Genomic DNA, 57501 nt, shown 5'->3' with positions numbered 1-57501 from the left:
TCACGGTCGCGGACTGGACGATCCGCGTCACCGCCGTCAGCGCCGATGGGGACTGGGTGAAGAGCGCCTACGTCGCATCCGACGGAACGTATCGACTCTCCGGTCTGGACGCCGGGGACTACCGGCTGCAGTTCGACGCCGACTCGACGACGGGGCTGCTGGACGAGTGGTACAACAACGCGACCGGGTTCGACACTGCGAGAGTCGTGACCGTCGCCGCGGGCGCCGCACGCGCCGGGGTGAACGTGACACTCGCCCGTGGAGCGTCGATCTCCGGCCGACTGTCGGTGCCCGCAGGCTCCTCGCCCACCGAGGTCACGGTGCAGGTCTCCGACGCGACGCAGGAAACGGTCGGCTACGCGAACGTCGCCTCCGACGGCACCTACTCCGTCCGGGGTCTGCCGAGTGGGAGCCTGCGGGTCCACTTCACGGCGATGTCGCCGTCGACGTTGCAGTCGGAATGGTGGGATGACAAGCCGGACTTCGCCTCCGCCACGCCCGTCGTGCTGACCGCGGCGCAGGCACGCACCGGCGTCGATGCGACTCTCGCGCCGGGCGCATCGATCTCGGGGAGGATCACGGCACCCGCTGGATACGCGGTCGCGGGCGGGTCCGTCGAGGTCCACACCTCGGAGTTCGGCCCGGCAGTGTGGGGGAACATCGCCGCCGACGGCTCGTACTCCGTCACCGGTCTGGCCGCGGGGACGTATCGAGTCGAATTCCAGCCGCCGTGGAACTCCCCACTTCTGCCGGAGTGGTACGACGACGCACCCCGGTACGCCGACGCCTCCCCCATCACCCTGACGACGGGACAGACCCGCGCCGGCGTTGACGCCGCGTTCGCGCTCGGCGGGACGATCACCGGCACGGTGACGGTGCCCGCCGGCACTCCGCGTGGATCGGACGGAACCACCCTGCGGGTCTCCGCATCCCTCGACTCGGGCGGGTCGGGAGGCTACTTCTCCGCAGAGGTCGCTCCCGACGGTTCCTACGCGCTGCGCGGTCTCCCGGCGGGACAGTATCGCGTCTCCTTCCAGTCGCCCGACGCATGGGGGCTCATCGACGAGTACTACGACGATGCGACCGGATACTACGACGCGACGCTCGTTCCGGTGGCGTCGGGTCAAACGGTGTCGGGTGTCAACGCGGCGCTGGCCGCCGGGGGAAGCATCTCGGGACGCGTGACTCTTCCGTCCGGCGTCAAGGTCGACTCGATGCAGTACCGCGTCACCGCCTACGGGCCGCAGATGAGCTATGCGGCCTCCGTCGGGATCAATTCCGACGGGACCTACGCCCTTCGAGGACTTCCGGCGGGGACGTACCGACTCGAATTCTCCACGCCGCCCGATTCCGTCGTCTTGCCCGAGTGGTACACCGACAAGTCCCAGTTCTGGTCCGCGGACCCCCTCACGCTCTCGGCGGGCCAATCCCTGGTGAACGTCGATGCCGTCCTGGACAAGGCCGGTGCGATCAAGGGTTCCGTGCGCGACGCCGCGGGCGCGGCGGTCGCGGACGCGCAGGTGAGTCTCTACGCGCGGTCCGGCACGGTCTGGGAGTGGCAGGCGTCTGTCATCGCGGACAGCACCGGAGCCTACGTGTTCACGGGGCTGGGCCCGGCGACGTACACCCTCGAGTTCACTCCCCCGGCGGGCTCGGCCGCGCTCCCGGAGTGGTGGAACGACTCGCCCGACCAGGGCACCGCGACCGGCATCGGTCTGACCGCGGGTCAGGTGCGGGGCTCCCTCGTGGCCACGCTGGCCACGGGGGGAACGGTCACGGGCGCGGTGCGCTCCGCCGACGGTTCGCCCCTCGCCGATGCCGAGATCCGCGTGAGCAGTCGAGCCGGCCACACTCTCGCGTCCGGGCGGACCGATGCGGCCGGTGCGTATGTCGTCGCGGGCCTGCCGGCCGGGGACGCCGCCGTGGCCGTGGTCACCTCGGCGGGTCAGACCTTCGCGAACGGCGCGACCTCGCTGGTCTCGGCGTCGTTCCAGACCGTCGTGCCCGGTCGGTCGACGACGGTCGACATCGCGCTCGGCGGGCGATCGATCACCGGTGTCATCAGCGCGGCCGACACCGGTGCCCCCCTCACCGGCGGCACGGTCACGCTGTACTCCTCGACGGGCGCGATCGGCGCGGAGGCCACCATCGGCAAGACGGGCGCCTACGCGTTCCGCAACGTGCCCCGGGGCGCGTACGCGGTGCTCATCCGCCCGGCGGGCGAGACCTACGCTCCGACGTGGTCCGACGGCGCATCCTCGTCCGCCGACGCCGACTACTTCTCCATGAGCACCTCCTCGCTGAAGAAGAACTTCTCGGTCCTGCGTGCCGGGAGCATCACGGGGAAGGCCACGTCTGCACAGCAGTGGGGACTCACTCTCGAGCTCTGGCAGTTCACGGGCGGCACCTGGACGTGGATCGACTCGAGCTGGATTCGAAGCGGCACGGCCTTCACCTTCGCGGGCCTCGCCCCCGGGGTGTACGCGGTGACGGCGTTCTCCGAGCACAGAGGAGACCCGGAGGCCGCCCCACGGATCGATGTCGGCGCGGGGGCGACGGTCGACGTGGGCACCGTGACCAACGTCCCCGCCGCCGCCGGCATCCTCAGCGGGACGGTCGCCGGGATCACGGCGGCATCCAACGTCCGGGTCCTTGCCACGGCAGCGGATGGGAAGAGCTACTCCGCGGACGTCCAGCGCAAGATCGACAAGACCTTCGCGTACTCATTCCCGGCGCTGCCGAGCGGCTCGTACACGGTCCGCGTCACCTCGCCCGCGGCCCCGGTCGCCTGGTACGGCGGCAGCGACGCCGCATCCGCGCGAAGGGTGGTGGTGACCACCGGGGGGACGACGACGGCGAGCGTGACCGTCGCCGCGGGAACGGCCAGCCTCGTCGGCACGATCACCGGCCCCGGAGGCGCAGGAGTCGCGGGCACCTCGGTGTCGCTCGTCGAGGTCGGTGCCACCGGGGACTCCGTCGACAGCAGATACATGGTCACCGGCGCCGACGGGCGTTATGCGTTCCCGTCGATGCTCGTCCCCGGACATTCGTATCGCGTCAGCGCGAGCGGGGCCACCGGGATGGTCGATGCCCGCCTCGTGGCCCGCGCAGGTTCGCAGACGCAGGATCTGGTCTTCGCGGCGGGCGCGCGCGTGAAGGGAACGGTCGTGGATGCCGCGAGCGGCGCCGCCGTGGCGGGGGCGCCGGTGCGCGTCGTCCGTGACGGTGACACCGGAAGCTACGACGGTTTTCCCACGGTCACGGATTCGAAGGGCCGCTACGACATCCCGAACCTCCCGAGCGGGACCTATCGCGTCCAGGTGGGGGCGTGGGGTGACAGCGGCTCCGCCCCGAGTGGTGCGGGCGCCGCGTACGGTCCCGAATGGATCGACGATGCCGTGACGCAGAGTGCGGCGAAGCCGCTGGTGCTCTCCGCCGGGGCGGTGGTCACCGCTCCCACGACGCGGCTGTCCGCGGGCGGCGTGCTCACCGGACGGGTACGTGCCCCGGTCGCCGGCGGAGGGTACGCGTGGGTGACCGATACCCACGTGACGGTGAAGAGCGTCACCGGTGAGACGGTCCTCTCCGGTGGCGCGAGCCCGTCGGGCTCACCCGGCGCGTTCTCCCTCGTGCTCGCACCGGGGACGTATCGCCTGTGTGCTTCGGTTCCCGACGGGGTACCGGGTCACGCCCGGTTCACCGAGGTCTGCAACAGTTCGACGGTCACGGTGGTCGCGGGCGCGACGACGCCGAGCACGACGGTGACTCTGACGGAACGGAAAGGCTGAGCCCGCCACCCCGAGGACCGCGTGTCTCCGACATCCGTCGACGGCCGCGGTCCCGGGGGGATCGCCACGACGACGTACGCTCGGAACGGTGATCGCCTGGGTGAGCCGGTGGCAGGTCCCCGTCTACCTCGGGGCGATGTTGGTGGGCGCCGCCGGAGGCCTCCTCGCTCCGAGCACCTCCGCGATCTCGGAGGCACTCGTCACGCCCGCGTTGATCGTTCTGCTGTTCGCGACATTCCTCGCGGTGCCGTTCGCGACGATCCGACGCGCACTCCGCGATGTGAGGTTCCTCGCGGCCGTCCTGGTCGTGAACTTCCTCCTGGTGCCGATCCTCGTCTTCGGGCTGTCGCGCTTCGTCGCCCACGACCAGGCCCTTCTCGTGGGGGTCCTGCTGGTCCTTCTCACCCCGTGCGTCGACTACGTCGTGGTCTTCACACGCCTGGCGGGCGGCGAGGCCTCCCGACTGCTCGCTGCGTCACCGGTTCTCATGCTCGCGCAGATCGCGCTGCTGCCCGTCTATCTCGCACTCTTCGCCGGGCCGGACGTCCTCGGGATGGTCGATGCCGGACCTTTCGTCGCCGCGTTCCTCCTCTTCATCGCGCTGCCGATGAGCCTGGCGGCCGTGACGCAGGCGTTCGCACGACGGTTCGCCCCGGTGCGCGTGGTCGAACGGACGATGGATGCCGCCATGGTCCCGCTGCTCGCCCTCACGCTGGCCGTCATCGTCGGAGCGCAGATCGACACCGTCCGCACGTACGCCGCGCAGCTGATCGGCGTCGTGCCGATCTACGTCGCGTTCCTCTGCGCTGCGCCGGTGCTCGGCATCCTGATCGCCCGGGTGTTCCGGCAGGACGTCGCCACGTCCCGTGCGACGGTGTTCTCGGGCTCGACGCGCAACTCGCTCGTGGTCCTGCCCCTCGCCTTGGCCTTGCCGGAGCCGCTCCGGCTCGCTTCCGCCGTGGTCGTGACGCAGACCCTCGTCGAGTTGGTCGGCATGGTCGTGCTCGTGCGGGTCGTCCCGCGGCTGATCCGACCGGCCTCAGCGGAGTTCCGACCTGCGCCTGAGGGAACGGACATGTGACCGTCATCTGGCTGGGTTATCGTGGCGGCCGACGAGAGGGGCTCCGTGGCGCGATCGGTGAAGGCGAGGCGAACCGTGGTCATCCTCGTCGTGGTCGCTCTGGTGGCGATCTCGGCGACCGCGGTGCTGCTGGTCCTGCGGTCCAATCCGGGACCCCTGTCGGTGACCAGCCCTTCGCTGCTGTTCTCCTCGGCATCCGATGTCCGTATCGTGCTCGGGAACTCCCACGGTTCCGTGACGTGGACGCTGCACTCCCGCTCCGGTGCGGAGATCGCGAGCGGCGAGGAGCCCGGAGGGCCCGGTGCGACGATCGCGCCCCCGGTGCCTTCCGACGGCTTCTACAGTCTGGAGCTCGCCGACGACCGCGACACCCTCGATGTGAATCTCCTGGTCAATCCGACACCTGAGAGGACCGACCGGTTCTTCTCCGTCGCGACCCACTGGGGCAAGTCGTCCTTCGCCGCCGATACCTGGCCCGTCGATGCCACGGCATCCCTATTGAGCGGACTCGGCTTCCGTGAGGTGCGCGACGAGACTTCGTGGATGAGCGTCGAGCGGGTGCGCGGCGAGTTGGCGATCCCGGCCCACGCGGCGGATCTGCACACCGTGACCCAGGACAACGGCATGAAGATGCTGTTCGTCGCCGGGTACGGGAACCCCGTGGCCTACCCGGAGGACATGAAGGAGACTCTGTCGCCGCCGACCACACCCGAAGGGCGTCAGGGGTACGTCGACTACATCAACGCCGTCCTGGACGCCGACCCCCAGATCGACAAGGTCGAGGTGTGGAACGAGTTCAATCGCCCGCAGCGCAACACGAGCGAGTGCCAGAGCGGCGGCTGTTACGCCACGCTGGTGAAGGCCGTGTACAAGGGGGTCAAGGCCCGTCACCCGCACGTCCAGATCGTCGCCGGGAACACGTCCGGCACTCCCCTGCCGTGGTTCAGCGCCTTCATCGACGCCGGCGGGCTGCGGTACAGCGACATGCTGTCCACGCACGGCTACGCCCGGGACCTCGACACGACGATGGCCGACGTCACCGCCCTGGACGCCCTCGTCAAGAAGCGCAACGGCGGTGTCTCCAAGCCGATCATCGTGAGCGAGATCGGTGTCTCCAACACTACGTCGACAGCCCGAAGCGGAAACATCGCGCGGGTCCAGACCGAGGAACAGGCCGCGACCGCCCTGGTGAAGATCTTCGTCGGACTCCGGGCCGAGTCGGCGGTGGCGCAGACCGTCTGGTACGACGGCGTCGACGACGGAACCCGTCCGGACGAAACCGAGGACAACTTCGGCCTGTTCCGCCAACCGACCGACACGGTCACGGCATTCCAGCCGAAGCAGAGCGCGGCCGCCGCCGGCTACTTGATGCGGCAACTCCAGGGCTACCGATTCGACTCGCGCCAGTCGCTCGGATCGGATGTCTGGATGTACACGTTCGTCGACGCGAACGGCGCCCAACGCCGGATCCTGTGGCGCGATGCGCCCTACGCGGACACCGACACGGGACCCGCGACCGTCGCCGTCACCGTCCGGTCCGGATACCGCACGACGATGTCCTCGGTGACGGGCGAGGCGATGGATTCGCAACTGGCGCCGGGGACGTCGCGGATCTCGGTCGGCACCGAGCCGGTTTACCTCGATGAGGCGGCCCCGGCGTCCTGAGGGGTCAGGTCGCGGAGCGAGGTCGAGCGCTCAGTCGCCACGCACGGCGCTCGCGTGCCGTTCGACGTGGGCGAGGTACGTCTGCGCGTTGCGGAGGATGCCGGCCCGCTCCTCGGGCGTCAGTGCGCGCCGGACCTTGGCGGGGACCCCGGCGACGAGCGATCCCTCCGGGACCACCGTGCCCTCGAGGACGACCGCTCCCCCGGCGACGAGGCATCCGGGTCCGATCTCGGCGCCCGAGAGCACGACGCTCCCCATGCCGATGAGCGACCCGTCGCCGATCGTGCAGCCGTGGACGACGGCGTTGTGGCCCACCGACACGTCGGCTCCGATCGTCACCGGACGCCCCCGATCGACGTGCACCGAGACGTTGTCCTGCAGGTTGCTCCGCGGTCCGAGCACGATCGCGGCGCTGTCGCCGCGCACGACGGCGTTGTACCAGACGCTCGACCCCTCGCTCAGGGTGACCGCGCCGATCACGCGGGCCCCGGATGCCACGAACGCCGTCGCATGCACCTCCGGCGCCGCATCGGGAAGAGCGAGGACCGTGGCATCCGGGGCGATCGTCATGCGCCGACACTATCGCGCGGGTGAGGTGAGGATTGCCTTTCCACCAGGGATTTAGCCGAGCCTCATCTTGCTTGCGGAATGTCCGGGCGTGAGTAGCGTTGGTGTCATCACGACTTCGGTACAACACTCAGGAGACCTCATGAGCACCGTTCAGACGCCCGCCGCCACCACCGTCGACTCGACCATGGCCTCCAGCACCGCGCAGTTCCTCTCGCCGATCGTCCTCGGCCTCGAAGCCCTCGTCGTCAACGGCAAGCAGGCGCACTGGCACGTCCGCGGCGCCAACTTCATCGGCGTGCACGAGCTCCTCGACACCGTCGTCGCCCACGCGCAGGACTGGGCCGACCTCGCCGCCGAGCGGATCGTCGCCCTCGGCCTGCCGATCGACTCGCGTCTGTCGACCGTCGCCGCCAAGGCGAAGGAGACCGCCGTCCCGGCCGGCTTCGCGCAGTCCGACGTCGTCATCCGCGCGGTGATCGCCGACATCGACGCCGTCCTCGTCGACATCCAGACCGCCATCGACGGCCTCGACGAGACCGACCTGTCGAGCCAGGACGTCGCGATCGAGATCAAGCGCGGCCTCGACAAGGACCGCTGGTTCCTCTTCGCGCACCTCGCGGCCTGAGCCCGGGTTTTCGAAGGGGGCGGCGCTTCGGCGTCGCCCCCTTTTTCTGTCGCGTGAGTCGCCAGGATTTGTCGCCTCCATGCGCGGTCAAGCGACAAATCGTGGCGACTCACGCACACGCGCACCCGCCCCGGGCACACGCGTGCGAGTCAGGACGCGTGCGTGATGCGACCGGCGAGGAGCGTCGTGCGCACGGGCATCGCGCGCAGGGCGAGCTCGTCGGCGGTCCGGGGATCGGCGTCCACGATCACCAGGTCCGCGCGGGCGCCCGGTGCGATCTCAGCCGGCGCCGTCGAGCCGCCGGCGGTGGATGCCGCGATCGCGGTGTCGATGTCGACCCTTTGATGCGGCTGCCACGCGTCACGCCCGTCGCGCGTGCGGAACACCGCCGACGCGATCGCGCCCCACGGGTCGAGCGGCGCGACCGGAGCGTCCGAGCCGAAGAGGAGGTTCGCGCCGCTGTCGGCCAGGGCCCGCAGCGGGTAGGGCTGCGCGGACTGCCCGGCCCAGACGGCATCCGTCATGTCGCGATCGTCGAGAGCGTGCTCGGGCTGCACGCTCGCGGACACGCCGAGTCGAGCGAATCGCGGGATGTCGGCGTGGGCCACGAGCTGGGCGTGCTCGATCGTGCCGACCGCCCCGGTCAGGGCGTAGGCATCGAGGGCGTGGGCGTTCGCGACGTCGCCGATCGCGTGGATCGCGCATTCCAGACCCGCCGCGGTCGCCCGGGTCATCAGCTCGACGAGCTCGTCGGGCGGGATCGTGAGGAGCCCGTGGTTGTCGACGTCGCCCGGGTAGTGGTGGGCGCAGGCGGCGGTCCGCGTTCCGAGCGAGCCGTCGGTGATGGCCTTGAGCGGACCCACGCGCACCAGGTCGTCCGCCGCGCCGCGCACGGGGTCGCCGGTGCGCAGGCCCTCGGCGATCGCTCGATCGAGGTGCTGTGGGTAGGTGCCGTACGACACCCGCAGCGTGTCGAAGCCGCGCGCGACGCGGCGCTGCCACGGCTCGTCGTTCCAGGTCATGTCGAGGTCGACCAGGCCGACGAGTCCGCGTGCGGCTGCGGCGCGCGCCATCCGCTCGACGGCGCGATCCCCGACCTCGGCGTCGACCGCGTTGATCCGTCGGGAGATCTCGAAGGCGTCCTCTTCGCGCAGGACCCCGGATGCCGAGGGCTCGAAGCCTTCGCGCCGGAAGGCTGCGGAGTTCAGCCAGACGCTGTGCACGTCGGCATTGACGAGGTACGTCGGGACCTCGCCGGTCGCGGCATCCAGGAGTTCGAGGGTCGGCTCGTCGGGCCAGAGACCGTCGCGGAAGCCCACACCGACGCGGCGGCCGCCGTCGCCCACTGGCGCTGCGGCCATCATCGACGCCGCCTCGCGCGCCGACCCCGCCTCGCCGAGCGCGACGCGGTCGGCCGTGAGCGCCCACTGCAGAACGTGCACGTGGTGGTCCCACAGCCCGGGGAGCAGCCAGCCGCCGTCTCCGTCCACGACGAGGCCGCGCGGGCGGAGGTTCCCCGTCGGCGCGATGTCGACGATGCGGCCGCCCGCGAGCACGAGATCGACGGGTTCATCGGGCGTCGGGAGGAAGTCCCGCCCCGGGCCGGCCACCCGGACGGCCTGCACGAAGGCCGCGGTCTCGCCGATCATGCGCGTCCTGCCGGACGTCGGGCGTCGGCGGCGCGCTGCATCTCAGCGGCCAGTGAGGGGTTCGCGTACGGTCCGTCACCGAGCCCGGCGATGATCGTGTCGACGACCTCCGAGGGACGGTTCTGGCTCAGCTTCCGCTTGCCCACCACCCGCGTCGGGGTCAGACGGAAACCGACGGTGCCCGCGGCGAGTCGGTCGACGAAGGCGGCGTCGTTCGGCGCACGGTACAGGCCGCGACCGTCCTCCCCCTCGAAGCGCTCCACCAGTCGATCGAGCACGCGCAGATTCTCCTGGGGCGTGAGGATCTCCGGGATGCCGCTGAGGTGCGCCGACACGAAGTTCCAGGTCGGCACCGCCGGGCCGTCGCCGTACCAGCGCGGGGTGATGTATCCGTGCGGACCCTGCACGACGACGAGCAACTCGCGGTCACCGAGACCGAGGATCGCGTCGTCCGGCTTGCCGACGTGTCCCACGATCGTGAGGTCGTCACGGCTGTCGTCGAGCAGGACGGCGTAGTGCGAGGCGACTAGGCCGTCGGGGGTCGACGCGACGAGCGTGACCCAGGGATGATGCTCGATCAGGCGTCGGATCTCGCCGACGTCGGTCATCGCGAAACTCGGATTCTGCCGCACCGGATCAGCCTAGAACGCTCACGCCTGGCAGCGCGGGCACCAGTACAGCTTGCGTCCGGCCGCTTCCTCGACGAGCACCGTGGTGCCGCACACCCGGCACGGGAGACCCGCCCGGTGGTACACCCAGTGCCGGTCGTCGCGGTGGGCCATCGCGCGTCGGTACGCCTCGGGGTCGAGGTCGTCCATGGTCATCATCTGCCCGGTTTCGACACCGATCGCAAGCAGCCGCACCCAGTCGCGCCACATCTCGCGCGCGGTCTCCTCGCGGACGTCGCGGCCGGGCGTGTGCGGGTTCTGTCGGGCACGGAAGAGGATCTCGGCGCGATAGACGTTGCCGATGCCGCTGACCACCGACTGGTCCATGAGCAGCAGCCCGATGGCCGTGGGCTTCCGCCGCACCGTGGCGACGAACCGCTCCTCCCCCTCGGCGACGTCGTCGACGAGCGGGTCGGGGCCGAGCTTGGCGATCGTCGCGGCGACCTCGTCGGGCGTCTGGAGCGCGCACGCGGTGGGCCCGCGCAGGTCGGCGCACGTCGTCTCGGTGAGCAGGCGCAGACGCACCGCACCGACCACGGGCGGCGGCCACTCGGTCTGCTCCTCGAGCCCGGTCGTCTGCTCGGACATGCGCACGCGTGCGCGCCGCGGAGCGCCGATCGAGGTGAGGGAGTTCTCGCCGGCGGCATCCATGATCGGCTCGTCGAGGACGGTGCCGCGCTGGTTCGTGTGCCCCATGCGACCGTTCGCCGAGGCGATCGTCGCATCGATCGCGACCTCGCCCGAGAAATCCCACGCGCCGTACATGCCGAGGTGCACCCTCAGCCACACGTCGGGGTCGAACCGCAGGAACATCTGTTTGCCGACGGCACGCACCTCGAGCGCGTCACGGCCGTCGATGACCGCGGCTCCTTCGACGAATCGCCCCTGAGGACTGGATGCCGCGACAGCGCGGCCCACGATGTTGCGGTCGAACTGACGGGCGATGCGGTGGACGGAATGCCCTTCGGGCATCAGCCTGCCTCGGGATCGAACGTGTCGCTCGCGTCGAGGACGTCGGGCCGCGCAGCCGCCTCGCGAGGATCGGGCAGCAGGATGCCGTCCTGCTCGTAGGCCGCGAGCTGGGCGATGCGCCGGGCGTGGCGCTCTTCGCCCGAGAACGGGGTCGCGATGAAGCGGTCGATGAACGACGCGGCCTCGTCGAAGGTGTGCTGGCGCGCGCCGATCGCGATCACGTTGGCGTCGTTGTGCTCGCGCGCCAGTTCGGCCGTCGCGATACTCCAGACGAGCGCGGCGCGGATCCCGAGCACCTTGTTCGCGGCGATCTGCTCGCCGTTGCCCGAGCCGCCGAAGACCACACCCAGCGTCTCGACGCCATCGGCCTGATCGCGGACGACCGCCTGGGCCGCGCGGATGCAGAAGGCCGGGTAGTCGTCGAGGGGGTCGTACTCGATGGGGCCGTGATCGACGACCTCGTGGCCCTGGGAGGCGAGGTGGTGCTGCAGCTGGGTGGAGAACTCGAGACCGGCGTGATCGGTGCCGATGTGAATGCGCATGCGCCCATCCTAGGGACGGCCGCCGACACCGCGGGCGAGAACGACGACGCCGCCCGCCCCTCGGCGAGGGACGAGCGGCGTCGAACGGTGTCAGGGGCGCAGACCCGCGGCGACGGGCTTGAATCCGGCGCGGACGTTCTCGCAGCACCCGGGGCGGCACACGTCGTACCAGGGGCCCAGGTCGGTCAGGTGCGGACGTTCCGCCTTCAGCGTGCCCTTCAGACGCTCCTCGACGAGGTCGACGAGTCCGGACACGTATGCGGGGTCGATCCCCGGCGTGGGCGTGCGGACGGCGCGGATGCCGGCCTCCTCGGCCGCCTCCATGGCCTCGGTGTCGAGGTCCCACAGGACCTCCATGTGGTCGCTGACGAAGCCGAGCGGGACGATCACGACCGCCTCGGCACCGCGGCCCGGCAGTTCCGCGATGACGTCGTTCACGTCCGGCTCGAGCCAGGGCTGCGTGGGAGGGCCGGAGCGCGACTGGTACACCAGCTCCCACTCGACGTCGGCGACCGCGGCGGCGACCTCGGCCATCACGAATGCCGCGACGGCCTTGTGCTGCGCCGCGTACGCGCCGCCCTCGCCGAAGTCGACGTCGCGGGGGCCCGAGCGCTCGGCGTCGGCGGTGGGGATCGAGTGGGTGGAGAAGAGCACGCGGATCTTCTCGGGCGCGATGCCGTCCGCGACGTACGCCGACACGGCATCCGTCACTCCTGTGACGAACGTCGACACGAAGCCGGGGTGGTCGAAGAACTGGCGGACCTTGTCGATCGTGACCGTCTCGCCGAGACCGGTGGCCTCGAGGACGCGCGCGTAATCCTCGCGGTACTGCCGGCAGCTCGAGAACGAGCTGTACGCGCTGGTCGCGATCGCGAGCAGCGTCGTGTCGCCGGCTTCGGCCGCCTCGGTGACGGCTTCCTCCAGGTACGGCGACCAGTTGCGGTTGCCCCAGTAGACGGGGAGGTTCAGCCCGCGGCGCGCGATCTCGGCCTCGAGCGCCGCCTTCAACTGGCGGTTGTGCTCGTTGATCGGGCTCACGCCGCCGAAGTGGCGGTAGTGGTGGGCGACCTCTTCCAGTCGCTCATCCGGGATGCCGCGTCCGCGCGTGACGTTGCGGAGGAAGGGGATGACGTCGTCCTGGCCCTCCGGTCCGCCGAATCCGGCGAGGAGGATCGCGTCGTAGGCCACCGGGGTCTCGACCCACCGGGGTCCGGATGCCGCGGCGGGAGACGCGTAGAGGACGGTCTCGGGGGTGCTGTCCGTGTCGGTCGTGCTCACTCCGACATCTTCCCACCTGAGCGATCAGCCCGGCCCGGGGGTATCTCGACACTAGGCTTATACGGTTGTCGTCGGCGCCAGCAGTGCCATCCGCGATGATCCACCCACATCCTCGGGAGAACGCCAGTGCCAGGAGAGAACCTCACCCGCATCGAAGCGCAGGAGCGCCGCGCGATCGTCGACACGCACGGATACGACGTGCGCCTCGACCTGCTGCGCGGCGACGAGGTGTTCGGCTCGGTGACCACCGTCCGGTTCGCCGCGACCGAGGGCGCGTCGACCTTCATCGACCTCATCGCGCGCACCGTCAACTCGGTGACCCTCAACGGCCGGGTCCTCGACCCCGCCGAGGTCTTCGCCGACTCGCGCATCGCGCTCGAGGAACTGGCCGCGGAGAACGAGCTCGTCGTCGACGCCGACTGCGAGTACACCAACACCGGCGAGGGTCTGCACCGCTTCGTCGACCCGGTCGACGGCGAGGTGTACCTCTACTCGCAGTTCGAGGTTCCCGACTCGCGCCGTGTGTTCACCGTCTTCGAGCAGCCCGACCTCAAGGCCGAGTTCACCTTCACGGTGACCGCCCCGGCCGCGTGGAAGGTCGTCTCCAACTCCCCCACCCCCGAGCCGGTCGAGGTGGGCGACGGTGCCGCGGAGTGGCGCTTCCCCGCGACGCCGCGCATCTCCTCGTACATCACGGCCCTCATCGCCGGCCCGTACGAGTCGACGTTCTCCGAGCTCACCAGCGCCGACGGGCGCGTCATCCCGCTCGGCGTGTACGCCCGCAAGAGCCTGTGGCAGTACCTGGATGCCGACTACGTCTTCGACAAGACGCGTCAGGGCTTCGCGTACTTCGAGGAGAAGTTCGGTTTCCCCTACCCCTTCGCCAAGTACGACCAGCTCTTCGTGCCGGAGTTCAACGCGGGCGCGATGGAGAACGCCGGTGCGGTCACGTTCACTGAGACCTACGTCTTCCGCAGCAAGGTCACGGATGCCGTCAAGGAACGTCGCGTCGTGACGATCCTCCACGAGCTGGCGCACATGTGGTTCGGCGACCTCGTGACGATGAAGTGGTGGAACGACCTCTGGCTCAACGAGTCGTTCGCGGAGTGGGCGTCGACGATCGCCACCGCCGAGGCCACCGAGTGGGAGGCCGCCTGGACGACCTTCAACGCGATGGAGAAGACCTGGGCGTACCGCCAGGACCAGCTCCCCTCCACCCACCCCGTCGTCGCCGAGATCAACGACCTCGAAGACGTGCAGGTCAACTTCGACGGCATCACCTACGCCAAGGGCGGGTCGGTGCTCAAGCAGCTCGCCGCCTGGGTGGGCATCGAGCAGTTCTTCGCCGGCGTCGCCGCCTACTTCCAGAAGCACCAGTGGTCGAACACCGAGGTCGGCGATCTGCTCGCCGAGCTCGAGACCACGAGCGGCCGCGACCTGGGCGACTGGGCGAAGAAGTGGCTCGAGACCGCGGGCGTCAACACGCTCTCGCCGCTGATCGAGCAGGACGACCACGGCTCGCTCACGCGGTTCGCGATCGTGCAGACCGCACCGTCGGACTACCCGACGATCCGTCCGCACCGCCTCGGCGTCGGCTTCTACTCGCTCGACAAGTCCGGCCGCCTCGAGCGCGTGCACCGCATCGAGCTCGACGTCGACGGCGACCGCACCGAGGTGCCGCAGCTGCGCGGCATCCGTCGTCCCGATCTCATCCTGCTGAACGACGACGACCTCGCGTACGCGAAGATCCGCCTCGACGAGCGCTCGCTCGCCACGGCCATCGCGCACCTGAAGGACATCGCCGACCCGCTCGCGCGCTCGCTCGTCTGGGGTGCCGCGTGGGACCAGACCCGGGATGCCGAAGCGTCGGCGACCGACTACATCGACCTGGTGCTGCGGAACATCGGTTCGGAGACTGAGTCGACGACGGTCCGTACGACCCTCGCGCAGCTCCAGCTCGCGGCCAACAGCTACGTCGCACCGGCGACCCGCGCCGCCGCTCGCGAGCGTGTCGCGGACGGCCTGTGGGAGCTCGCGCAGGGGGCCGAGGCCGGCAGCGACAGCCAGCTGCAGTTCGTCACGGCGTTCGCCTCGGCCGCGGCCACGCCCGCGCACGTCGAGACGGTCCGGGCCTTGCGCGACGGCGAGACGGTGCTCGACGGACTCGAGATCGACACCGACCTGTCGTGGCAGCTGCTGGTGGCTCTCGCCGCCGGCGGCGCGGTCACCGCGGCCGACATCGACGCTGCCCGCGAGGCCGACAACACCGCCAAGGGCGGGGAGTTCGCAGCGCAGGCCAAGGCGGCGCTGCCCACCCACGAAGCGAAGCAGGAGGCGTGGAGCTCGCTCATCGACCGCTCCGACGCGCCCAACACGATCGTCCGCTCCGCGGCGCTCGGGTTCACGCACCCCGCCACCGTCGGCGTGCTGGCCGACTTCGTCGGACCGTACTTCGACATGCTGCTGCCCGTCTGGGAGAGCCGCAGCTACCAGATCGCGCAGTACCTGATCGTCGGGCTCTACCCCGCCGCTCTCGCGAACACGCAGCTGCGGGATGCCACCCGTGCGTGGCTCTCCGCGCACAAGGACGCAGCCCCCGCGCTGCGCCGTCTCGTGAGTGAGAACCTCGCCGGTGTCGAGCGCGCGCTCGCCGTGCAGGAGCGCGACGCGCAGTAACGCACGCACCCTCGACGTACGCCCTCTCCCGCTCCGGTGGGAGGGGGCGTACGTCTTCCGATGTACACGGATCACTCGCCGGGGGGACGCGGCATCCGGGGTCCGCTTCCTAGCGTGGAAGCATGATCGTCGCAGACCACCTCACCAAGCGATACGGCACCCGCACCGCCGTGTCCGACGTCTCCTTCACCGTCCCTCCGGGGCGCGTCACCGGGTTCCTCGGCCCCAACGGCGCCGGGAAGTCCACCACGATGCGAATGATCGTGGGACTCGACCGCCCGACCGCCGGCAGCGTCACCGTCAACGGCACGCCGTACGACCGCCTGCGCGCCCCGCTGACCGAGGTCGGCGTGCTCCTGGACGCCAAGGCCGTGCACACCGGACGCTCCGCACGCAACCACCTCCGCGTCATGGCGGCCACGCACGGCATCAGCCGCAGCCGCGTCGACGAGGTGATCGAGATCACCGGCATCGCTTCCGTCGCCGACAAACGTGCGGGCGGGTTCTCGCTCGGCATGGGCCAGCGACTCGGCATCGCCGCGGCGCTTCTCGGCGACCCGCACACGCTCATCCTGGACGAGCCGGTGAACGGACTCGACCCCGAGGGCGTGCGCTGGGTCCGTGAGTTCGTCCGGCACATCGCCGCCGAGGGACGCACGGTGCTGCTGTCGAGCCACCTCATGAGTGAGATGGCACTCACCGCCGATCACGTCATCGTCCTCGGGCGCGGCGAGGTGCTGGCGGACGCTCCGCTGCCCGAGCTCGTGCGGTCGTGGACCACCGAAGTCGTCCTCGTCCGCTCGCCGGAGCTCTCGCGTCTGGTCGAGGTGCTCGCACCCGAGGGCGTCACCGCGACGCGCGCGGAGACGGGCCTGGCGAGTTTCGCCGGCGCCTCGGCGGTCCGGATCGGTGATCTCGCCGCGCGTCACGGCATCCCCCTCCACGAATTGACCCCGCGCAGCGGATCCCTCGAGGACGCCTACCTCGCCCTCACCGGCGACGCGATCGAGTACAAGACGAAGGAACTCGCATGACCACCCTCACCGCGCCCCGGCGCACCACGTACACGGATGCCACGGCAGGCCCGAACTTCCTCCGCACGCTCCGCAGCGAACTGCTGAAGCTCACGACGCTCCGTTCGACCTGGTGGTCGTTGGGGATCGCCGCCGCGCTGTCCCTCGCCATCGCCGCGCTGTACGTCTCGGCGTCCGACGGCGGGTATCCCATCCTCGGGGTTCTCCTGTCGGCGCAGTTCACGATGCTCGTGGCCGGCGTGCTCGGGGCGATCGCGATCACCGGCGAGTACGCCACCGGGATGATCCGCTCGACCCTGACGGCCAATCCGCGTCGCGCCCAGGTGGCGCTCGCCAAGAGCCTCGCCATCGCCCTGCTGGTCGGTGCGGCGACGGCGGTCAGCTCCCTGCTCAGCCTCGCGGTCACCGTTCCGATCTCGTCGACCGCGGTCACCTGGTCGGATCCGACGCAGGCCGTCCTCCCTCTGCTGCTCGGTGTGCTCGCGATGATCGCCTACGCCCTCATCGGCACGGGCTTCGGACTCCTGATCCGCAACGGCGCCGGTGCGATCGCCGCGACCGTCGGCGTCCTCTTCGTCGCCCCGATCGCGGTCAACCTCTTCGCGCTCGGCGGGACGTCCTGGCAGTGGGTCGTCGATCTCGGGCGCTACCTGCCGGTCGCCGCGGGCAGCGACCTGACCGCCATCCCCACCGGCGACATCCTGCAGCCCGCCCTGACGCTCCTCGCCTGGGTCGTGGCGCTCGTGGGCTCGGGCATCGTCGTGCTGCGGCGACGGGACGCCTGACGGATCGGACGAACGACGGATGCCTCGATGCCCAGGTGGCACCGAGGCATCCGTCGTTAGCATGAAGACGATGTCCGTACTCGCCAGCACACCTGACCCCACGACGAGCCCGAGCGCCCCGAGCAGTCCGGCCGATCTCGTCCTCCCCTCCTCCTGGGCGTGGATCGGAGAGCAACTGCTCGGCTTCGGCGGCGTGCTCCTGCAGATCTTCGGGATCATCGTCGGCGTCACGATCGCGGCCTGGGTGCTGCGTCTCATCATCCGGCGCGTGGTCGACCGCATCGTCAACGGTGCGAAGAAGAACGCCCGGGTGGACGACACGCAGGCGCTCGACCGTTCGCCGCTCGCCGCCGTCCGCCTCGTCCAGCGCACGCGGACCCTTGGCACGATCCTCCAGAACATCGTCAACGTCGTGCTCGTGATCGCCGCCCTGGTGTGGATCGCCGGGATCGTCGCGCCCGATGCCCTGGCATCCCTCACCCTGCTCACCGCGGCGATCGGCGCGGGTCTGGGCTTCGGCGCCCAGAACATCGTCAAGGACGTGCTGAACGGGATCTTCATCGTCGCCGAAGACCAGATCGGGATCGGCGACGTCGTGGACCTCGGCCTCGCGACCGGGATCGTGGAGTTCGTGAGCGTGCGCATCACCCATGTCCGCGACGTCAACGGCACGCTCTGGTACGTCCGCAACGGCGAGATCACCCGCATCGGCAACATGTCGCAGGGGTGGGCCCGGGTCATCATCGACCTGGCGGTCCCCGCGGACGCCGACATCGACGAGGTCGAGAAGGCGATGCTCACCGCTGCGAAGACCCTCGCAAAAGAGACGAAGTGGCGGTCCCGCATCATCGAACAGCCCGAGATCTGGGGGCTGGAGTCGATCAGCGGCGATGCCCTGGTGATCCGTCTCGTCATGAAGACCCGATCCGGCGCGAAGGACGATGTGGCGCGGGAGCTGCGCGTGCGTCTGAAGCGGGCGATCGACGCGCTCGGCGTCACCCTCCCGCAGCTGAACTCGATCATCCTCACCGGCGCCGAAGGCGCGCAGAGCGTGCGCGGAGCGCACCCCCCGAAGACCAAGCCCACCCCCGTCGCCACCGCACCCGAACGTCCGGTCTGGCGTCCGCGGCGTAAGAAGCTCGCCGTGTCGGACACGGTGTTGGACGCGGATGCCGTGGCTGCCGAGATCGCGGCGGAGAAGGCGCGTCCGAAGAGGCCGAAGACCGAAGAAGCCGCACCGCGGGTCGACGACGGCGACGTGATCAAGCCCACTCCTCCCGCCGTGCGGGCCGACGACGATGGAGCATCCGCGTGAGCGAGCCGATCAGCCTCTACGAGCAGGTCGGCGGGATGGACACCTTCCGTCGACTCGTCGACGCCTTCTACCGCGGCGTGGCCGAAGACGAAGTGCTGAAGCCGATGTATCCGGAAGAAGACCTCGGGCCCGCGGCGGAACGGCTCACGCTCTTCCTCGCCCAATACTGGGGCGGCCCCACGACCTACGGCGAGCGACGTGGTCACCCGCGCCTGCGGATGCGGCACATGCCGTTCCACGTCGACCCCGACGCACGGGACCGGTGGCTCCGACACATGCGCGCGGCCGTCGACGAGGTCGCCCTGCCGCCGGCGCTGGAGGCACCCCTCTGGGACTACCTGGAGCGCGCGGCCCACGCCATGGTGAACACGTTCGAGCCGCGCGGAATCGGACCGACCCGCGACGGGCGCGCCGACACCGGTCTGCCCATCCGTCCCGCCGGCTGATCCCGCACACGGCGATTCGCCGGGCCGCACATCCACCGGTCGCGGGCGAGCTGACGCGTCCCACCGTGACCGAACACGCGTCAGCGACCGAGGAAGTCTCCGAAACCCGGGATGTCGAGGTTCGACAACCGCTCGCCCCAGCCGCCGATCTGCTCGCCCGCTCCCGACACGGCATCCTGAGCCCCGCCGGCCCACTCGCCGAGATCGGTTCCGCCGGCGAGGGAGGCGAGATCGACTCCGGATGCCAACGACTCGAGGTCGACCCCCTCGGCGAGGCCGGCGAAATCGACGCCCATCTGCCCGGCGTGCGCGAGCAGCGGCGCGGCGACGGCACTGACGACGGCGCCCCCGGCGACCGCGGCGAGGAGCCCTCCCGCACCGACGACGCCCGCTCCGATGAGGCCGCCACGGCCCGCGCGCGCCAAGATCGTCGACATGCGACCAGGGTGCGCAGCCTCCGCGCGGGCAGCGGTGCGTGCCAGATCGTGGGCGCTGTCCGACCGCGGGCGCTCGGCGGGCGCAAGCTCCGCATCCATCCGCTCCCGCACGTGCGCGCGTTGGGTCGGGCTCAGGCGCGTGAAGGCGTCGCGGTGGATCTCCTCGACGCGGTCGGGATCGGCCGTGCGCAGCAGATAGTCGTAGCGAGCGATCGCCGCGCGGTCGCTCTCCGAGACGGAGGCTGAACCAGCGGCGGGCGAGGCGGGGACAGCTCCGCTCGCCGTCAAGGACGGAGGAGGAACCGCGGGTGTTCCAGGTGTGGTCCCGGAGCGCCCGTCGCCCGTGACCGCGTCCGCGGCTGAGCGCACCACATCACGCCAGTCGGTGCGGCCGCCTCCCGCGCCCGATGGGCGAGACGGCGAGGATGCGGCCTTCTCGACGGCTCGAGAGGCGAGGGAGACGAGGCGGGAGAACGAGACCATGTCAGACCTTCGAACGGGCAGCGCGAAGCTGCGACGTCAAGGTCTCCTCCGCCCGGGTCGGACCGATGCGCCCGGAGACCAATCGTGGTCTCGTGATGACGGAGGCATCGCGACGGGAGTACTCCCCCTGCACGATTCAGCCTAGGCCGGCCGCCTATGGGACGGCTGAGTCACCCGCCGGTGGCACGCACCGGCGTCAGGCCGGAGCGCACCGGCCCGCGCACGAGCACGTGACCGCGGGCCAGGGTGAGACGCGTCCAGACCCCGCTCGTGCGCACGGCAGCCTGCTCCGCCCCCGCGATGAATCCGAGGGCGTAGGCCGTGAACGCCGTCCCCAGCGGGAGCCCGCCGAGAGCCTCGTCCGGCTGCCCCCACACCTGGGCGCGCACCGTGCGGACGACATCCTCGCCCGGATCGGACGGGAGGGCGTCGGCCACGGCCGCGATACCGTACTGCGCCCGGGCGGCGAGGACCGCGCTGTCGAGAGCATCCACCTCGGTCCAGCCTCCACGCGGTGGGGACACCCCCGCCCAGGCCGGGGCGCTCGCGATCTCGGGCAGGACGACCGCGGAGGCGTCGTCGGGTGCGGCAAGGAGAGCGGATGCCTCGACCACGAGATCGCACTGCAGCTCCGGGTCGATCAGCGACACGCGAAGGCCCAGCACGGTGGGCGTGGCATCCAGAAGCCCCCGGGGGGCGAGCGGAGCGGCCGTGGTCACGAGGACCCCGCCGTCGGCGCGGAGCCGCACCGTCCCGTCACCGAGCCGGACGGCGCGGGAGGCGAAGGTCAGCAGGTCGGCGGCCGCCTGCGGGTCGGGGAACAACAGGCGCGCGGACACCCGCCCTAAACTATCAAGCGACGCAGACCTCTGCGGCGGAACGGGAGTGAGCGTGACCGACGCCATCGACCCCGTCGCCTCTCTGCTCGCGGTGCTCGACCTCCGCGACGCGGGCGCACGGACCACCGAAGACATCTTCACCGGCGTCTCGCAGCCCATGCCGTTCGGGCGTGTCTTCGGCGGGCAGGTGCTCGCGCAGTCCATCGAGGCGGCGTCGCGAACCCTTCCGCCCGAACGCACGGTGCACTCGATGCACGGGTATTTCCTCCGGCCGGGCGACCCGTCCGACGGCGTCACGTTCTCGGTCGATCGCATCCACGACGGACGGTCGTTCTCGACGCGCCGGACTCAGGCCTTCCAGGCCGGCGTCCCGATCTTCTCGATGATCGCGTCGTTCCAGGACGACGACCCCGGTCTCGAACACGCGGAGCCGATGCCGGAGGGCATTCCTCAGCCCGAAGACCTGCCGCCGCTCGACGACGCGTCTCTGCACCCGCTGAGCCGACGCGCGATCGCGGACAGCCCGGTCGAGGTCGTGCACGTCCCGTCTCCGGTGTACACCGTCGTGGAGGGGCCGCACGTTCCCCGTCAAGCGGTGTGGATGCGCACGCGGCGCGCGCTGCCCGACGACCCGGCCGTGCACCGCGCCGCGCTCGCCTATCTCAGCGACCTCACCATCCAGGAGCCGATCCTGCGCGGTCACGGTGTGCCGTGGGGCACCCGCGGGCTGCGGGTGGCGAGTCTCGACCACGCCATGTGGTGGCATCGCGCCGGGCGGGTCGACCAGTGGCTCCTCTACGTGCAGGAGTCGCCGAACGCGCGCGGGGGGCGCGGCCTGTCGACCGGTCGCATCTACACGCGCGAGGGCACACTCCTCGCGAGTGTGGCCCAGGAGGTCATGGTGCGGGTACCGGGCGAAAACGGCGCGTGAGTCGCCTAGAATCGTCGCTTCCGGCTGCATTCAGGCGACAGAACTTGGCGACTCACGCGGGCTCGCGGCGTCAGCGGCCGCGGCGTCGGTACTCGATCGGGTCGCCGACGTAGGGGCCCCACGCGGCGCGCTCGGTCTCGCTCCAGCGGATGGGGCGTCCGCTCGCGGTGTCGACGAGCACGACGACGGCGGTCGCCCGCGCGTAGAGCACGGGCTCGTCCTCGCCGACGGGACTGAAGACCTCGAAGCAGATGTCGGCGCTCGAGCCGCCCATCGCGCCGATCCACAGGCGCACGTCGAGTGGACGCTGGCTGTAGGGAACCGGGCGGAGGTACTCGATCTCCTGCCGGGCGATCAGGGTCGCCCGCTCGCCGCCGCTTTCGAGGACGCTCATGTCGAAGACCGCGGTCGGGAGGGCCTCGCCCTCTTCGTCACCGCGCCAGAAGGCGCGCAGACGCGCCTCCTCGAGGAGCTTGAGCATCGAGGTGTTGTTGACGTGCCCGAGCGCGTCGAGATCGCCCCAGCGCAGGTGGATGGGGACGTGCAGCCGCGCGGGCCCGGCCGCAGCCGGACCCGCGGGCGCCGTCGACTCAGTCACGCGTGAGCTTGCGGTAGGTCGAACGCGACGGGTTGGCAGCGTCCGCACCGAGACGCTCGATCTTGTTCGCCTCGTAGGCCTCGAAGTTGCCCTCGAACCAGTGCCACTGGTCGGGGTGCTCCTCGGTGCCCTCGTAGGCGAGGATGTGCGTCGCGATGCGGTCGAGGAACCACCGGTCGTGGGTGATGACCACGGCGCAGCCGGGGAACTCGAGAAGGGCGTTCTCGAGCGAACTCAGCGTCTCGACGTCGAGGTCGTTCGTCGGCTCGTCGAGGAGGAGCAGGTTCCCGCCCTCCTTCAGCGTGAGCGCGAGGTTCAGGCGGTTGCGCTCACCGCCGGAGAGAACGCCGGCCTTCTTCTGCTGGTCGGGCCCCTTGAAGCCGAACTTCGACACGTAGGCGCGCGACGGGATCTCGGTCTTGCCGACCGTGATGATGTCGAGGCCGTCCGAGACGACCTCCCACAGCGTCTTCTCGGGGTCGATGTTCGCGCGCGACTGGTCGACGTAGCTGATCTTGACGGTCTCGCCCATCTTGAGCGTCCCGCCGTCGAGCGGCTCGAGACCCACGATCGTCTTGAACAGCGTCGTCTTTCCGACACCGTTCGGTCCGATGACGCCGACGATGCCGTTGGGGGGCAGGTTGAAACTCAGGTTGCTGATGAGCGAGCGGTCGCCGAAGCGCTTCTCGAGCTTCTTGGCGTCGATCACGATGCTGCCCAGACGCGGGCCCGCGGGGATCTGGATCTCGTCGAAGTCGAGCTTCCGCGTGCGCTCCGCCTCGGCGGCCATCTCCTCGTAACGGGCGAGGCGGGCCTTCGACTTGACCTGACGGCCCTTGGCGTTCGAGCGGACCCACTCGAGCTCTTCCTTCAGGCGCTTGGCGAGCTTGGCATCCTTCTTGCCCTGGACCTCGAGGCGCTGCCCCTTCTTCTCGAGGTAGGTGGAGTAGTTGCCCTCGTACGGGTACAGGTGCCCGCGGTCGACCTCGGCGATCCATTCCGCGACGTTGTCGAGGAAGTACCGGTCGTGGGTGATCGCGATGACGGCACCCTTGTACGCCTTCAAGTGCTGCTCGAGCCACAGCACGCTTTCGGCGTCGAGGTGGTTGGTGGGCTCGTCGAGCAGGAGCAGGTCGGGCTTCTGCAGCAGGAGCTTCGCCAGCGCGACGCGGCGGCGCTCACCACCCGACAGCGGCACGACGCTGGCGTCGGCCGGCGGGGTGCGCAGAGCGTCCATGGCCTGCTCGAGCTGCGAGTCGAGGTCCCACCCGTCCGCGGCGTCGATCTCTTCCTGCAGGGTGCCCATCTCGGCCAGCAGCGCGTCGAAGTCGGCGTCGGGGTCCGCCATGAGCGCGGAGATCTCGTTGAAGCGGTCGAGCTTCGGCTTGATCGCGACGCCGTCCTGGATGTTCTCCAGCACGGTCTTGCTCTCGTCGAGCTCGGGCTCCTGCATGAGGATGCCGACGGTGAACCCGGGGCTCAGGCGCGCCTCGCCGTTGGAGGGGGTGTCGAGCCCCGCCATGATCTTGAGGATCGTGGACTTACCGGCACCGTTCGGTCCCACCATGCCGATCTTGGCACCGGGGAGGAACGACATCGTGACGTCGTCGAGGATCAGCTTGTCGCCCACGGCCTTGCGGGCGCGGACCATGGAATAGATGTATTCGGCCATCGAGGACGTACCACCTTCGATCGGGGATGAGGGCCGCGCCCGCCCGGTTCGCCGACTCGATCTCGGCGGAGCACCCGGGTGCGCGGAAGTCCCGATCAGCCTATCAAGGCCGCCTGTGCGGGCGCCGTCCGACGCGGGCCACGGGTGACCCGGGCCACGGCGACGGCCGAGCCGCTCACGACGGGGTCACCGCCCGCGGACCGGCACCCCCGTTTCCACCCGGCACCGTCGTGTCACCAGTCGATCGCGCGCGTCTGGCCGATCAGGCACGCGCCGGTGGACAGCCCCGGCAGCACGGTGGCCACGGGGTCGCCGATGGACGGGCCCACCTGACCGACGAGGCAGTCCTCGCCCCACCGCACCGCGAACTCGATGCTCTCGGCGGGGTTGCCGATCGTCGTGGCGTCGGGTGTGACCTGCATCGCCGACTTTTCGAAACCGGCGGCGACGAGGGCGTCGACGTAGGCCCGCCCGGACACCTGGTCGGGTCCGGCCCACACCGCGCGCACGACATCCGCGAAGAGGGGGAGGTTCTCCGCCGCCGACCCGGCGGGGACGAGGGCCGGGACCGCAGCGGACGCCGAGGGAGTCGTCGCTGCCGACGCCGTCGCCGCGGGGGTCGCGACCGCCTCGGAGGGACCGGCGGGCGGCGTCGGGGTGCACCCCGCCAGCGCGAGAACGGCGGCCGCCGCCAGAACGGTGGCCGGTCGGGGTGTCAGGCGAATCACTCGCCCGAGTCTACGGACCGACCGCGCGCGCCCCGCCCCTCAGAACGGGGTCGTGTCGCCGACCTCGACGAGGGCGGGAGTCGACGTCCCCCCTTCGACGCCGTCCGGATCGAGTGCCCCGGCGGGAACGGACGGCGATTCTCCCGGCACGGCCCACGCATCGTCGCCGCCCTCGGACGACGCACTCGACGCTTCACCCGATCCGGCGGCGGAGGGGTCGTCGCGCCGGACGCTCCGACGGAACGTCGACGCGCCCCACCGAAGATCGTGTCCGACGGCGTCCGCGGTGACGTCGGCGCTGACTCCGCGTTTGGCATCGGTCTCCCACTCGCGGAGGCGGAGCCGGCCCGCGACGATGACGCGTTCGCCCTTGCGGAGCGAGGCCAGCGCGTTCCTGCCCAGTTCGCCGAAGACCGAGACGGCGTAGTAGTTGGTGTGTCCGTCGATCCATTGGCCGCGTTCCCGGTCGAACCGGCGCTCGCTCACGGCGAGACGGAACGCCGCGATCGGGTCGCCGCCGCGGGTGGCTCGCTCCTCGGGGTCTCCGATGATGTTGCCGACGAGGGTGATGTGGTCGCTCATGATGTGTCCTCTCTGGGGTTCGGGCTCCGGCATCCGTGTGCCCGACGGACGCCGGAGCCAGGGACAGAATGACCGGTCGGGCCAGAGGGCCGCGGGCCGCGGACGCCGTTCCGTGGAGAAGTCCGACGAACCGATCCGTGGGGAGAAGGAGCACCCCGGCGATGTCGGAGGCCCCTCGTAGCGTGAGGGCATGACCACCGCACTGTGGAACGACCTCGCCCCGGCCCCGCGCCCGGCCGGGTGGGGAGCGGCGACGCACGTCGCCGCGGGCCTGTGGCGCATCGCTGACCCGCGCGGCGTCGTCGTGGGTCATGTGCGCGCCATCGCCGCCGATGAGGGGTGGCGGTACGCGGCCGAGCGTTTCCATGCGACGACGGGTCGGTTCCGCCGGTTGGGCGAGTTCTGGTCGTCCAACGACGCACTGGAGTGCCTCCGCTACGCGCGGTAGAGCTCCACACGGGCGCGCCGCGGCGACCCCGCGAGGTCGGACAGGGCCGCACGGAGCGCGCCGCGACGATCGGGGCTGCAGAAAACAGACCCGATACGTCCTCGCGGCTCAGACCACGGTCGCGAGGTCGTCGAGCGCCGCTCCCGCCGCTGTCCCGCGCACGTCCTCCCAGGCATGCCGGAGGATGTCGACGGCGCGTTCGAGCGTGTGCGGTGCGGCGGTGAACGGGATGCGCAGCCGCCGGTCGTGTCCGCCTTCGACCGCGAAGCGCGAGCCGGCGGACAGGAGCAGCCCACGGGCCCGCGCGCTCATCACGAGCGGGGTGCTGACCGGTTCTCCGAGGCCGACCCACAGCGACACCCCTCCGTGCGCGTGCGGGATCTCCCACTCGGGGAAGCGCTCGACCAGTGCGCGCGTGAGTGCATCCCGACCGGCGCGCAGCAGATCCGCGCGCTGCGTGCTGATCTCATCGAGCCGGTGCAGCAGACGCGCCGCCACGGCCTGCTCGAACTCCGGGGTGCCCAGATCGTGCACCGGCCGGCCGCTCGCCAACCGCCGCACGATGTCGGCTTCCGCCCGGACCCATCCGACGCGCAGCCCGCCCCACACCGTCTTCCCCAGGGAACCGACCCTCACGATCCGGCCCAGGTCGGGGAACGCGACCGGCGCGGTCGGACGGTCGATGTCCAGGCCCGCGGTCGTCTCGTCCAGCACGAGGTACGTTCCGGCGCGCTGCGCACCGTCGACGAACGCGGTCACCTCCTCCCGGCCCATGGTGCGGCCGGTCGGGTTCTGGAACTCGGGCATGAGATAGGCCAGAGCCGGCAGCACGCGCGCGAACGTCTGCGCCGCTCGATCGAGATCCCACCCGTCGTCCGGCGAGACGGGGACGCCGACGAGTCGGGCGCCCACGGCACGGAAGGCATCCGCGCCGTGGGGGTAGGTCGGCGTCTCGATGAGGACGCGGTCGGCGCGCGACAGGAGGACCGACGCGATCAGGTGCAGTGCGCTCTGCGCCCCCGTGGTCACCAGGATCTGGTCGGGCGCGGTCGCGAGTCCGCGGTCGCGATAGTGCTGGGCGATGGCTTCGCGCAGTCCCGGCTCCCCGACGACGTCGTACCCCGTACGCGCGACGAGTGCGGCGGCATCCTGAGCCACGTCCTGGATGACCGCCGGCAGACCGGGTCAGGCTGCGGGGCTCGCCTGCTGGAGGTCGATGACGCCGTCCCGCCGGTCGTCCGCGCCGGGGTCGTTGCGCCGGAGCGGCAGGGTCACGCTCCCGCTCCCCCGCAGGCTCTCGATGTGGCCGGTGTCTCGCAGGCTGCGGTACGTGGCGGCCACGGTGGTGCGACTCAATCCCAGGGCCGCCGCCAACTCGCGCTCGGCGGGGAGCGCGGTGCGCGGGGCGATGCGGTTGTCGAGGCACAGGAGGCGGATGCCGTCGGCCAGCGCCTCGTAGGCGGGGCCACGGCCGCGCCAGCCGCCGAGCGCCTCGGCGAGGGCGCGGGCGGAGATGCGGGAGTCCATGAGGCCAGAGTAACCAGATTGGCACGCTTGCATAGACCCAATCCTATGATTGGCTCCTTTCGTGACCACCCGGATCCTTCGCCTCCTGATCGGCCTCTGCCTCTACGGCTTCGGCTGCGCCCTCACCATCGCGGCCGGTCTCGGCGTCGACCCGTGGACGGTGTTCGCCGAGGGCCTCTCGCGGGTCACGGGGATCGGTGTCGGCTGGATCACCAACATCGTGGGACTCGGCGTGCTGCTCCTATGGATCCCCCTCCGGCAGAGACCCGGCGTCGGCACGGTGGCCAACATCCTCCTGGTGGGGACGAGCATCCAGGTGTCTCTGACGTTCCTGCCGCATGCCGACAGCCTGATCTGGCAGGCGCTGATGCTCGTGGGCGGAGTGGTCACCGTCGCGGCGGCCTCCGGGCTGTACATCGGCGCGCGCTTCGGACCCGGTCCGCGCGACGGGCTGATGACCGGAATCCACGCCCGGTTCGGTTGGCCGATCTGGGCCTCGCGGCTCGCCGTCGAGGGCACCGTGCTGGTGGCGGGCTGGCTCCTCGGCGGCACGGTCGGCGTCGGCACGGTCGTGTTCGCGCTCGGGATCGGACCGCTGGTGCACGTCGCACTGCGCCTGTTGGCCGCACCCGAGCCGCGACGGCGTCTTCACCGCCCGGCCCGGGTGTGACGCCCGCCGCGGTCGCGGAGGCTTCCTCGCCTCCACGACACGCTGGGGGGCTCAGTGCTCCCGGAACTGGGGCCGATCACTCCCGGGCTTCAGGTGCGAATGCACCGCGTTCTTGGCGATATCCATCGTGGGGTAGACCCCGAGGCGTTCGTCCCTGCCGGTCATGTGCACGGCGTAGCCCTCGGCATCCTTCTGGATGGTTCCGACCACTCCGCCGGGGCCGTACGCGACCCACAGTCGTCGCGTCGTCGTTTCGGACATGGTGCTCCTTTCGTTCGATCTGGCCGGAGCGTACGCCCGCCCGTCCGGCCCCGCCAGGGGGTCGACCACGGCGCGAGCGGGTCACCGATATCCTGGTGGCGACCCCCAGTAGCTCAGTGGATAGAGCAGCGGCCTTCTAATCCGCCGGTCGCACGTTCGAATCGTGCCTGGGGGACCGACTCCGCCGTCTCACCCCGTCAGTAGGATGACGGGATGGTAAGCGCCTCTGAGAACGACCGGCTCGTCTGGATCGACTGCGAGATGACGGGACTCGACCTCGCGGTCGACGAGCTCGTCGAGATCGCGATCGTCGTCACCGATTTCGAGCTGAACGTTCTCGACCCCGGCTTCCAGGTCGTGATCAAGCCCGACGCCTCGGCCCTGGCGAACATGGGCGACTTCGTCACCGAGATGCACCGGTCCTCGGGTCTGCTCGACGAGATCCCGAACGGCGTGAGCCTGGCGGATGCCGAGTTCCAGGCGCTGGAGTACATCCAGCGCTTCGCCCCGCTCGAGGGCAAGGCGCCCCTGGCGGGCAACACGATCGGCACGGACCGGATGTTCCTCGCGAAGTACATGCCGCGGGTCGACCGCTGGCTGCACTACCGGAACGTGGACGTGTCGAGCATCAAAGAGCTCTCGCGCCGCTGGTATCCGCGCGCCTACTTCAACGCTCCCGCGAAGAACGGCGGGCATCGCGCCCTCGCCGACATCCTCGAGTCCATCCGCGAGCTGGCGTACTACCGCAAGGCCGTGTTCGTGCCGGAGCCGGGCCCCACGAGCGACGAGGCGAAGGGCGCCGCATCGTCGGTCGTTTCGTCGTTCGCGCGGGACGTATGACATAATCGTTCAGTTGTCCGCTTCGGTGGACACATGGTGGCTATAGCTCAGTTGGTAGAGCACCGCGTTGTGGTCGCGGGGGTCGCGGGTTCAAGTCCCGTTAGCCACCCCACCCCGAAGGCCCGCCTCCCCGGCGGGCCTTCGTCGTTCCGGCCGGTGCCCTGCGAGGACTCATAGAATTGGGCGGACGGAGCGCGAGGCATCCCCGCCGACGTCCGCAGGAACGGGAGAACCATGCACGACGAGGTGGACGAGCACGCGTGGCTCGACCTCGACGGTGCCGCGTTCGAGGCCCTGGTCGTGGACGAGCTGGACCGCCTCCCGGACGACATGGTCGACGGGCTCGACAACGTCGTGTTCGTCGTCGAGGACCGCCCCGAGGATGGATCGCTCGATCTCCTCGGCCTCTACGACGGATGGGCTCTCACCGAACGTGAACGCTACGGCGTGGGCGAACTCCCCGACCGGATCATCGTCTACCGCGAGCCGCACCTCGCCGCCTGTGCGGACGAGGACGAGCTCCGCGACGAGATCCACACCACCCTCGTCCACGAGATCGCCCACTTCTACGGCATCGACGACGCGCGTCTCCACGAACTCGGATGGGCGTGATGACCGGTATCGCGGTTCCCGACCTCGACGAGGTCACCGAGATCGAGGCCGCTCCCCCGACCTCCTGGCAGACGGTCGTCTGGAACGACCCCGTCAACCTGATGAGCTACGTCGTCCACGTCTTCCGCACGTACTTCGGCTTCGACGCCGACACCGCCCATCGGCTCATGCTCTCCGTGCATCACGACGGGCACGCCGTCGTGGCCCGAGGCCCGCGCGAGGTCATGGAGGTGCACGCGCAGGCACTGCACGATTACGGCCTCTGGGCCACGGTGCGAAAGGATCCGCGATGAACGACCGCATCGTCGTGCTCGAGGTCAGTGGGCTCGAGGCGCTCCACCTGGCGGGGATCGTCGGGCAGTTCCGCGATCTCATCGTCGACGCCGGACGAGAGGACGACCCCGCAGTCCTGCGACTCCTCCCCGACGCGTATCCCGACGACGACGACGCCAGCCGGGAGTTCCGCCGGCTGACCGGCGCCGACATGCTCGAGCGGCGCGCGGACGACGCCCGCACGGTCCTCGACACCCTCGGCATGGACGGTGGCGAGCTCGACCCCGCGAGCGACCCCGACACGACCATCACCGTGGCCCTCGGCGAGACCGAGGCGCGCGCCTGGATGCGGACCCTCTCGGCGGTCCGGCTCGTGCTGGCGACCCGGCTCGGCATCCAGGATCAGGACGAGCACCGTCCGGATGACGCGCGCTTCGGGATCTACGACTGGGTCGGTTACCGCTTGGACGGTCTGGTCGCGGCCCTCGACCGGAACCTCGAGGATCCCCCGCGCCGCTGAGGCGTCACGGCAGGAACACCACGACGGATGCCAGCGCCTGCGGCTGGTGATCGGCGAGGTGCGCGTTCTCCTGGGCCGCCCACCGGTCCCAGTGGGGGCGGTAGGTCTCGCCGTCGCGGCGGAGCGCGCGGTCCTTGCGCGGCCCGTCCGGCGCGTCGACCCAGACGCGGACGTCGGCGAGCGTCGCCGCGGCCGGTGTGAGGATCCCCGCCCCTTCGACCACGAGGGGCAGTGACGGGTCGACGGCGTGCGCCTCGGCGCGATCACCCGCCTCCCAATCCCAGCGTTGCCACACGCCGATCGTCCCCTTCGCGTGGGGCAGGAGGATCGTCTCGCGAGCGTACTCGGCTCCCTCGGCGAGTCCTCCCCAGCCGGGGTAGAGGTCATCGAGAGCGACGAGCTGCACACGGCTGCGTCCCGGCCAGGCACTGACCAGGCGGCGGGCGAGCGAACTCTTGCCCGCTCCGCTACGGCCGTCGATGAGCACGACGGGATTGGACGCCCCCACCGCCGACACCCGCGACGACACCGCCCCGACCGCGGCGGTCAGGGCGTCGTCGAGGGGATCGCCGCTACTTCTTGAGGGCGCGGATGACACGGCTGAGCGCGCGACCGGCGACCCACACGAACGGGATGCCGACGGCGAGCAGGGACACGAGGTTCGGGTCGAAGCGGAGGTCGTCACCGCGACGGATGTACGCGCCGAGCGGGAGCGTGTACCCGCCGCCACCTCCGCCGCCGTTGCCCTGTTCGTCCGAGCCGCCGCCGAATCCGGCCCAGGTCAGGGCGACCGGGACGATGCGCACGCCGTCCACGTCCTGCTGCTCGCCGTAGGCGGAGGTGACGCCGAAGCTGGTGGCCTGCTTGCCGAGTTCCAATGCGATGTTGGGCATGGACCCCACCGTACCCGCCCGTGATCGACGCGCCCAGGGGCGTTGCGCACCGGGCGGCGCCGTGTCAGTGGTCGTACGAGGGACGCGGATTCGTGGGCAGCGCGCCGCCGCCGCGCGACGGGCCGAGGAGCGATCCGCGGGTGACGGCGCCGCGCCCGAACCGCGCGGTCGCGCCGTCGAGCGCTCCTTCCACCCGTCGCCACTCCGCGTCGTCGTCCCACAGCGTCGCGGCGGTCGCGGTCGGCCGCAGCTTCTCGCCGCGGACGCCGACGAGCCGCACCGCCTGACGGCGGTCGATCCCGTCGAACAGCTCGATCGCGGCATCCCCGATCCGCTGTCCGACCGACGTGGGTTCGGGGAGGGTCCGCGAGCGGCTCAGCGTCGTGAAGTCGCTGAACCGCACCTTGATGGAGATGGTGGATGCCTCGAACCCCTGGTTCCGCAGGCGCGCGCCCACCCGGTCGGCCAGCCGGCGCAGCTCGACGTGGAGCGTGCGCGTGTCGGAGATGTCGGTGTGGAACGTCTCTTCGTGCCCGACGCTCTTCTCCGTGCGCCCGGTGTGCACCTCTCGGGCGTCGATGCCGCGGGCGAGGTGCCAGATGCGTTCACCCATGGCCGGCCCGAGCACCTTCTCGAGCGCCGGGCGGGGGGTGTCGAGCACGTCGGAGATGAGACGGATGCCCCGCGATTCGAGAGCCTCCGCCGCCTTCGGCCCCACTCCCCAGAGCGCACGGACCGAGCGCGGCCGCAGGAACGCCTCGGTGTCGGCCTCGGCGACGATCAGGAGGCCATCGGGCTTCGAGATCGTCGAGGCCATCTTGGCCACGTGCTTGGTCGCCGCGACCCCCACGCTGCACGTCAGCCCCGTCCGTTCTTTCACCCGGACCCGCAGATCGCGCGCGATCCTCCCCGGACTCCCCCACAGCCGTCGAGCGCCACGCACGTCGAGGAACGCCTCGTCGATCGACAGGGGCTCCACGAGCGGGGTGATCTCGTCGAAGATCGCCATGACCTGGCGGGACATCTCGGTGTACCGCGAGTACGGCGGATTCACGACAATCGCGTTCGGGCACAGGCGCAGGGCGATCGCCACCGGCATCGCGGACTTCACGCCGTAGCGTCGCGCCTCGTACGACGCGCTGGACACGACCCCGCGCCCTTCGGAGCCGCCGATGATGAGCGGCTTGCCCGAGAGCGACGGGTCGTCGAGCACCGCGACCGAGGCGAAGAAGGCGTCCATGTCGACGTGCAGGATGCCGGTCCCCGTGTCGTCGGCACCGGGCGGCGAGACGATGCGCCCCGTCCCGTCTCCGCGTCCCATGGCATCCATTCTCCCCCGGGCCTCCGACATCGCGGCCGAGGACGGGCGGCGGCGCGCGCGTCCGCTCAGCGATCCGCACAACGTCATCCCAAATCCCGCGAAGCCGACTGGCCTACGGCGAATCGCTGAGTTCGCGCACCCGCCCCACACCCCCGGAAACGACGGATGCCACGGCCCGCGCCCGCGAGGAGCGTCGGAGCCGTGGCATCCACGGTGCTTACTGTGCGGCGGCGCGCTCCAGCACGAGCTCGCGCACGCGCGCGGCGTCGGCCTGACCCTTCATCGCCTTCATCACGGCGCCGATGACCGCGCCGGCGGCCTGGACCTTGCCGTCGCGGATCTTCGCCAGCACGTCGGGCTGGGCGGCCAGAGCCTCGTCGATCGCGGCGATGAGCGCGCCGTCGTCGGACACGACCGCGAGACCGCGGGCGTCGACGACCTGCTGCGGAGTGCCCTCGCCCGCGATGACGCCCTCGAGCACCTGACGCGCGAGCTTGTCGGTCAGCGTGCCCGCGTCGACGAGCTGCTGCAGCGCGGCGACGTTCTCGGGACTGACGAGCTCGGCGGGCTCGCGCTCCTCGGCGTTCGCGATGCGGCTGATCTCGCTCATCCACCACTTGCGCGCGGCGGCGGGCGACGCGCCGGCGGCGACGGTGGCCTCGACCTCGTTCAGCAGACCCGCGTTCACGACGCCCTGGAAGTCGATGTCCGCGAAGCCCCAGTCGGCCTTGAGCCGACGACGGCGTGCGGCCGGCGGTTCGGGCAGCGCGGCGCGCAGCTCCTCGATCAACTCCGGCGCCGGCACGACGGGGAGCAGGTCGGGCTCGGGGAAGTAGCGGTAGTCATCGGCATCCGACTTCGGACGACCCGGCGACGTGCGCCCCGTGTCCTCGTGCCAGTGGCGCGTCTCCTGCGTGATCGTGCCGCCGGCGGCCAGGATCGCCGCCTGGCGCTGGATCTCGTACCGCACCGCGCGCTCGACCGACCGCATCGAGTTGACGTTCTTCGTCTCGGTGCGCGTGCCGAGCTTCTCCTGGCCGCGGGGGCGCAGCGACACGTTGGCGTCGCAGCGCAGGTTGCCGCGCTCCAGACGGGCCTCGGAGATGCCGAGACCGCGGACGATGTCACGGATCGTCGCGACGTACGCCTTCGCGAGCGCCGGAGCCGAGTGCTCGGCGCCGAAAATGGGCTTCGTCACGATCTCGACCAGCGGAACGCCGGCGCGGTTGTAGTCGACGAGCGAGTACTCGGCGCCCTGGATGCGCCCGGTCGCCCCACCCATGTGGGTGAGCTTTCCGGCGTCCTCCTCCATGTGCGCGCGCTCGATCGGCACGGTGACGATCGTGCCGTCCTCTAGCTCGACCTCGACCGATCCCTCGAACGCGATGGGCTCGTCGTACTGAGAGATCTGATAGTTCTTGCCGAGGTCGGGGTAGAAGTAGTTCTTCCGTGCGAACCGGCTCGACGGCGCGATCGAGCAGCCGAGGGCGAGGCCCAGGCTGATCGACGAGCGGATCGCCTCGGCGTTCACGACCGGAAGCGCGCCCGGCAGGCCCATGTCGACCGGCGCGACGAGCGTGTTCGGCTCGGCGCCGTGGTTCGCCTCGTTGGCGGGGTTGGGTGCGGCGGAGAACATCTTCGTCGCCGTGTTGAGCTCGACGTGAACCTCGAACCCGAGAACCGGCTCGAACAGTTCGAGGGCCTCGTCGAAGTCCATCAGCGCGTCCTTGGCCATCAGCGGGTCGCTCCGTTCGTGAGGGAGGGGGCACGGTCGAGAAGCGGACCGCCCCACTGGTCGACCAGCAGCGCTTCGAGCGCCGCGCCGACGCGGTACAGACGTGCGTCCTCACGGGCGGGGGCGAGGAACTGGATGCCGACCGGCAGACCGTCCTCCTCGGCCAGGCCGCTGGGGATCGAGATGCCCGGGACGCCGGCGAGGTTCGCCGGGATGGTCGTCACGTCGTTGAGGTACATCTGCAGTGGATCGTCGAGCTGCTCGCCCAGGCGGAACGCCGTGGTCGGCGCCGACGGGGTCGCGATCACGTCGACCTCGGCGAACGCGGCGTCGAAGTCCCGCTGGATGAGGGTCCGCACCTTCTGCGCGCTGCCGTAGTAGGCGTCGTAGTACCCGGCCGACAGGGCGTAGGTGCCGAGGATGATGCGGCGCTTGACCTCGGGACCGAACCCGGCGTCGCGCGTGGCGGCCATGACGCTCTCGACCGTCGGGGTGCCCTGCGGCGTGACCCGCAGACCGAAGCGGACCGAGTCGAACTTGGCCAGGTTGCTGGATGCCTCGGCCGGAAGGATCAGGTAGTACGCGGCCACGCCGTATTCGAAGTGCGGCGCGCTGATCTCGACGATCTCAGCGCCCTGAGCCTCCAGGGTGGCGAGCGCGGCGCGGAACGAGTCGGACACGCCCTTCTGGAAGCCGCGGTCGTCGAGTTCGCGGATGACGCCGACCTTCAGCCCCTTCAGCACCTCACCGGTGGCGCCCTCGCGGGCTGCCGCAGCGAAGGAGGGCCACGCGTCGGTGAGCGACGTGGAGTCGTGCGGGTCGTGGCCGGCGATGACGTCGTGCAGGAGTCCCGCGTCGAGCACGGTCCGGGTCACGGGACCGACCTGATCGAGGCTGGATGCCAGGGCGATCGCGCCGTACCGGCTGACGCCGCCGTAGGTCGGCTTGACGCCCACCGTGCCGGTCACGTGAGCGGGCTGGCGGATCGAGCCGCCCGTGTCGGATCCGAGCGCGAGGGGGGCCTCGAATGCGGCCACGGCGGCAGCCGAACCGCCGCCCGAACCGCCGGGGATCCGGTCGAGGTCCCACGGGTTGTGCGTCGGACCGTACGCGGAGAACTCGGTCGACGAGCCCATGGCGAACTCGTCCATGTTCGTCTTGCCGAGCGGCACGAGTCCGGCGGCGCGCGAGCGGGCGACGACCGTAGCGTCGTAGGGAGACAGGTACCCCTCGAGGATCTTCGATCCGCTCGTGGACGGCATGTCGGTCGTGACGAGCACGTCCTTGACCGCGAGCGGGACGCCCGCGAGCTCGTGGAGCTGCTCGCCCGCGGCGCGGCGGCGGTCGATGTCCGCCGCGACGTCGAGAGCGTGGTCGCTCACGTGGAGGAAGGCGTGCACGTCGCCGTCGACGGCGGCGATGCGGTCGAGGTGCGCGCGCGTCGCCTCGACGCTCGACACCTCCTTCGACGCGAGGGCGGCGGCGAGGTCGGCGGCGCTCAGGCGCGTGAGGTCGCTCACTGCTCCTCCCCCAGGATCGCGGTCACCCGGAACCGGCCGTCGGCCTGGTCGGGTGCGTTCTGCAGCACCTGGTCGCGGGTCAGCTGCTGCTGCACGATGTCGGGGCGGAACACGTTCTGCAGCGGGATCGGGTGGCTCGTGGCGAAGACGTCGGGGGTTGCCACCTCGGACACCTTCGCGATGTTGTCGACGATGGCATCCAGCTGGCCGGTCAGGCTCTGGATCTCTTCGTCGCTCAACTCGATCCGAGCGAGCACACCGAGATGGCGCACGAGATCAGGGGTGATTTCAGACACCCGGCAAGTCTAGTTCGCGGGCACCGCGCGCCGAGACCGGCCCCGGCCTACGCTGGGACGGTGACGAGCTACGACCCGCCTCGCCCCTGGACCGCCAGCTATGCCGCCGGAGTGCCGGAGGACCTCGAACCTCAGACGGGCTCGCTCGTCGACATCCTCGACGCCTCCACGCGCGACTACCCCGACGCCCCGGCGTTGGAGTTCTTCGGTCGGACGACGTCGTACGCCGAGCTGTCGGCCGAGGTGAGCCGCGTCGCCGGGGCCCTCGCCGCGCACGGCGTGCGTGCCGGCGACCCCGTCGCGATCGTCCTGCCGAACTGTCCGCAGCACATCGTCGCGTTCTACGCGGTGCTGCGCCTGGGCGCGGTCGTCGTGGAGCACAACCCGCTCTACACCGCGCGGGAGCTCCGCAAGCAGTTCGAGGATCACGGCGCGAAGCACGCCATCGTGTGGAGCAAGGTCGTGAAGACCGTGCAGGACTTCCCGGCCGACCTGCGGGTCGACACCCTCGTGTCCGTCGACGTCACCCGGGCGATGCCGCTCCGCATGCGCGTGGCCCTACGCCTCCCCGTCGCGAAGGCGCGGGAAGCGCGCGCGGCCCTCACCGAGAAGACGGCGGATGCCGAGCCCTGGGCCCAGCTCCTCCGCCACGACCCGCTGCCCGCGGCGCACCCCCGCCCGGCCACGGACGACCTCGCGATCATCCAGTACACGAGCGGGACGACCGGCACCCCGAAGGGCGCGATGCTCACCCACGCGAACCTCCTCGCCAACGCCGCGCAGGCCCGCGCGTGGGTGCCGTCGATCGTGCGCGGCGAGGGTTGCGTCGTCTACGCGGTCCTGCCGATGTTCCACGCGTACGGTCTGACGCTCTGCCTGACGTTCGCGATGTCGATGGGCGCGCGCCTCGTCCTGTTCCCCAAGTTCGACCCCGACCTCGTCCTCGCCGTCACCAAGCGGCATCCCGCGACCTTCCTGCCCCTCGTGCCGCCGATCGCCGAGCGCCTGCTCGCCGCGGCCGAGGCGAAAGGCGTGTCGCTGGCCGGCACCGATATCGCGATCTCGGGCGCGATGGCCCTCCCGCACGAGCTGGTGGTCCCGTTCGAGAAGGCCACCGGCGGGTACCTCGTCGAGGGGTACGGCTTGAGCGAGTGCTCCCCCGTGCTCATGGCCAACCCCGTGGCCGAGAACCGCGTGCCGGGAACCGTCGGGCTCCCGCTGCCGGGCACCGAGTGCCGCGTCGTCGACCCCGATGACCCGCACACCGATGTCGAGCCCGGCGGCCGCGGCGAGCTCGTGGTGCGCGGACCGCAGGTGTTCTCGGGCTACTACGGCAAGCCCGAGGCGACGGAGGAGGTGTTCGTCGACGGGTGGTTCCGCACGGGCGACATCGTCACAATCGACGAGGGCGGATTCGTCCGGATCGTCGACCGCATCAAGGAGCTCATCATCACGGGCGGCTTCAACGTCGCGCCGACCGAGGTCGAGAACGTCCTACGACAGCATCCCTCGATCGCCGACGTCGCCGTGGTGGGGCTCCCGAGCGACCATTCGGGGGAAGACGTGGTCGCCGCCGTCGTCCCGTTCGCCGGGGCCGAGATCGACCCCGACGAGCTGCGCGACTTCGCCCGCGGCATCCTGACCCCGTACAAGGTGCCGCGCCGGATCGTGGTCGTCGACGAACTGCCGAAGTCGCTCATCGGCAAGGTTCTCCGGCGTCAGGTGAAGGAGCGGCTGCTCGCGGAGTGAGCAAGCCCGCGGGCCTCTCCGCGGGGCTTCACCGACCGGAGCGGATGCCGGGCGCCTCGACTCAGTCCTCGGTCGCGGCGTCCGGAGCCGGAGGGAGCGCGTCCGGTCCCTGCTCGACGAGCACGCGGAACTGCGCGGCATCCAGAATCCGGACGCCGAGTTCTTCCGCCTTCGCCAGCTTCGACCCCGCGCCCGGCCCCGCGGCGACGAAGTCGGTCTTCTTCGACACGCTCGAAGCGGCCTTGCCTCCCGCGGCGATGATCGCCTCCTGCGCCCCCTCGCGGGAATAGCCCTCGAGCGATCCCGTCGCGACCACGGTGAGACCGGTCAGAACCCCGCCGGCGGCGGCCGCGGCCCCCGGGCCGGGATGCCCGGGGATGGCAAAGCGGACACCCGCGGCCGCCCACCGATCGACGATGTCGCGGTGCCAGTCGACCTCGAACCAGTCGATGACGGCGTCGGCGATGATGCCGCCCACCCCCTCGACCGCGGCGAGTTCGTCGCGCGAGGCCGCGCGGATGGCATCCAACGACCCGAACCACTGCGCCAGGGCGCGCGCCGCCACCGGACCGACGTGCCGGATGTTCAGGGAGACGAGAAGGCGCCAGAGGTCTTTCGACTTCGCCTTCTCGAGTTCGGCGACGAGCTTGACGGCCTGCTCCGAGGGGAGGACCTCGCGGTAGTCCTTGCGGATGCCGCGGCGCCGACGCTCCGCGGGATCGAGGTTCTCGGAACCGGGCGGATACGTGGCAGGTCCGAGCTTCTGGAACGGCGCGCGCCGCACCTCGTCGCCGGTCTTCTCGTCGATCTTGCGCTCCCCCGTCTCGGCGTCGCGCACGACGACCTCGATCGGGACGAGCTGCTCGAGCGTCAGGTCGAACAGACCCGCCTCGGTGTCGAGCGGCGGCTCGGCGGGGACATCGGGCTGCGTCAACGCTGCGGCCGTCACCTCGCCCAGCGCCTCGATGTCGAGCGCGCCCCGCGAACCGATGTGCTCCACGCGCCCGCGGACCTGCGCGGGGCACGACCGCGCGTTGGGGCAGCGGAGATCGATGTCGCCCTCTTTGGCGGGGCGCAGCGGCGTGCCGCACGCCGGGCAGTCGGCGGGCATGACGAACGCGCGCTCGCTGCCGTCGCGCAGCTCGACCACGGGTCCGAGGACCTCGGGGATCACGTCGCCGGCCTTGCGCAGCACCACGGTGTCGCCGATCAGGACGCCCTTGACCTTGACGACGTCCTGGTTGTGCAGGGTCGCCTGGCGCACGACGCTGCCCGCGACGCGCGCGGGTTCCATCACGGCGAAGGGCGTCGCGCGGCCGGTGCGCCCGACCGACACCACGATGTCGAGGAGCTTGGTGTTCACCTGCTCAGGCGGGTACTTGTAGGCGATCGCCCAGCGCGGGGCGCGGCTCGTGGCCCCGAGCTCGTCGTGCAGAGCGAGCTCGTCGACCTTCACGACGACGCCGTCGATCTCGTGCTCGACGTCGTGGCGGTGCTCGCCGTGGTGGGCGACGAAGGCGAGCACGCCGTCGACGGTCGATTCGACGCGGCTGTAGGGCGACGTCGGAAGCCCCCACGACGCCAGGAGATCGTAGATCTCGCTCTGCGCGGCCACCGGCGGATCCGGCCACGCACCGATGCCGTGGACGTAGAGGGCGAGCGAGGCGATGCGGGCGAGTCCCGCCTCGAGCTCGAGCCCCGACTTCTTCTCGATCTGCTGGCGCAGCCCTCCGCTGGCGGCGTTACGCGGGTTCGCGAACGCCGGGAACCGCCGCGCCGCCGCCTGCTCGGCCTTCTCGAGGTCGAACGCCTTCGCCCCGCCGCGGCGGGCGGCGGCGCGCTCCCGGGCCTCGGCCACGGCGCGCTCGCGGTACTCGCCCTGCAGCCGGTTGAGGTTCTCGAAGGCCGCGACGGGGATGAAGACCTCGCCCCGCACCTCGACCAGCGCCGGGTGGCCGTCGCCGGTGAGTTCGCGCGGGATCCCGGCGACCCGCAGCGCGTTCTCGGTCACGATCTCGCCCACGCGCCCGTCGCCACGGGTCGCGGCCGAGGTGAGCACCCCGTTCTCGTAGCGCAGGCTGATCGCCAGTCCGTCGATCTTGAGTTCCGTCAGCCAGTTCACCGGCCGCCCGGCGGAGGCCTCGGTCTTGACGGCCCACTCGCGCAGCTCTTCCGGCGAGAAGACGTTGTCGAGGCTCAGCATCCGCTCGGCGTGCTCGATCGTCACGAGGTCGGTGGCCTCGGCCGCACCCACGGACAGGGTCGGGCTGTCCTGCCCCTGCAGCTCGGGGTACAGGCGCTCGATGGCCTCGAGTCGATGCATCCACCCGTCGTACGTCGCGTCGTCGACGAGCTCGGCATCCCGCCCGTAATACGCGTCGCGCGCATGGACGATCCGCTCGGTCAGATCGGCCGCTTCGGTGCGCGCTTCGTCGAGGGTGAGGTCGGGAAGCTGGTCGTGCTCGGTCACCCGTCCAGCTTAGGCAGGGGCACCGACACCGCCCGGGGGTTGCGGGGGTTCCGCGCGCGACGGGAGGACATTCCTTCAAGGGAGGACGGATGCCACGATCCCGGCCCTCCCGGCCCCGAATCCCCTCCCGGGGCCGGAGTCGCCGGGAGCGAGGGCTCAGGCTCCGACGGGGACCGCCGACACCGTCCGGGCGATCGTGAACTGACCGATCACGCGGGTGCCGTCGTAGAGCACGGCCGTCTGCCCCGGTGCCACGCCGTCGAAGGGCTCCTCGGGGCGCACGGTCAGCGCCCCGCCCTCGAGCACGGCGGTGGCGGGCACGGGGTCCGCGTGGGCGCGGATCTGCACGTGGCACGTGAACGTCGCCGCGGAGGGGGCGCGTCCCGCCCAGGAGAAGCGATCGCCCGAGATCTCGGCGCAGGCGAGGGCCTCTTTCGGTCCCACCACGACCGTGTTGTTCACGGGACGCACTTCGAGCACGAAGCGCGGCTTGCCGTCGGCGGCGGGGACGCCCAACTGCAGTCCGCGGCGCTGGCCGACGGTGAAGGCGTGCGCTCCCTCGTGCGTGCCGACGACCGCACCGGAGCGGTCGAGGATCTCGCCCTTCTCCGCGCCCACGCGGTCGGCGAGCCACCCTCGCGTGTCGCCGTCGGGGATGAAGCAGATGTCGTGGCTGTCGGGCTTCTGCGCGACGGACAGTCCGCGCTCCTCCGCCTCGGCGCGGACGACCGCCTTGGACGGCGTCGACCCGAGCGGGAAGTACGTGTGCGCGAGCTGTGCCTCCGTCAGGACGCCGAGGACGTACGACTGGTCCTTCGCGGCATCCGAGGCCCGGTGGAGCTCCCGCCCGTCGGGGGTGTCGACGAGCGTGGCGTAGTGGCCCGTGCACACCGCGTCGAAGCCGAGTTCGACGGCGCGCTCGAGGAGGGCGGCGAACTTGATCTTCTCGTTGCACCGCATGCAGGGGTTGGGCGTGCGGCCGGCGCGGTACTCCGACACGAAGTCCTCGATCACGTCGTCGCGGAAGCGCTCCGAGAAGTCCCACACGTAGAAGGGGATGCCGAGCTTGTCCGCCGCGCGACGGGCGTCCATGGCGTCCTCGATCGTGCAGCAGCCGCGGCTCCCGGCGCGGAGCGTCCCGCCCGCGCGCGACAGTGCCAGGTGCACACCGACGACGTCGTGGCCCGCCTCGACCGCGCGTGCCGCGGCCACCGCGGAGTCGACGCCACCGCTCATCGCCGCCAGAACTCGCATCGTCCCAGTCTACGAACCGCCCGCTGAACGGGCGCCGGATGCCACGGCCCGCTCGTACGCGGACGGCAGTGCCGCGAGCACGGCATCCACGTCGCCCTCGGTCGAGGTGCGCCCGAGGGTCAGACGGAGGACCGACCGGGCGGCACGGTCGTCGAGCCCGAGGGCGAGCACGACGTGCGAGGGTTCGGCGACGCCCGCCTGGCATGCCGAGCCCGTGGACACCGAGATCCCGGCCATGTCGAGGAGGAACAGCAAGGTCTCCCCCGCCACGCCCGGGAAGAGCACGTGCGCGTTGCCGGGAAGCCGGTCGTCGGGATCCCCGAGCAGGCGCGCGGTCGGGATCGCCCCGAGGATGCCGTGGACCAGGCGACGACGCAGGCCCTCGAGCCGCACGGTCTCCCGTTCGCGCTCGGTCTCGGCCGCGATCGCGGCGGCGGCGAAGGCCGCCGCCCCGGCGGCATCCTGCGTGCCGGCGCGCAGTCCGCGCTGCTGACCGCCCCCGTGCTGCAGCGGCGTCAGCCGGGCGTGCCGCGAGACCACCGCCGCGCCGACACCGACGGGTCCGCCGACCTTGTGCGCCGAGACGGACAGGGCGACCAGGCCACCGGGGCCGTCTCCGGCGCCGCGCCAGCCCGAGAAGTCGACGTCGACCTGGCCGAGCGCCGACACCGCGTCCAGATGCAGGGGAACGCCGGCCTCGGCGGAGGCGCGGGCGAGGCCGGCGGCATCCTGCACCGTTCCGACCTCGTTGTTGGCCACGAGCGCGGTGGCCAGGGCCGCGTGCGGAAGCTCCGCGGCGAACGCGGCGACGGGGATCCGGCCGAGCGCGTCGAGCCCCACGGGGCGCACCCGCGCCTCGGTGGCACGCGTCAACCACGCGACCGTGTCCAGCGTCGCGTGGTGTTCGCCGTCGGGGAGCACGATCGCGTCGGTCGACGGCTCCCGCGACCACCACAGACCCTTCAGGGCCAGGTTCGTCGCCTCGGTGCCGCCGGAGGTCAGCACGACCTCGATGGGCTGGCATCCCAGCACCTCGGCGAGGCGCTCGCGTGCGTCTTCGAGGAGGCGCCGGGCGGCCTGGCCGGCGCCGTGGATCGACGACGGATTGCCCAGCACCTCGTGCGCGGCCAGCCACGCGTCGCGAGCCTCGGGCCGCAGCGGGGTGGTCGCGGCATGGTCGAGATAGACCGGCATTCACCCTCCCCGGTGTCTCGTGCGCGTCCTTCACTACCCTAGGACGCATGGTCCCACCCGAAGCGGCCCTGTCGCCGCGCCCTGCCCTCCTCGCCTCGTCCTTCGACGACCTCGGCGTGCGGCTGGGCCCCGACGGAGGAACACTGCGCGTCTGGTCGGGGAACGCCGACACGATGCACCTCGTCGTCTTCGACCATGTCGACCTCGACTGGGCCGTCGAGACGCTGCCGATGACGGCGACGGGCGACGGCGTGTTCGAGGCGACGACGCCGCTTCTGCGGCCCGGTGCGCGCTACGCGGTGCGGGCCGGCGGACCCCACGGTCCCGGCAACACCTTCAACCCCGAGACGCTCCTCCTCGACCCGTACGCTCGAGGCCTCGTGTCAGGGGGCTACGGCGACTGGCGCGGCGTCGTCGTCGAGGGCGGGTTCGACTGGGGCGGTGTGGCCAAGCCCCGCGTCCCGATGGACCGCACCGTGATCTACGAGGGGCATGTCAAGGGGCTCACCAAGCGGCATCCGCTGGTTCCGCCCGCCCTGCACGGCACGTACGCGGGCCTGGCCCACCCGGCGATGATCGAGCACTTCCTCTCGCTCGGCATCACGAGCATCGAGCTGCTCCCCGTGCACGCCTTCGCCACCGAGCCGCGTCTGCTCCAGCTGGGCCTGACGAACTACTGGGGCTACAACTCGCTCAACTTCTTCTCCCCGCACTCCGCGTACGCCACCGCCGCCAGCCGCGCGGAAGGCCCCGAAGCCGTGCTGCGCGAGTTCAAGGGCATGGTGCGGCTGCTGCACGAGGCGGGCCTCGAGGTCCTCCTCGACGTCGTGTACAACCACACGTCGGAGGAGGGGATCGGCGGCCCGCGGACCAGCCTGCGCGGCCTCGACAACCGCTCGTACTACCGCCAGACCGACGAGGGCGTCTACATCGACGTGACCGGGTGTGGCAATGCGGTGAACACGTCGACGGATGCCGCGGCGCGCCTCGTCCTGGACTCGTTGCGCTACTGGGCCGAGGACGTGCAGATCGACGGGTTCCGGTTCGACCTGGCCGTCACGCTGGGGCGCGACGGGAACCACTCCTTCGATCCCGAACATCCGCTTCTGCGGGCGATCCGCGACGACGAGGTGCTCGCGGGCACCAAGCTCATCGCCGAGCCGTGGGACGTCGGCATGGGCGGGTGGCAGACCGGCAACTTCGGCGACGGCTGGCACGAGTGGAACGATCGCTACCGCGACCGCGTGCGCAATTTCTGGCTCAGCGACGTCGACTACGCCCGGCGCGCCAGTACGGCGCCGGTCGGCATCGGCGGCTTCGCGACCCGGCTGGCGGGATCGTCGAACACGTTCTCCCAGGAGCGCGGACCGCTCGCCAGCGTCAACTTCGTCACGGCGCACGACGGATTCACCCTGCGCGACCTCGTCTCGTACGACGTCAAGCACAACCTCGGCAACGGCGAGCAGAACCGCGACGGGGCGGACACCAACCGCTCGTACAATCACGGGGCCGAGGGCAAGACCGACGACCCGCGCATCCTCGCCACCCGCCGGAAGGCCATGCGCAACCTCCTCGGCACCCTGCTGCTGTCGGCGGGAGTTCCGATGATCACCGCGGGCGATGAGATGGGGCGCACGCAGCGCGGCAACAACAACGCCTACTGCCATGACTCGCCGCTGACGTGGCTGTCGTGGAACCTCGCGCCCTGGCAGCAGGACCTCTTCGCGCACACTCAGCGCCTCCTGGCTCTCCGCCGTGAGAACCCGGCCCTGCGTCCGGTGCACTTCGCCCGCCTCGGCGAACGGATCCCCTCCGCGTCGCTCATGGACTGGTACGACGAGCACGGCGAGACGATGTCGAGCGACCGCTGGACCGACCCCTCGCACCGCACCCTGCAGTACCTCGCGACCTCCACGCCCGAGAACGAGGAGCTCAATCGCATCCTGCTCGTCGTGCACGGAAACGAGAGCCCCGTCGAGGTGACCCTGCCCGTCCTGACGGACGACGTGGAGTACGTGTCGCTGTGGTCGAGCGCCGACGAGACCCCGGCGGACGACATGCCGAGGATCGCTCCGGGTGAGGTCGTCCCGTTCGTCGGCACGTCGATGCGGCTGTTCCGCGTCGAGTCCCGGGGCTGACTCGGCGTCGGAGGATCGGGTCGGTCTGTCAAGGCCCGCGGCAAGCCCTGGGGGAACGTCGCCGGGCCACGGTAGGTTCGGACCGTGGCCACCACGACGACGACACTTTCGCCCGTTCTCCCCTGGCGCAGCGCCGCCTCGATCCCCGTGCGACCTATCAAACCGACGCCCGCGAAGGGCGTGGTGACGCCGCGCATCCCGCTGGCGCTCCCCCATCCGCACGTTCCCGGGGGTCGGTTCCGACCTTCGGCCTTCGTGGGCGAGGCGGTGCCGTTCAGCGTCACCGCCTTCCGCGAGGGTCACGACCGCATCGGCGTGCACGTCCGGCTCTTCTCGCCCTCCGGCGACGAGTCGCTGCACCGCCTCTCGCCGCTGAACGACGGGTTCGATCGCTGGTCCACCCTGGTCGCCCCGCTCGAGCAGGGCGTCTGGCGGTTCCGGTTCGAGGCGTTCGCCGACGAGTTCGCCACGTGGGAGCACGCCGCCGAGGTGAAGATCGCGGCCGGCGTCGACTCCGCGCTCATGCGGGAGATGGGCGCGCAGCTCTTCGACCGCGCCCGGGGCGAGAAGAAGCGGCCCGGCAGCGACAAGGACGTGCTCTACGCCGCCGCGCGGACCCTCCGCGACCCCGAGACGCACGACGACGTCGCCCTCCAGATCGTGCGCGATCCCGCGATCGCCGAGATCTTCGCGGTGCGCCCGGTCATGGGGCTCGCGTCGGCGGGCAAGGATGCCGAGCTGCTGGTCGAGCGCGAACGCGCCGGCGTCGGCGCATGGTACGAGTTCTTCCCGCGCTCCGAGGGCGCGACCCGGGCCGAGGACGGCTCCGTGATCAGCGGCACGTTCCGCACGGCCGTGGATCGTCTGCCCGGTGTGGCCGACATGGGCTTCGACGTGCTCTACCTGCCCCCCATCCACCCGATCGGCGAGCAGAACCGCAAGGGACCCAACAACACGCTCGTGACCTCCCCCGGCGACCCGGGCTCGCCCTGGGCGATCGGCGGGCCCGCCGGCGGGCACGACACCGTTCACCCGGATCTCGGCACGCTGGAGGACTTCCGCGCCTTCGTCGACGCCGCGCGCAGCAACGGGATCGAGGTGGCGCTCGACCTCGCGTTGCAGGCATCACCCGATCACCCGTGGGTCACCGAGCACCCCGAGTGGTTCACGACCCTCCCCGACGGCTCGATCGCGTACGCCGAGAATCCGCCCAAGAAGTACCAGGACATCTACCCCGTCAACTTCGACAACGACCCCGACGGCATCCGTGCCGAGGTCCTGCGGATCGTGCGGCACTGGATCGCCCAGGGCGTGCGCATCTTCCGCGTCGACAACCCCCACACGAAGCCCCTGCAGTTCTGGGAATGGTTGATCGCCACGGTCAGCGCCGAGGAGCCCGACGCGGTGTTCCTCGCCGAGGCCTTCACCCGACCGGCCCCGCTGCAGGGACTCGCGATGGCCGGCTTCCAGCAGAGCTACACGTACTTCACCTGGCGCAACACCAAGGAGGAGCTCGAGGAGTTCTTCGACGGCCTCGCGCACGAGACGGCCGACTTCCTCCGGCCGAACCTCTTCGTGAACACCCCCGACATCCTCACCGAGTACCTGCAGTTCGGGGGTCGCCCGGCGTACAAGATCCGTGCGGCGCTGGCGGCCACGGCCGCCCCGACCTACGGCGTGTACGCGGGGTACGAACTGTACGAGAACGTCGCGCGTCCCGGTTCCGAAGAGAACATCGACAACGAGAAGTACGAGTACAAGTTCCGCGACTGGGCGGGCGCCGAGTCGGCGGGCGACTCGCTCGCCCCGTATCTGCGTCGACTCAACGGCATCCGTCGTGATCACCCGGCTCTCGGGCAGCTGCGTAATCTCCACGTCCAGTGGAGCGACGACGACGCGATCCTCGTCTACGCGAAGCATCTCGACGCGGCTCTCTCGCCCACAGGAGTGTCCGACACGATCATCGTCGTCGCCAACGTCGACCCCCACTCCACGCGCGCGACGACGGTGCACCTCGACACGACGTTGTGGGGCGTCGAGCCCGGGACGCCCTACGAGGTCGAAGACCTCGTGACGGGCGCCGTCTGGACCTGGACGGACCACAACTTCGTGCGCTTGGACGCATTCGACGAACCCGTGCACATCCTGCACGTGAAGGAGTCCCGATGACCGCTCTTCCCTCAGAACTCCTGGATGCCGTGGCCCACGGCGCCCACCACGACCCGCACAGCATCCTCGGCTCCCACGAGACCGCCGACGGCTGGGTCATCCGCACCCGGCGTCCGCTCGCCCGCGAGGTGGTGGCCGAGCTCGAGGACGGCTCGACCGTCGAGCTGTCGCACACGCGCTCCGGCATCTGGGAGGGTCTGCACGCCACGGCTCCCGGTGCGTACCGCGTGCGCGCCTCGTACGACGGGAGCGCCGACCACATCGCGGACGACCCGTACCGTCACGTTCCCTCGGTGGGCGAGCTGGATCTGCACCTCATCTCGGAGGGCCGCCACGAGGAGCTGTGGCGGGTCCTGGGCGCGCACGTCCGCGAGCTCGACGGTTCCACCGGTACGGCGTTCACGGTGTGGGCGCCGGACGCCCGCGCGGTACGCGTGATCGGCGACTTCAACGGGTGGGACGGTACCGGGAGCGCGTTGCGCTCGATGGGCGGCAGCGGGGTCTGGGAGCTGTTCGTGCCAGAGGTCGGCATCGGCGCCCACTACAAGTTCGAGATCCTCACCCGGGCGGGTGCCTGGATCCAGAAGGCCGATCCCATGGCCCGCCTCGCCGAGACCCCGCCCGCGACGGCATCCGTCGTGACCTCGTCCGACTACCGCTGGGACGACGACGCGTGGCTGGAGGAGCGATCCCGCACCGCCCCCATCGACCGTCCGATGTCGATCTACGAGCTGCACCTCGGCTCGTGGCGTCCCGGACTGTCGTACCGGGACGCCGCCGACGAGATCATCGACTACGTCGGCGCCCAGGGCTTCACGCACGTCGAGTTCCTTCCCCTCTCCGAGCACCCGTTCGGCGGGTCGTGGGGCTACCAGGTCTCGGGCTACTACGCCCCCACCAGCCGCTTCGGCGACCCCGACGACCTGCGCTACCTGATCGACCGTCTGCACCAGGCGGGCATCGGCGTGATCATGGACTGGGTTCCCGGCCACTTCCCCAAAGACGACTTCGCCCTGGCGAAGTTCGACGGCGAGGCCCTCTACGAGCATCCCGACCCCCGTCGCGGCGAGCACAAGGACTGGGGCACGCTGATCTTCGACTACGGCCGGAACGAGGTGCGCAACTTCCTCGTCGCCAACGCGCTGTACTGGTTCGAGGAGTTCCACGTCGACGGGCTCCGCGTGGATGCCGTGGCATCCATGTTGTACCTCGACTACTCCCGCAACGACGGCGAGTGGGCACCGAACCAGTTCGGCGGCCGCGAGAACCTCGAGGCGATCCGCTTCCTGCAGGAGGTGAACGCGACCGCCTACAAGCGCTACCCCGGGATCGCCATGATCGCGGAGGAGTCCACCAGCTTCCCCGGCGTCACGGCGCCCACGGCGCACGCGGGCCTCGGCTTCGGGTTCAAGTGGAACATGGGCTGGATGAACGACTCGCTCCAGTACATCGCCCGCGACCCGATGTACCGCTCGCACCACGAGGGCGAGCTGTCGTTCTCGTTCGTCTACGCGTTCAGCGAGAACTTCATCCTGCCGATCAGCCACGACGAGGTCGTCCACGGCAAGGGCAGTCTCTTCGGCCGGATGCCCGGCGACCACTGGCAGAAGCTCGCGAACATGCGCGCGTTCCTGGCGTACATGTGGGGTCACCCGGGCAAGCAGCTGCTGTTCATGGGTCAGGAGTTCGGGCAGATGTCCGAGTGGTCCGAGTCCCGCAGTCTCGACTGGTGGATGCTGGACCAGCCGTCGCACGCCCAGCTCCACTCCTTCGTCGCCGAGCTGAACCGCGTGTACCGCGAGCAGGCGCCGCTATGGTCGCGCGACCACGACGGTGCCGCCTTCTCGCGCCTCGGGGCGCCCGCATGGAATCCGAACGTGCTCGCGTTCGCGCGGCGCGACCACCATGGCAACACCGTGGCCGTCGTCTGCAACTTCTCGGGCGTCCCCCTCGGCGACTTCCCGCTCGACCTCCCCGAGGCCGGCACCTGGACCGAGGTGCTCAACAGCGACGCGGAGGCGTTCGGCGGCTCGGGTCAGGGGAACCTCGGCGCGATCACGACCGACGGTCGCGGCAGCGCCGTGCTGACGCTCCCCCCGCTCGGCGTCCTGTGGCTTCACCACCGCGCGGGCTGAGTCCCGACGACGAGGAAGGCCCCGTCCGCGGACGGGGCCTTTCTCGTGTCGTCGTCAGAACAGCAGCGATGCCAGTCGAGACCGCGCCCGGATCACGCGGGGGTCATCGTCGCCGATGAGGCCGAAGAGCTCGAGCAGACGCTCACGCACCGGCGCCCGCTCGTCCGACGGGAGCACCGCGAACAGATCGAGGAGGCGCGCGAACGCGTCCTCGACGTGGCCACCGGCGATGTCGAGGTCGGCGACCGTGAACTGCGCCTCGATGTCGGTCGGAGCGGCCGCCGCCGCGGCGCGGGCAGCCTGCAGGTCAGCGCCCTGCACGCGGTCGAGCAAGCGCACCTGACCGAGCCCGGCCCGTGCGTCGGCGTCGCGCGGGTTCTCCGCGAGAGCCTGTTCGTACGCGGCGATGGCGCGGGGGTAGTCGCCCTCTTCGATCGCGGCGAACGCCTCGGCGTGCAGCGGAGGCAACGGCTGCTCCACCGGCTCCTCGGACCCGGCTTCGGCGCCGTCGACGGGAACGGTGCCGGTCACGCCGTGCTGCGCGGCGAGCTGGAGGAGCTGCGCGAACACTTCCCGGACCTGCTGCTCGGGCACGGCTCCGGTGAACAGGGGCACGGGCTGACCCGCGACGAGGGCCACGACCATCGGGATCGACTGCGCGCGGAATCCCTGCGCGAGCTGCGGATTCGCGTCGACATCGACCTTCGCGAGCACGACCTTGCCGGCGAGCTCGGCCACGACCTTCTCGAGGATCGGGCTGAGCTGCTTGCACGGGCCGCACCACTCGGCCCAGAGGTCGACGACCACCGGCACGCTGCGCGACAGTTCGAGGACCTGACCGAACGACGCGTCGGTGACGTCGAACACGAGCGACGGCGCCGGCGCCCCGCCGGCCGCGGTCGGGGCGGACCCGTCGGCGGGCGCCGCGGGGGGCTGAGGACGGTTGCGCAGCGACGACAGATCGACGGCGCCGCGGAGGACGGAACCGGGGGTGGGAGTGCTCACGGTGACACCTTCGCTTCGAGGAGGCTGGAACGGTAGCCCAGGAGTCGGATCTGGTCGCTGGACCCCTGGCTGGGCACGTAGAAGAAGATCTGATCGGTGTACGTCGTGGTGAAGCCGGTCGCCGACTGGTCGACGCCGGTGAGGGCCTTCACCGCGGGGTTGTTGTCGAGCTTGATCACGGCATCCGCGTTGGTCGGCTTCGCCGTGTCGCTCTCGTAGACGTTGACCGCGACGATCGCGCCCGTGTCGAGTGTGGCGAGGGCGATGGGCGCCGCCGGGCCGGCGGACGCGGAGAAGCTGATCTCCGCCGTGCCCTGACCGGTCTGGTTGAGCTCGTCCGTGCGGTTCTTCTTGTTCTCCTCGATCGCGGGGAGCAGCAGGTCGTTGGCGGTGTCGAACGCGGCCCACGACGCGCTGTTCTGCCCGTTGTTGATGAGATCGGCGTACGCGGCCGCGACCTGGTCGGGCTGCATGACCAGGAACGAGGAGTCCGGCGGCACCTGCGTCGCGCCCACGTACGGAGCGGCGAGCTCCGGGAGGTTCGTGGATGCCTCGAGGTTGCCGATGTAGGACACCCGGTACTCCGACCACGGGTCGTCCTGCGTCATCATCATGATCGACGTCGACGGCGAGGTGGCATCCGCCGACTCGACCACCGTCATCACCGTGCGCGGCCACGTGCCCGTCGTCTGCGGGAGGGTGATCTGCACCGGCTCGGCGGGGATCGCCGGGAGAGCGGGGCGGTCGGGCAGCGCCGCGCGAAGCGTGTAGTTGGTCTTGCGCTCGGCCAGTGCCGGGCCCGTCAGCCGGGTCTCGGCGGCGGTCGCGTCGAGGGCGGCGTCCGCCTGAGCCACGGTCGTGGCGATCCGCGAGACGATCTTCGCGGCCTGGTTCTCGGTGACGGCCGGGGGGAACTGCCCCTCGGGGACGATGACCGTGGGCGTCGGACTGGGGCTCTCGCTCGCCGCGAGCTGCGGCCACGCGTCGGCGGAGCAGCCCGCGAACAGCGCCGCGGAGAGCCCGAGCGCGGGAACGGCGATCAGCGCACGGCGCCCCGGGCCGAGGGCGCCGCGGGTGCGGCGCGACGGCGACGAGCTGATGACGCCCTTGTCGGCCGCATCGGCATCGGCGATCGAGATGGGCTCGGTGACCGGCAGCGGCAGACCCTTGCGCCGAGGCCGTCGGGAGCGGCGCACGTGGCGGATCCCCAGGAGATACAGCACGATGCCCGCCAGCAGGGCGATCGCTCCCCCGGCGATCAGCGGTCCAGCCCACGGAGTGGAGTTGTCGATCGGCCAGGTCACGGAGACATCGGTCGGCGCCGGAGCCGTGCCGTCGCTCGCGACGAGCACGCTCATGTCGGACGGGAGCTGCAGCGTCGTGCTCAGCGACCCGGTCTGCTGGTACTCGTCGAGCCAGAGGTCGGATCCCGCGGGCGTGCGAGCGGTGGTCGTCGCATCCGATGCCGGCGGAGTCACCGAAGCCGGGACGAGTGCGGTCTGGACCGCGTTCTCCTGCCCGAGGGTGACCGCGGTGTACGGGACGTCGGCGAGCCAGGCCTGCATGTCGGACGTGCGCCCGTACGAGACGAAGACCTCCCCCTCGCCCGCGACCCGGAGCGACTGCGCCCCCGGGAGGCTGCCGAGAACGGCACCGTCGATCAAGGTGTAGGCCGTCGAGCCGTCGGTCTGGATCGACTCCGTCGCCTCCGAAGGACCTTGGAAGACGGTGCGCTGGGCGATGCCCGCGCCGATCATGACGGCGGCGATGACGAACGCCACCACGGCCCAGACGAATCTCACGCTACACACCATCCCCACCGGCGACTCGGGCGGCCACCGAAGAATCGACGTTTCAGACTAGCCGAGGCCGGCTGAAAGTTCGCGGCGAGGCCTGACGGTGCCGGGAGGACGCCCCGCTCAGTATCCTTTCGAGACGGGCACGCTCGCCCGCCGGAGGCAGGAGTCGCTGCGGATGAAGATCCACAATCCTTTCCGAGTCGCGATCCTCGCGACCCTCGGTGTCGGAGTCGGGCTCCTGGTGATCGTGAGCATCCAGAACCTCTCCACGATCCTCCTGTACGTGGGGACCGCGCTCTTCCTCTCGTTGGGACTCGACCCGGTGGTGTCGTTCCTCGAGCGGCGCGGACTGCCCCGCTGGGCGGCGGTGCTGCTCACGATCCTCGGGGTCCTCGGCGTCTTCGCCGGCATCATCTTCATGGTCGTCCCGATCATCGTGAGCCAGATCACGCAGCTGATCACGCAGATCGAGGGTCTGCTGCAGCCCGGCAAGTGGAACGAGATCGTCACCGGAGTCCAGGAATGGGTGACGGCCAACTTCCCCTGGTTGCGGATCGACGAGGTGTGGGCCGGGGTGCAGCACTGGTTCTCGACGCTCGACGTCGGGTCCATCTCCACGATGATCGGCAACAGCCTCCTGACGATCGGCGGCGCCGTCGCCGCCGGACTGGGCGGGGCCTTCATCGTCCTCATCCTGACGATCTACTTCACCGCCTCCACGCCCTCGCTGAAGTCGGCCGTGTATCAGCTGGTCCCGGCATCCAAGCGCGCGCGCTTCATCGAACTCTCCGAGAAGATCACCGACTCGGTCGGCTACTACGTGATGGGCCAGGTCAGCCTGGGTGTGATCAACGGAATCCTGAGCGCGATCTTCCTGAGCATCATCCAAGCGCCCTTCCCCGCGGTGCTCGCGGTGATCGCTTTCTTCTTCTCGTTGATCCCCCTCGTCGGGACGCTCACGGGCTCGACGATCATCGTCCTGACGTGCCTGATCCCGGGTCTCGGGTCTCCGACGACGGCCATCGTGGCCGCGATCTACTACCTCGTCTACATGCAGATCGAGGCGTACGTGATCTCTCCGCGCATCATGAACCGGGCGGTATCGGTGCCCGGCTCGGTCGTCGTCATCTCCGCGCTGGCGGGAGGCGCGCTGCTGAACCTGCTGGGTGCGCTGATCGCGATCCCTGTGGCGGCGAGCATCCTCATCATCTACCGCGAGGTCATCATCCCTCGGCAGAACGAGCGCTGAGACTCAGTCGCCGACGGGACCGTCCCACTCCACCGGGAGCGGGAGCGCGTCGGGATTCACCGCGGCGACGATCTCCGTCAGGACGCGGCGCGTCTGCGTCTCTCCGACCCAGAGGTGCTTGCCGCCGTCGACGGCGATGAGGTCGGCGTGCGGAACCGAGGCGAACCGCTCGCGCGCCTCGGCGGGCCGGAGGTAGTCGTCGAACTCGGGCACGAGGACCACCATGCGGCGCTCGTCGCCCGCCCATGCGGCCACCTCGTCGGCCGTCGCCCGGTGCAGGGGCGGGGAGAGCAGGATGACGCCCTCGATGTCGTGATCGCGACCGTACTTCAGCGCGAGCTCCGTGCCGAACGACCATCCCAGGAGCCACGGCCGCGGCAGCCCGCGCTCGCGGACGAAGTCCATCGCCGCCGCGACGTCGAAGACCTCGGACGCGCCGCCGTCGAACGTGCCCTCGCTCGTGCCACGCGGCGAGGTCGTGCCGCGGGTGTTGAAACGGAGCACCGCGAGGTCGGCGAGGGCCGGGAGGCGGCCCGCCGCCTTGCGCAGGATGTGCGAGTCCATGAACCCGCCGGCCGTCGGCAGCGGATGCAGCGTCACGAGGGTGGCGACGGGCTCACGGGCTTCGGGAAGAGCCAGCTCGCCGACCAGCGTCAGGTCATCGACGGTGGTGAGCTCGATGTCCTCCCGGCGGGCGGGAAGCAGCACGGGTCCGCGTATCTCCATCAGGCGATCCTCCAACAGGGCGTGTGCCAATGGCGGCGAGCGGCGAGATCCGCCGAGTCGCCCAGGACTCCATCCGCGCGCCACACGACGACGTGAGCCACACCGACCTCGACGGTCCGCCCGCATGCCGGGCAGATGTACGGCTTCTGCGCCTGCGCCGCCGACAGCGGCTGGACCGTCCACTCGACGCCGCGCTTGACCTCGGTGCGCTTCCAGCCGGCGATCAACCGGTCGAGTGACGCGTCGGATCGGTCGTTCGACGGCCGACGCTTGCGGGAGCGGGGCACGCTCCCGTCACCACCAGTGGTTGCTGGTCCAGAACGCGTACGCGCTCGCCCAGCTCCCGTACCGGCCGGTGGCGTAGCCGGTGGCCCACCGCAGGTTGTCGACGGGGTCGTACCCGTTGCCGGGGACCTTGCTGCACGGGAGAGCCTGGACCAGCCCGCAGGCCCCGGACGAGCGGTTCGTGGCGTTCGGGTTCCAACCGCTCTCGCGGCTGACGATGTAGTCGACGTAGCCCATGTCGGCGTCGGAGATCCCGGCGGCCGCCATCCATTCCGCGGGTGCACCTCCACCCGTGTAGTAGAGGGGGCCGCTGCTCCCCCCGCTTGAGGCGTCCGATCCCGTCGACGACTTCGTGGCCGTCGGCGTCGGAGTGGGCGTGGGCTTCGGTTTCACGTACACGTTGTAGCTCGACCGGTCGAGTGTCGGCGCCTGCTTCTCGCCCCCCGTGGAGACCTGCTGCGCGTCGTCGAGGCCCTCGGCGTAGAGGGTCACGGTCTTCGGCTCGTCGGCCTGGGCGCGCAAAATCGCCACGCCCATCGGGCCCACGTAGGCGCCGGTGAACGCGAGCGCCGCGCAGGCGGCGAAGACCGTCACGACGCCGCGGCGACGCGACCAGTGCGGTCCGCGACGCCCGGACGGGGCCGGGTGCACGACGTCTGCCACGGCGTGGCCACGACGGGCCACACGCCGCGAAGAGGCACGCGTGAGATCGGATCCGGAAGTCACAGTGCGCTCGAGTCTACCGATCGGTTCGGCTGCAGGCTACGCGAGGGTCAGCCCACCGCGAGCATGACCTCGACGACGGCGTCCAGCACGGCGTCGACCTGCGTCTCGCGGTAGCCTCCGCGCTGCACACGGAACGCGACGGAACGGACCTGCTCGGCCGTGATGGCGTCGCCCGTGGCGAGGTAGCGCGCGATCCGGTCGGACACGATGTCGACCTCGCGGACGCTGTAGCCGTAGCGGAACACGCCGACGCGGTCGAACCGGCCCCCGCGCGGGCGGGAGAGGCGGTCGAGCACGACCTGCGCGGTGTCGCGGGTCTCGGCGACCCAGGCGCGCGCACCGAGCCGTGAGAGGGCGTACTCGCGCTCGCGGGCGGCGAAAGCGTCCTCGACCCGTCCGAGGGCGGCATCCACCGGTCCGATCGCGTAGCCGCCCCGCACGAGCGGGAAGGATGCCGAGCGCACCTCGGTCGAGCGGAGGGCTCCGGGCTCATCGGCCTCGAACGCGTCGCGCGCCTTCTCGAGGAAGGTGTCGACGGCCCGCTTCTCGTAGCCCTTCTTGCGTCCGGGGGCGTCGGGGAAGGGCGTCGAGCGGTCGGTGCGGGTATCTGTCATGACGCTCCCAGGGGCGAGAGGAGGTAGTACATCGCCAGCGCTGCCGTCGCGGACGGGAGGATCGAGTCCAGGCGGTCGAGGACGCCGCCATGCCCCGGCAGCCACGAACTCATGTCCTTGATGCCGAGGTCGCGCTTGAGCATCGACTCGCCGAGGTCGCCCACCGTAGCGGTGGCGAGCACGACCGCACCGAAGATGAGTCCGGTCCACCACGGCACCTGCAGCATGAACACGGCGAGGAGCACGCCCGCCGCGAGTGCGGCGACGCACGCGCCGGCGAAGCCCTCCCACGTCTTCTTCGGGCTGATCCGCGGGGCCATCGGATGCCGCCCGCCCCGACCGAACGTGAGGCCCGAGACGTACGCGCCCGTGTCGGCCACGACCGCGAGCACCAGGAACGCCAGGACCCACCATTCACCGCCGTCCTGCGCGAGCAGGACCAGCGCCATGCTCGTCAGGAACGGGACGTAGAGCTGCACGAACGCCGCGACGAGAACGTCGGCGAGCACCTCGGTGCGTGCTCTGCCGTCATGCGCGTGCAGTTGGGCGGTGAGGCGCCACACGATGACGAAGGCGACCGCGACGAGCACGGACACCCAGTGCAGCCACAGGCCCGCGAGGAAGCCACTCGCCAGCAGGAGCACGCCCGCCGTCAGCTGGGGAACCACGTCGACCCGGCGTCCCGACACCTGGAGTGCGCGCGAGAACTCGAGGACGGCCAGCACCATCGCGCCGAGCGCGAAGAAGGCGAACAGCCACTTGACGAAGATGAGCGAGGCGATGACGACGACGCCGATCGCGACGCCGATCAGGCTGGCCACGATCAGGTCGCGGCCCGTGCGCTGCTTGATGCGCTCGTTGGCCTGGTCGAACTCCGCGCGCGCGTGAGCGATGTGCTGCTCGGCATCCGTCCGCATGGCGCGCAACTGCGACTCGATCGCGGTCACGGTCTCACCGGTGGGAGGCGTGCGCCGCGCGGCGTCGCTCCTCCGTCCGGAGGGCGACTCGGCGGGCGCCGTCACATCGTCGTCGGGGGCCTGGGGCATGGGTCAGACCTCGAGCAGCTCGGCCTCTTTGCGCTTGAGCGCCTCGTCGATGGCGTCGACGTGCGCACGGGTCACACCGTCGAGCTCCTTCTCGGCTCGCACCAGCTCGTCTTCCCCGACGTCGCTCTTGAGCGCATCGAGGTCGTCCTTCGCCTTGCGGCGGAGGTTGCGCACCTGCACCTTCGCGTCCTCGCCCTTGCCGCGCACGATCTTGACGTACTCCTTGCGACGATCCTCCGTCAGCTCGGGCATCGTCACGCGGACGATGTTGCCGTCGTTCGTGGGGTTGACGCCGAGGTTCGGCATGTCGCGGATGGCCTGCTCGATGGCCTTGAGCGCCGACTTGTCGTAGGGGTTCACCACGAGCGTGCGGGCCTCGGGGTTGTTGAGCGAGGCGAGCTGAGCGAGGGGCGTCGGAGAGCCGTAGTAGTCGACCAGGACCTTCTGGAACATCTGGGGGTTCGCGCGCCCGGTGCGGACGGTCGCGAAGTCCTCCTTGGCGGCCTCCACGGCGCGATCCATGCGCGCTCCGGCATCGGCGAGGACATCGGCGATCACGGTGACTCCATTCGTTGAAACTGAGGTCCCAGTCTAGTCGCGCGCGGGGCCCGAACCCCGGCCCCCCCCCCGCCGCACCAAATGAAGAGCCGAACCATAGTGAA

General features: G+C 70.6%; 53 protein-coding genes and 2 tRNA genes (1 of these 55 cut by a window edge). 23 read left to right on the top strand and 32 right to left on the bottom strand.

Annotation, left to right across the window (positions count from 1 at the left end; all coding sequences use genetic code 11):
* From QM517_RS03795 to QM517_RS18575, 3 genes are all read left to right on the top strand, one after another.
* Window positions 1–3788, top strand: the 3' portion of a protein-coding gene (locus tag QM517_RS03795; protein WP_283285321.1) for a carboxypeptidase regulatory-like domain-containing protein. The gene continues 1036 nt to the left of window position 1, outside the view; 3788 of the gene's 4824 nt are visible here — the last part of the coding sequence; its start codon lies off the left edge, out of view; the stop codon is at window positions 3786–3788.
* Window positions 3789–3876: 88 nt separating this feature from the next.
* Window positions 3877–4869: an arsenic resistance protein gene (locus tag QM517_RS03790; RefSeq protein ID WP_283285319.1), complete on the top strand. Its 993-nt coding sequence runs from the start codon at window positions 3877–3879 to the stop codon at window positions 4867–4869.
* A 75-nt stretch (window positions 4870–4944) separates the two neighbouring features.
* The gene (locus tag QM517_RS18575; protein WP_283285318.1) at window positions 4945–6534 is read left to right on the top strand and encodes a glycosyl hydrolase; all 1590 of its coding nucleotides are present in this window, start codon (window positions 4945–4947) and stop codon (window positions 6532–6534) included.
* 30 nt (window positions 6535–6564) lie between these two features.
* Here QM517_RS18575 and QM517_RS03780 read toward each other — a convergent pair whose 3' ends face one another.
* Window positions 6565–7104: a gamma carbonic anhydrase family protein gene (locus tag QM517_RS03780; protein ID WP_283285317.1), complete on the bottom strand. Its 540-nt coding sequence runs from the start codon at window positions 7102–7104 to the stop codon at window positions 6565–6567.
* 139 nt (window positions 7105–7243) lie between these two features.
* On the opposite strand from QM517_RS03780, the gene QM517_RS03775 reads away from it, so the two are divergent.
* Entirely contained in the window at window positions 7244–7729 is a 486-nt protein-coding gene (locus QM517_RS03775; RefSeq protein WP_063257606.1) for a Dps family protein, read from the top strand.
* A 149-nt stretch (window positions 7730–7878) separates the two neighbouring features.
* On the opposite strand, the gene QM517_RS03770 is transcribed toward QM517_RS03775, so the two are convergent.
* The 5 genes from QM517_RS03770 to QM517_RS03750 all read right to left on the bottom strand — a co-directional run bounded on the left by QM517_RS03770 (window position 7879) and on the right by QM517_RS03750 (window position 12838).
* Window positions 7879–9378 carry an amidohydrolase gene (locus QM517_RS03770; RefSeq protein WP_283285313.1) on the bottom strand — a complete coding sequence of 500 codons (1500 nt, stop codon included), beginning with the start codon at window positions 9376–9378 and terminating at the stop codon, window positions 7879–7881.
* On the bottom strand, window positions 9375–10010 hold the full coding sequence (locus QM517_RS03765; protein WP_283285310.1) for an FMN-binding negative transcriptional regulator: 636 nt from the start codon (window positions 10008–10010) through the stop codon (window positions 9375–9377). The genes QM517_RS03770 and QM517_RS03765 overlap by 4 nt, the downstream gene beginning before the upstream one ends.
* Window positions 10011–10028: 18 nt before the next feature.
* On the bottom strand, window positions 10029–11018 hold the full coding sequence (locus tag QM517_RS03760; protein WP_077051580.1) for an Fpg/Nei family DNA glycosylase: 990 nt from the start codon (window positions 11016–11018) through the stop codon (window positions 10029–10031).
* Window positions 11018–11560 (bottom strand): ribose-5-phosphate isomerase, encoded by a 543-nt coding sequence (locus QM517_RS03755; RefSeq protein ID WP_283285308.1) that lies wholly within the window; start codon window positions 11558–11560, stop codon window positions 11018–11020. The genes QM517_RS03760 and QM517_RS03755 overlap by 1 nt, the downstream gene beginning before the upstream one ends.
* Before the next feature lie 90 nt (window positions 11561–11650).
* A complete protein-coding gene (locus QM517_RS03750) occupies window positions 11651–12838 on the bottom strand; it encodes a ferrochelatase (protein ID WP_283285306.1) in 1188 nt (395 codons plus the stop codon).
* A gap of 126 nt (window positions 12839–12964) precedes the next feature.
* Between QM517_RS03750 and pepN the strand changes: the two genes are divergently transcribed.
* From pepN to QM517_RS03725, 5 genes are all read left to right on the top strand, one after another.
* On the top strand, window positions 12965–15514 hold the full coding sequence (gene pepN / locus QM517_RS03745; RefSeq protein WP_283285304.1) for an aminopeptidase N: 2550 nt from the start codon (window positions 12965–12967) through the stop codon (window positions 15512–15514).
* 122 nt (window positions 15515–15636) lie between these two features.
* On the top strand, window positions 15637–16548 hold the full coding sequence (locus QM517_RS03740) for an ABC transporter ATP-binding protein (protein ID WP_283285303.1): 912 nt from the start codon (window positions 15637–15639) through the stop codon (window positions 16546–16548).
* On the top strand, window positions 16545–17333 hold the full coding sequence (locus QM517_RS03735) for an ABC transporter permease subunit (protein WP_283285301.1): 789 nt from the start codon (window positions 16545–16547) through the stop codon (window positions 17331–17333). Before QM517_RS03740 ends, QM517_RS03735 begins: the two co-directional genes overlap by 4 nt.
* Before the next feature lie 70 nt (window positions 17334–17403).
* On the top strand, window positions 17404–18648 hold the full coding sequence (locus tag QM517_RS03730) for a mechanosensitive ion channel family protein (protein ID WP_083735214.1): 1245 nt from the start codon (window positions 17404–17406) through the stop codon (window positions 18646–18648).
* Window positions 18645–19094 (top strand): globin, encoded by a 450-nt coding sequence (locus tag QM517_RS03725; protein WP_308208873.1) that lies wholly within the window; start codon window positions 18645–18647, stop codon window positions 19092–19094. Before QM517_RS03730 ends, QM517_RS03725 begins: the two co-directional genes overlap by 4 nt.
* 80 nt (window positions 19095–19174) lie before the next feature.
* On the opposite strand, the gene QM517_RS03720 is transcribed toward QM517_RS03725, so the two are convergent.
* Entirely contained in the window at window positions 19175–19819 is a 645-nt protein-coding gene (locus QM517_RS03720; RefSeq protein ID WP_283285299.1) for a hypothetical protein, read from the bottom strand.
* 365 nt (window positions 19820–20184) lie between these two features.
* Complete coding sequence (locus QM517_RS03715) at window positions 20185–20853, bottom strand: hypothetical protein (protein ID WP_077051587.1); 669 nt, start codon at window positions 20851–20853, stop codon at window positions 20185–20187.
* Between the two features lie 52 nt (window positions 20854–20905).
* Here QM517_RS03715 and QM517_RS03710 point away from each other — a divergent pair, with 52 nt between their 5' ends.
* Window positions 20906–21784, top strand: coding sequence for an acyl-CoA thioesterase (locus tag QM517_RS03710; protein WP_139340698.1), 879 nt, complete (start codon window positions 20906–20908; stop codon window positions 21782–21784).
* 70 nt (window positions 21785–21854) lie between these two features.
* On the opposite strand, the gene QM517_RS03705 is transcribed toward QM517_RS03710, so the two are convergent.
* The 4 genes from QM517_RS03705 to QM517_RS03690 all read right to left on the bottom strand — a co-directional run bounded on the left by QM517_RS03705 (window position 21855) and on the right by QM517_RS03690 (window position 25364).
* The gene (locus QM517_RS03705) at window positions 21855–22382 is read right to left on the bottom strand and encodes an acyl-CoA thioesterase (protein ID WP_077051589.1); all 528 of its coding nucleotides are present in this window, start codon (window positions 22380–22382) and stop codon (window positions 21855–21857) included.
* Entirely contained in the window at window positions 22375–24054 is a 1680-nt protein-coding gene (gene ettA, locus QM517_RS03700) for an energy-dependent translational throttle protein EttA (RefSeq protein WP_283285293.1), read from the bottom strand. Before ettA ends, QM517_RS03705 begins: the two co-directional genes overlap by 8 nt.
* A 233-nt stretch (window positions 24055–24287) precedes the next feature.
* Window positions 24288–24782 (bottom strand): DUF6993 domain-containing protein, encoded by a 495-nt coding sequence (locus QM517_RS03695; RefSeq protein ID WP_175627607.1) that lies wholly within the window; start codon window positions 24780–24782, stop codon window positions 24288–24290.
* A 39-nt stretch (window positions 24783–24821) separates the two neighbouring features.
* Complete coding sequence (locus QM517_RS03690) at window positions 24822–25364, bottom strand: single-stranded DNA-binding protein (protein WP_077051591.1); 543 nt, start codon at window positions 25362–25364, stop codon at window positions 24822–24824.
* Between the two features lie 190 nt (window positions 25365–25554).
* On the opposite strand from QM517_RS03690, the gene QM517_RS03685 reads away from it, so the two are divergent.
* On the top strand, window positions 25555–25812 hold the full coding sequence (locus tag QM517_RS03685; protein ID WP_083735121.1) for a hypothetical protein: 258 nt from the start codon (window positions 25555–25557) through the stop codon (window positions 25810–25812).
* Between the two features lie 108 nt (window positions 25813–25920).
* Here the strand turns inward: QM517_RS03685 and yczR are convergent, their stop codons facing one another.
* Window positions 25921–26979, bottom strand: a complete 1059-nt coding sequence (gene yczR / locus QM517_RS03680) for a MocR-like transcription factor YczR (protein WP_441338901.1) — start codon at window positions 26977–26979, stop codon at window positions 25921–25923.
* Window positions 26980–26997: 18 nt separating this feature from the next.
* On the bottom strand, window positions 26998–27339 hold the full coding sequence (locus QM517_RS03675) for a GntR family transcriptional regulator (RefSeq protein ID WP_283285285.1): 342 nt from the start codon (window positions 27337–27339) through the stop codon (window positions 26998–27000).
* 61 nt (window positions 27340–27400) lie between these two features.
* On the opposite strand from QM517_RS03675, the gene yczE reads away from it, so the two are divergent.
* Window positions 27401–28009, top strand: a complete 609-nt coding sequence (yczE, locus tag QM517_RS03670; protein WP_283285283.1) for a membrane protein YczE — start codon at window positions 27401–27403, stop codon at window positions 28007–28009.
* A gap of 51 nt (window positions 28010–28060) precedes the next feature.
* Here yczE and QM517_RS03665 read toward each other — a convergent pair whose 3' ends face one another.
* Window positions 28061–28270: a methyltransferase gene (locus QM517_RS03665; RefSeq protein ID WP_077051594.1), complete on the bottom strand. Its 210-nt coding sequence runs from the start codon at window positions 28268–28270 to the stop codon at window positions 28061–28063.
* Between the two features lie 102 nt (window positions 28271–28372).
* Between QM517_RS03665 and QM517_RS03660 the strand changes: the two genes are divergently transcribed.
* From QM517_RS03660 to QM517_RS03635, 6 genes are all read left to right on the top strand, one after another.
* A tRNA-Arg gene (locus tag QM517_RS03660) sits at window positions 28373–28445 on the top strand.
* A 38-nt stretch (window positions 28446–28483) separates the two neighbouring features.
* Window positions 28484–29110, top strand: a complete 627-nt coding sequence (gene orn, locus QM517_RS03655; RefSeq protein ID WP_077051595.1) for an oligoribonuclease — start codon at window positions 28484–28486, stop codon at window positions 29108–29110.
* Between the two features lie 36 nt (window positions 29111–29146).
* Window positions 29147–29222, top strand: a tRNA-His gene (locus QM517_RS03650).
* Window positions 29223–29344: 122 nt separating this feature from the next.
* Complete coding sequence (locus tag QM517_RS03645; protein ID WP_278101788.1) at window positions 29345–29722, top strand: metallopeptidase family protein; 378 nt, start codon at window positions 29345–29347, stop codon at window positions 29720–29722.
* The gene (clpS, locus tag QM517_RS03640) at window positions 29713–30015 is read left to right on the top strand and encodes an ATP-dependent Clp protease adapter ClpS (RefSeq protein WP_292891961.1); all 303 of its coding nucleotides are present in this window, start codon (window positions 29713–29715) and stop codon (window positions 30013–30015) included. The genes QM517_RS03645 and clpS overlap by 10 nt, the downstream gene beginning before the upstream one ends.
* Window positions 30012–30515: a DUF2017 family protein gene (locus QM517_RS03635; RefSeq protein WP_077051598.1), complete on the top strand. Its 504-nt coding sequence runs from the start codon at window positions 30012–30014 to the stop codon at window positions 30513–30515. Before clpS ends, QM517_RS03635 begins: the two co-directional genes overlap by 4 nt.
* A 4-nt stretch (window positions 30516–30519) precedes the next feature.
* Here the strand turns inward: QM517_RS03635 and QM517_RS03630 are convergent, their stop codons facing one another.
* The 6 genes from QM517_RS03630 to gatC all read right to left on the bottom strand — a co-directional run bounded on the left by QM517_RS03630 (window position 30520) and on the right by gatC (window position 36280).
* Entirely contained in the window at window positions 30520–31113 is a 594-nt protein-coding gene (locus QM517_RS03630; protein ID WP_283285277.1) for a hypothetical protein, read from the bottom strand.
* Window positions 31088–31408 carry a hypothetical protein gene (locus QM517_RS03625; protein ID WP_076490301.1) on the bottom strand — a complete coding sequence of 107 codons (321 nt, stop codon included), beginning with the start codon at window positions 31406–31408 and terminating at the stop codon, window positions 31088–31090. The genes QM517_RS03630 and QM517_RS03625 overlap by 26 nt, the downstream gene beginning before the upstream one ends.
* Window positions 31409–31472: 64 nt before the next feature.
* Complete coding sequence (locus QM517_RS03620) at window positions 31473–32729, bottom strand: DNA polymerase IV (RefSeq protein ID WP_283285274.1); 1257 nt, start codon at window positions 32727–32729, stop codon at window positions 31473–31475.
* Between the two features lie 217 nt (window positions 32730–32946).
* Window positions 32947–34464 carry an Asp-tRNA(Asn)/Glu-tRNA(Gln) amidotransferase subunit GatB gene (gene gatB / locus QM517_RS03615; RefSeq protein ID WP_077051600.1) on the bottom strand — a complete coding sequence of 506 codons (1518 nt, stop codon included), beginning with the start codon at window positions 34462–34464 and terminating at the stop codon, window positions 32947–32949.
* Entirely contained in the window at window positions 34464–35984 is a 1521-nt protein-coding gene (gene gatA / locus QM517_RS03610) for an Asp-tRNA(Asn)/Glu-tRNA(Gln) amidotransferase subunit GatA (protein ID WP_283285272.1), read from the bottom strand. Before gatA ends, gatB begins: the two co-directional genes overlap by 1 nt.
* Window positions 35981–36280, bottom strand: coding sequence for an Asp-tRNA(Asn)/Glu-tRNA(Gln) amidotransferase subunit GatC (gene gatC, locus QM517_RS03605; protein WP_283285271.1), 300 nt, complete (start codon window positions 36278–36280; stop codon window positions 35981–35983). The genes gatA and gatC overlap by 4 nt, the downstream gene beginning before the upstream one ends.
* Window positions 36281–36340: 60 nt before the next feature.
* On the opposite strand from gatC, the gene QM517_RS03600 reads away from it, so the two are divergent.
* Window positions 36341–38029 carry a long-chain-fatty-acid--CoA ligase gene (locus QM517_RS03600; protein WP_283285269.1) on the top strand — a complete coding sequence of 563 codons (1689 nt, stop codon included), beginning with the start codon at window positions 36341–36343 and terminating at the stop codon, window positions 38027–38029.
* Window positions 38030–38090: 61 nt separating this feature from the next.
* Here QM517_RS03600 and ligA read toward each other — a convergent pair whose 3' ends face one another.
* From ligA to QM517_RS03585, 3 genes are all read right to left on the bottom strand, one after another.
* A complete protein-coding gene (gene ligA, locus QM517_RS03595; RefSeq protein WP_283285268.1) occupies window positions 38091–40499 on the bottom strand; it encodes an NAD-dependent DNA ligase LigA in 2409 nt (802 codons plus the stop codon).
* Between the two features lie 156 nt (window positions 40500–40655).
* Window positions 40656–41753: a tRNA 2-thiouridine(34) synthase MnmA gene (gene mnmA, locus QM517_RS03590; RefSeq protein WP_303655294.1), complete on the bottom strand. Its 1098-nt coding sequence runs from the start codon at window positions 41751–41753 to the stop codon at window positions 40656–40658.
* A gap of 9 nt (window positions 41754–41762) precedes the next feature.
* On the bottom strand, window positions 41763–42947 hold the full coding sequence (locus QM517_RS03585) for a cysteine desulfurase family protein (RefSeq protein WP_283285266.1): 1185 nt from the start codon (window positions 42945–42947) through the stop codon (window positions 41763–41765).
* Between the two features lie 47 nt (window positions 42948–42994).
* On the opposite strand from QM517_RS03585, the gene glgX reads away from it, so the two are divergent.
* From glgX to glgB, 3 genes are all read left to right on the top strand, one after another.
* Entirely contained in the window at window positions 42995–45085 is a 2091-nt protein-coding gene (gene glgX / locus QM517_RS03580; RefSeq protein WP_283285264.1) for a glycogen debranching protein GlgX, read from the top strand.
* Window positions 45086–45169: 84 nt separating this feature from the next.
* Window positions 45170–47254, top strand: coding sequence for a maltotransferase domain-containing protein (locus QM517_RS03575; RefSeq protein ID WP_283285262.1), 2085 nt, complete (start codon window positions 45170–45172; stop codon window positions 47252–47254).
* Entirely contained in the window at window positions 47251–49389 is a 2139-nt protein-coding gene (gene glgB / locus QM517_RS03570) for a 1,4-alpha-glucan branching protein GlgB (RefSeq protein WP_283285260.1), read from the top strand. The genes QM517_RS03575 and glgB overlap by 4 nt, the downstream gene beginning before the upstream one ends.
* 54 nt (window positions 49390–49443) lie before the next feature.
* Here the strand turns inward: glgB and QM517_RS03565 are convergent, their stop codons facing one another.
* Together QM517_RS03565 and QM517_RS03560 are read right to left on the bottom strand one after the other, a co-directional pair.
* Window positions 49444–50394: a tetratricopeptide repeat protein gene (locus QM517_RS03565; RefSeq protein ID WP_283285258.1), complete on the bottom strand. Its 951-nt coding sequence runs from the start codon at window positions 50392–50394 to the stop codon at window positions 49444–49446.
* Window positions 50391–52196: a glycosyl transferase gene (locus QM517_RS03560; protein WP_238592371.1), complete on the bottom strand. Its 1806-nt coding sequence runs from the start codon at window positions 52194–52196 to the stop codon at window positions 50391–50393. The genes QM517_RS03565 and QM517_RS03560 overlap by 4 nt, the downstream gene beginning before the upstream one ends.
* 172 nt (window positions 52197–52368) lie before the next feature.
* Here QM517_RS03560 and QM517_RS03555 point away from each other — a divergent pair, with 172 nt between their 5' ends.
* Window positions 52369–53442, top strand: a complete 1074-nt coding sequence (locus tag QM517_RS03555) for an AI-2E family transporter (protein WP_077051611.1) — start codon at window positions 52369–52371, stop codon at window positions 53440–53442.
* A gap of 3 nt (window positions 53443–53445) precedes the next feature.
* Here QM517_RS03555 and QM517_RS03550 read toward each other — a convergent pair whose 3' ends face one another.
* The 6 genes from QM517_RS03550 to frr form a co-directional block, all read right to left on the bottom strand.
* Window positions 53446–54168 carry an alpha/beta hydrolase gene (locus tag QM517_RS03550; protein WP_278101804.1) on the bottom strand — a complete coding sequence of 241 codons (723 nt, stop codon included), beginning with the start codon at window positions 54166–54168 and terminating at the stop codon, window positions 53446–53448.
* Window positions 54168–54455 carry a hypothetical protein gene (locus QM517_RS03545; protein ID WP_283285254.1) on the bottom strand — a complete coding sequence of 96 codons (288 nt, stop codon included), beginning with the start codon at window positions 54453–54455 and terminating at the stop codon, window positions 54168–54170. The genes QM517_RS03550 and QM517_RS03545 overlap by 1 nt, the downstream gene beginning before the upstream one ends.
* Before the next feature lie 7 nt (window positions 54456–54462).
* Window positions 54463–54990 carry a transglycosylase SLT domain-containing protein gene (locus tag QM517_RS03540; RefSeq protein ID WP_303655402.1) on the bottom strand — a complete coding sequence of 176 codons (528 nt, stop codon included), beginning with the start codon at window positions 54988–54990 and terminating at the stop codon, window positions 54463–54465.
* A 236-nt stretch (window positions 54991–55226) separates the two neighbouring features.
* Window positions 55227–55793: a DivIVA domain-containing protein gene (locus tag QM517_RS03535; protein ID WP_077051615.1), complete on the bottom strand. Its 567-nt coding sequence runs from the start codon at window positions 55791–55793 to the stop codon at window positions 55227–55229.
* Window positions 55790–56839 carry a phosphatidate cytidylyltransferase gene (locus tag QM517_RS03530; protein ID WP_283285250.1) on the bottom strand — a complete coding sequence of 350 codons (1050 nt, stop codon included), beginning with the start codon at window positions 56837–56839 and terminating at the stop codon, window positions 55790–55792. Before QM517_RS03530 ends, QM517_RS03535 begins: the two co-directional genes overlap by 4 nt.
* Window positions 56840–56842: 3 nt before the next feature.
* The gene (frr, locus tag QM517_RS03525) at window positions 56843–57397 is read right to left on the bottom strand and encodes a ribosome recycling factor (protein ID WP_076490281.1); all 555 of its coding nucleotides are present in this window, start codon (window positions 57395–57397) and stop codon (window positions 56843–56845) included.
* Window positions 57398–57501 lie beyond the last annotated feature (104 nt).

The sequence above is a fragment of the Microbacterium sp. IEGM 1404 genome (genome assembly GCF_030056775.1).
In the GTDB taxonomy this organism is placed as follows: domain Bacteria; phylum Actinomycetota; class Actinomycetes; order Actinomycetales; family Microbacteriaceae; genus Microbacterium.
This window is presented reverse-complemented; position numbering and strand designations above follow the sequence as displayed.

Bases quoted from the DNA above. Each gene is read 5' to 3' on its own strand.
- QM517_RS03780 (WP_283285317.1), bottom strand. From the start codon at position 7,104: ATGACGATCGCCCCGGATGCCACGGTCCTCGCTCTTCCCGATGCGGCG.
- QM517_RS03775 (WP_063257606.1), top strand. From the start codon at position 7,244: ATGAGCACCGTTCAGACGCCCGCCGCCACCACCGTCGACTCGACCATG.
- QM517_RS03770 (WP_283285313.1), bottom strand. From the start codon at position 9,378: ATGATCGGCGAGACCGCGGCCTTCGTGCAGGCCGTCCGGGTGGCCGGC.
- QM517_RS03760 (WP_077051580.1), bottom strand. From the start codon at position 11,018: ATGCCCGAAGGGCATTCCGTCCACCGCATCGCCCGTCAGTTCGACCGC.
- QM517_RS03755 (WP_283285308.1), bottom strand. From the start codon at position 11,560: ATGCGCATTCACATCGGCACCGATCACGCCGGTCTCGAGTTCTCCACC.
- QM517_RS03740 (WP_283285303.1), top strand. From the start codon at position 15,637: ATGATCGTCGCAGACCACCTCACCAAGCGATACGGCACCCGCACCGCC.
- QM517_RS03735 (WP_283285301.1), top strand. From the start codon at position 16,545: ATGACCACCCTCACCGCGCCCCGGCGCACCACGTACACGGATGCCACG.
- QM517_RS03730 (WP_083735214.1), top strand. From the start codon at position 17,404: ATGTCCGTACTCGCCAGCACACCTGACCCCACGACGAGCCCGAGCGCC.
- ettA (WP_283285293.1), bottom strand. From the start codon at position 24,054: ATGGCCGAATACATCTATTCCATGGTCCGCGCCCGCAAGGCCGTGGGC.
- QM517_RS03690 (WP_077051591.1), bottom strand. From the start codon at position 25,364: ATGAGCGACCACATCACCCTCGTCGGCAACATCATCGGAGACCCCGAG.
- QM517_RS03685 (WP_083735121.1), top strand. From the start codon at position 25,555: ATGACCACCGCACTGTGGAACGACCTCGCCCCGGCCCCGCGCCCGGCC.
- QM517_RS03675 (WP_283285285.1), bottom strand. From the start codon at position 27,339: ATGGACTCCCGCATCTCCGCCCGCGCCCTCGCCGAGGCGCTCGGCGGC.
- QM517_RS03665 (WP_077051594.1), bottom strand. From the start codon at position 28,270: ATGTCCGAAACGACGACGCGACGACTGTGGGTCGCGTACGGCCCCGGC.
- orn (WP_077051595.1), top strand. From the start codon at position 28,484: ATGGTAAGCGCCTCTGAGAACGACCGGCTCGTCTGGATCGACTGCGAG.
- QM517_RS03645 (WP_278101788.1), top strand. From the start codon at position 29,345: ATGCACGACGAGGTGGACGAGCACGCGTGGCTCGACCTCGACGGTGCC.
- clpS (WP_292891961.1), top strand. From the start codon at position 29,713: ATGGGCGTGATGACCGGTATCGCGGTTCCCGACCTCGACGAGGTCACC.
- QM517_RS03635 (WP_077051598.1), top strand. From the start codon at position 30,012: ATGAACGACCGCATCGTCGTGCTCGAGGTCAGTGGGCTCGAGGCGCTC.
- QM517_RS03625 (WP_076490301.1), bottom strand. From the start codon at position 31,408: ATGCCCAACATCGCATTGGAACTCGGCAAGCAGGCCACCAGCTTCGGC.
- QM517_RS03620 (WP_283285274.1), bottom strand. From the start codon at position 32,729: ATGGGACGCGGAGACGGGACGGGGCGCATCGTCTCGCCGCCCGGTGCC.
- gatB (WP_077051600.1), bottom strand. From the start codon at position 34,464: ATGGCCAAGGACGCGCTGATGGACTTCGACGAGGCCCTCGAACTGTTC.
- mnmA (WP_303655294.1), bottom strand. From the start codon at position 41,753: ATGCGAGTTCTGGCGGCGATGAGCGGTGGCGTCGACTCCGCGGTGGCC.
- QM517_RS03585 (WP_283285266.1), bottom strand. From the start codon at position 42,947: ATGCCGGTCTATCTCGACCATGCCGCGACCACCCCGCTGCGGCCCGAG.
- glgX (WP_283285264.1), top strand. From the start codon at position 42,995: ATGGTCCCACCCGAAGCGGCCCTGTCGCCGCGCCCTGCCCTCCTCGCC.
- glgB (WP_283285260.1), top strand. From the start codon at position 47,251: ATGACCGCTCTTCCCTCAGAACTCCTGGATGCCGTGGCCCACGGCGCC.
- QM517_RS03555 (WP_077051611.1), top strand. From the start codon at position 52,369: ATGAAGATCCACAATCCTTTCCGAGTCGCGATCCTCGCGACCCTCGGT.
- QM517_RS03550 (WP_278101804.1), bottom strand. From the start codon at position 54,168: ATGGAGATACGCGGACCCGTGCTGCTTCCCGCCCGCCGGGAGGACATC.
- QM517_RS03540 (WP_303655402.1), bottom strand. From the start codon at position 54,990: ATGGGCGTGGCGATTTTGCGCGCCCAGGCCGACGAGCCGAAGACCGTG.
- QM517_RS03535 (WP_077051615.1), bottom strand. From the start codon at position 55,793: ATGACAGATACCCGCACCGACCGCTCGACGCCCTTCCCCGACGCCCCC.
- QM517_RS03530 (WP_283285250.1), bottom strand. From the start codon at position 56,839: ATGCCCCAGGCCCCCGACGACGATGTGACGGCGCCCGCCGAGTCGCCC.